45 protein-coding genes (2 of these 45 cut by a window edge) are annotated in these 57,671 nt (G+C 48.0%); 25 read left to right on the top strand and 20 right to left on the bottom strand.

Annotated features, from left to right (window positions below):
- Both rfbB and gyrA read right to left on the bottom strand, forming a co-directional pair.
- Positions 1 to 174 carry the 5' portion of a dTDP-glucose 4,6-dehydratase gene (gene rfbB / locus ACN0YH_RS05285; protein ID WP_417378515.1) on the bottom strand. Its footprint begins 849 nt before the window's first position, so 174 of the gene's 1,023 nt are visible here — the first part of the coding sequence; its start codon is at positions 172 to 174; its stop codon lies off the left edge, out of view.
- A gap of 57 nt (positions 175 to 231) precedes the next feature.
- A complete protein-coding gene (gene gyrA / locus ACN0YH_RS05280) occupies positions 232 to 2,991 on the bottom strand; it encodes a DNA gyrase subunit A (RefSeq protein WP_417378514.1) in 2,760 nt (919 codons plus the stop codon).
- 493 nt (positions 2,992 to 3,484) lie between these two features.
- On the opposite strand from gyrA, the gene ACN0YH_RS05275 reads away from it, so the two are divergent.
- The 4 genes from ACN0YH_RS05275 (at position 3,485) to ACN0YH_RS05260 (ending at position 8,581) form a co-directional block, all read left to right on the top strand.
- Complete coding sequence (locus ACN0YH_RS05275) at positions 3,485 to 5,728, top strand: serine/threonine protein kinase (protein ID WP_417378513.1); 2,244 nt, start codon at positions 3,485 to 3,487, stop codon at positions 5,726 to 5,728.
- 35 nt (positions 5,729 to 5,763) lie between these two features.
- Positions 5,764 to 7,548 carry an adenylate/guanylate cyclase domain-containing protein gene (locus ACN0YH_RS05270; RefSeq protein ID WP_417378512.1) on the top strand — a complete coding sequence of 595 codons (1,785 nt, stop codon included), beginning with the start codon at positions 5,764 to 5,766 and terminating at the stop codon, positions 7,546 to 7,548.
- A gap of 230 nt (positions 7,549 to 7,778) precedes the next feature.
- Entirely contained in the window at positions 7,779 to 7,940 is a 162-nt protein-coding gene (locus ACN0YH_RS05265; RefSeq protein ID WP_417378511.1) for a hypothetical protein, read from the top strand.
- A gap of 32 nt (positions 7,941 to 7,972) precedes the next feature.
- Positions 7,973 to 8,581 (top strand): response regulator, encoded by a 609-nt coding sequence (locus ACN0YH_RS05260; RefSeq protein ID WP_417378510.1) that lies wholly within the window; start codon positions 7,973 to 7,975, stop codon positions 8,579 to 8,581.
- A gap of 132 nt (positions 8,582 to 8,713) precedes the next feature.
- Here the strand turns inward: ACN0YH_RS05260 and ACN0YH_RS05255 are convergent, their stop codons facing one another.
- Positions 8,714 to 10,366: a hypothetical protein gene (locus ACN0YH_RS05255; RefSeq protein ID WP_417378509.1), complete on the bottom strand. Its 1,653-nt coding sequence runs from the start codon at positions 10,364 to 10,366 to the stop codon at positions 8,714 to 8,716.
- 387 nt (positions 10,367 to 10,753) lie between these two features.
- Positions 10,754 to 13,162, bottom strand: a complete 2,409-nt coding sequence (locus ACN0YH_RS05250) for a hypothetical protein (RefSeq protein ID WP_417378508.1) — start codon at positions 13,160 to 13,162, stop codon at positions 10,754 to 10,756.
- Positions 13,163 to 13,560: 398 nt separating this feature from the next.
- On the opposite strand from ACN0YH_RS05250, the gene ACN0YH_RS05245 reads away from it, so the two are divergent.
- The 4 genes from ACN0YH_RS05245 to ACN0YH_RS05230 all read left to right on the top strand — a co-directional run bounded on the left by ACN0YH_RS05245 (position 13,561) and on the right by ACN0YH_RS05230 (position 18,144).
- Positions 13,561 to 14,067, top strand: coding sequence for a GAF domain-containing protein (locus tag ACN0YH_RS05245; protein WP_417378507.1), 507 nt, complete (start codon positions 13,561 to 13,563; stop codon positions 14,065 to 14,067).
- A gap of 186 nt (positions 14,068 to 14,253) precedes the next feature.
- The gene (locus ACN0YH_RS05240; RefSeq protein ID WP_417378506.1) at positions 14,254 to 15,249 is read left to right on the top strand and encodes a M50 family metallopeptidase; all 996 of its coding nucleotides are present in this window, start codon (positions 14,254 to 14,256) and stop codon (positions 15,247 to 15,249) included.
- 544 nt (positions 15,250 to 15,793) lie between these two features.
- Positions 15,794 to 17,452 (top strand): HD-GYP domain-containing protein, encoded by a 1,659-nt coding sequence (locus tag ACN0YH_RS05235; protein ID WP_417378505.1) that lies wholly within the window; start codon positions 15,794 to 15,796, stop codon positions 17,450 to 17,452.
- Positions 17,453 to 17,511: 59 nt separating this feature from the next.
- On the top strand, positions 17,512 to 18,144 hold the full coding sequence (locus ACN0YH_RS05230) for a hypothetical protein (protein WP_417378504.1): 633 nt from the start codon (positions 17,512 to 17,514) through the stop codon (positions 18,142 to 18,144).
- 51 nt (positions 18,145 to 18,195) lie between these two features.
- On the opposite strand, the gene ACN0YH_RS05225 is transcribed toward ACN0YH_RS05230, so the two are convergent.
- From ACN0YH_RS05225 to ACN0YH_RS05205, 5 genes are all read right to left on the bottom strand, one after another.
- Positions 18,196 to 19,479, bottom strand: coding sequence for a beta-ketoacyl-[acyl-carrier-protein] synthase family protein (locus ACN0YH_RS05225; protein WP_417378503.1), 1,284 nt, complete (start codon positions 19,477 to 19,479; stop codon positions 18,196 to 18,198).
- Positions 19,480 to 19,610: 131 nt separating this feature from the next.
- Positions 19,611 to 19,808 carry a hypothetical protein gene (locus tag ACN0YH_RS05220; RefSeq protein ID WP_417378502.1) on the bottom strand — a complete coding sequence of 66 codons (198 nt, stop codon included), beginning with the start codon at positions 19,806 to 19,808 and terminating at the stop codon, positions 19,611 to 19,613.
- 196 nt (positions 19,809 to 20,004) lie between these two features.
- Entirely contained in the window at positions 20,005 to 20,520 is a 516-nt protein-coding gene (locus ACN0YH_RS05215; RefSeq protein WP_417378501.1) for an HYExAFE family protein, read from the bottom strand.
- Positions 20,521 to 20,665: 145 nt separating this feature from the next.
- Positions 20,666 to 21,988 carry a histidine--tRNA ligase gene (hisS, locus tag ACN0YH_RS05210; RefSeq protein WP_417378500.1) on the bottom strand — a complete coding sequence of 441 codons (1,323 nt, stop codon included), beginning with the start codon at positions 21,986 to 21,988 and terminating at the stop codon, positions 20,666 to 20,668.
- A gap of 83 nt (positions 21,989 to 22,071) precedes the next feature.
- Positions 22,072 to 22,521 carry a YkgJ family cysteine cluster protein gene (locus tag ACN0YH_RS05205; protein WP_417378499.1) on the bottom strand — a complete coding sequence of 150 codons (450 nt, stop codon included), beginning with the start codon at positions 22,519 to 22,521 and terminating at the stop codon, positions 22,072 to 22,074.
- Between the two features lie 720 nt (positions 22,522 to 23,241).
- On the opposite strand from ACN0YH_RS05205, the gene ACN0YH_RS05200 reads away from it, so the two are divergent.
- The 4 genes from ACN0YH_RS05200 to ACN0YH_RS05185 all read left to right on the top strand — a co-directional run bounded on the left by ACN0YH_RS05200 (position 23,242) and on the right by ACN0YH_RS05185 (position 27,528).
- Positions 23,242 to 24,111 (top strand): hypothetical protein, encoded by an 870-nt coding sequence (locus tag ACN0YH_RS05200; RefSeq protein WP_417378498.1) that lies wholly within the window; start codon positions 23,242 to 23,244, stop codon positions 24,109 to 24,111.
- A 107-nt stretch (positions 24,112 to 24,218) separates the two neighbouring features.
- Positions 24,219 to 25,088, top strand: a complete 870-nt coding sequence (locus ACN0YH_RS05195; protein ID WP_417378497.1) for a rhomboid family intramembrane serine protease — start codon at positions 24,219 to 24,221, stop codon at positions 25,086 to 25,088.
- A gap of 76 nt (positions 25,089 to 25,164) precedes the next feature.
- The gene (locus ACN0YH_RS05190) at positions 25,165 to 25,776 is read left to right on the top strand and encodes a sigma-70 family RNA polymerase sigma factor (protein ID WP_417378496.1); all 612 of its coding nucleotides are present in this window, start codon (positions 25,165 to 25,167) and stop codon (positions 25,774 to 25,776) included.
- A gap of 54 nt (positions 25,777 to 25,830) precedes the next feature.
- The gene (locus tag ACN0YH_RS05185; protein WP_417378495.1) at positions 25,831 to 27,528 is read left to right on the top strand and encodes a serine/threonine-protein kinase; all 1,698 of its coding nucleotides are present in this window, start codon (positions 25,831 to 25,833) and stop codon (positions 27,526 to 27,528) included.
- A 13-nt stretch (positions 27,529 to 27,541) separates the two neighbouring features.
- Here ACN0YH_RS05185 and ACN0YH_RS05180 read toward each other — a convergent pair whose 3' ends face one another.
- Positions 27,542 to 28,645: a glycosyltransferase family 9 protein gene (locus ACN0YH_RS05180; RefSeq protein WP_417378494.1), complete on the bottom strand. Its 1,104-nt coding sequence runs from the start codon at positions 28,643 to 28,645 to the stop codon at positions 27,542 to 27,544.
- A 286-nt stretch (positions 28,646 to 28,931) separates the two neighbouring features.
- Here ACN0YH_RS05180 and ACN0YH_RS05175 point away from each other — a divergent pair, with 286 nt between their 5' ends.
- Positions 28,932 to 29,555 carry an EF-hand domain-containing protein gene (locus tag ACN0YH_RS05175; RefSeq protein ID WP_417378493.1) on the top strand — a complete coding sequence of 208 codons (624 nt, stop codon included), beginning with the start codon at positions 28,932 to 28,934 and terminating at the stop codon, positions 29,553 to 29,555.
- A 100-nt stretch (positions 29,556 to 29,655) separates the two neighbouring features.
- Here the strand turns inward: ACN0YH_RS05175 and ACN0YH_RS05170 are convergent, their stop codons facing one another.
- Positions 29,656 to 30,453 carry an enoyl-ACP reductase FabI gene (locus ACN0YH_RS05170; protein WP_417378492.1) on the bottom strand — a complete coding sequence of 266 codons (798 nt, stop codon included), beginning with the start codon at positions 30,451 to 30,453 and terminating at the stop codon, positions 29,656 to 29,658.
- A gap of 194 nt (positions 30,454 to 30,647) precedes the next feature.
- Here ACN0YH_RS05170 and ACN0YH_RS05165 point away from each other — a divergent pair, with 194 nt between their 5' ends.
- The 4 genes from ACN0YH_RS05165 to secD all read left to right on the top strand — a co-directional run bounded on the left by ACN0YH_RS05165 (position 30,648) and on the right by secD (position 36,492).
- Entirely contained in the window at positions 30,648 to 31,685 is a 1,038-nt protein-coding gene (locus tag ACN0YH_RS05165) for a type II secretion system F family protein (protein WP_417378491.1), read from the top strand.
- A 54-nt stretch (positions 31,686 to 31,739) separates the two neighbouring features.
- Complete coding sequence (gene tgt, locus ACN0YH_RS05160) at positions 31,740 to 32,858, top strand: tRNA guanosine(34) transglycosylase Tgt (protein ID WP_417378490.1); 1,119 nt, start codon at positions 31,740 to 31,742, stop codon at positions 32,856 to 32,858.
- A 193-nt stretch (positions 32,859 to 33,051) separates the two neighbouring features.
- Positions 33,052 to 33,405 carry a preprotein translocase subunit YajC gene (gene yajC / locus ACN0YH_RS05155; protein WP_417378489.1) on the top strand — a complete coding sequence of 118 codons (354 nt, stop codon included), beginning with the start codon at positions 33,052 to 33,054 and terminating at the stop codon, positions 33,403 to 33,405.
- Between the two features lie 111 nt (positions 33,406 to 33,516).
- On the top strand, positions 33,517 to 36,492 hold the full coding sequence (gene secD / locus ACN0YH_RS05150; RefSeq protein ID WP_417378488.1) for a protein translocase subunit SecD: 2,976 nt from the start codon (positions 33,517 to 33,519) through the stop codon (positions 36,490 to 36,492).
- Between the two features lie 189 nt (positions 36,493 to 36,681).
- On the opposite strand, the gene ACN0YH_RS05145 is transcribed toward secD, so the two are convergent.
- The 3 genes from ACN0YH_RS05145 to tsaB all read right to left on the bottom strand — a co-directional run bounded on the left by ACN0YH_RS05145 (position 36,682) and on the right by tsaB (position 39,303).
- Entirely contained in the window at positions 36,682 to 37,908 is a 1,227-nt protein-coding gene (locus ACN0YH_RS05145; protein ID WP_417378487.1) for an amidohydrolase family protein, read from the bottom strand.
- 60 nt (positions 37,909 to 37,968) lie between these two features.
- The gene (locus ACN0YH_RS05140; protein WP_002648145.1) at positions 37,969 to 38,292 is read right to left on the bottom strand and encodes a DUF6793 family protein; all 324 of its coding nucleotides are present in this window, start codon (positions 38,290 to 38,292) and stop codon (positions 37,969 to 37,971) included.
- 273 nt (positions 38,293 to 38,565) lie between these two features.
- Complete coding sequence (gene tsaB / locus ACN0YH_RS05135; protein ID WP_417378486.1) at positions 38,566 to 39,303, bottom strand: tRNA (adenosine(37)-N6)-threonylcarbamoyltransferase complex dimerization subunit type 1 TsaB; 738 nt, start codon at positions 39,301 to 39,303, stop codon at positions 38,566 to 38,568.
- 207 nt (positions 39,304 to 39,510) lie between these two features.
- Between tsaB and ACN0YH_RS05130 the strand changes: the two genes are divergently transcribed.
- Positions 39,511 to 41,379: a chloride channel protein gene (locus tag ACN0YH_RS05130; RefSeq protein ID WP_417378485.1), complete on the top strand. Its 1,869-nt coding sequence runs from the start codon at positions 39,511 to 39,513 to the stop codon at positions 41,377 to 41,379.
- A 7-nt stretch (positions 41,380 to 41,386) separates the two neighbouring features.
- Here the strand turns inward: ACN0YH_RS05130 and ACN0YH_RS05125 are convergent, their stop codons facing one another.
- The 6 genes from ACN0YH_RS05125 to gap all read right to left on the bottom strand — a co-directional run bounded on the left by ACN0YH_RS05125 (position 41,387) and on the right by gap (position 48,455).
- Positions 41,387 to 43,363 (bottom strand): ATP-dependent helicase, encoded by a 1,977-nt coding sequence (locus ACN0YH_RS05125; protein WP_417378484.1) that lies wholly within the window; start codon positions 43,361 to 43,363, stop codon positions 41,387 to 41,389.
- A 77-nt stretch (positions 43,364 to 43,440) separates the two neighbouring features.
- Positions 43,441 to 44,622, bottom strand: coding sequence for a protein kinase domain-containing protein (locus tag ACN0YH_RS05120; protein WP_417378483.1), 1,182 nt, complete (start codon positions 44,620 to 44,622; stop codon positions 43,441 to 43,443).
- Between the two features lie 202 nt (positions 44,623 to 44,824).
- A complete protein-coding gene (accD, locus tag ACN0YH_RS05115) occupies positions 44,825 to 45,679 on the bottom strand; it encodes an acetyl-CoA carboxylase, carboxyltransferase subunit beta (protein ID WP_417378482.1) in 855 nt (284 codons plus the stop codon).
- A 1-nt stretch (position 45,680) separates the two neighbouring features.
- The gene (locus tag ACN0YH_RS05110; RefSeq protein WP_417378481.1) at positions 45,681 to 46,355 is read right to left on the bottom strand and encodes a histidine phosphatase family protein; all 675 of its coding nucleotides are present in this window, start codon (positions 46,353 to 46,355) and stop codon (positions 45,681 to 45,683) included.
- A 15-nt stretch (positions 46,356 to 46,370) separates the two neighbouring features.
- The gene (rpe, locus tag ACN0YH_RS05105; RefSeq protein ID WP_417378480.1) at positions 46,371 to 47,075 is read right to left on the bottom strand and encodes a ribulose-phosphate 3-epimerase; all 705 of its coding nucleotides are present in this window, start codon (positions 47,073 to 47,075) and stop codon (positions 46,371 to 46,373) included.
- Between the two features lie 357 nt (positions 47,076 to 47,432).
- Positions 47,433 to 48,455, bottom strand: coding sequence for a type I glyceraldehyde-3-phosphate dehydrogenase (gap, locus tag ACN0YH_RS05100; protein WP_417378479.1), 1,023 nt, complete (start codon positions 48,453 to 48,455; stop codon positions 47,433 to 47,435).
- Between the two features lie 520 nt (positions 48,456 to 48,975).
- On the opposite strand from gap, the gene ACN0YH_RS05095 reads away from it, so the two are divergent.
- From ACN0YH_RS05095 to ACN0YH_RS05065, 7 genes are all read left to right on the top strand, one after another.
- On the top strand, positions 48,976 to 51,654 hold the full coding sequence (locus ACN0YH_RS05095) for a chemotaxis protein CheW (protein ID WP_417378478.1): 2,679 nt from the start codon (positions 48,976 to 48,978) through the stop codon (positions 51,652 to 51,654).
- Between the two features lie 29 nt (positions 51,655 to 51,683).
- A complete protein-coding gene (locus tag ACN0YH_RS05090) occupies positions 51,684 to 52,121 on the top strand; it encodes a chemotaxis protein CheW (protein WP_417378477.1) in 438 nt (145 codons plus the stop codon).
- A gap of 40 nt (positions 52,122 to 52,161) precedes the next feature.
- Entirely contained in the window at positions 52,162 to 54,696 is a 2,535-nt protein-coding gene (locus ACN0YH_RS05085; protein WP_417378927.1) for a methyl-accepting chemotaxis protein, read from the top strand.
- 324 nt (positions 54,697 to 55,020) lie between these two features.
- Positions 55,021 to 55,389 (top strand): response regulator, encoded by a 369-nt coding sequence (locus tag ACN0YH_RS05080; protein ID WP_417378476.1) that lies wholly within the window; start codon positions 55,021 to 55,023, stop codon positions 55,387 to 55,389.
- On the top strand, positions 55,386 to 56,432 hold the full coding sequence (locus tag ACN0YH_RS05075; RefSeq protein WP_417378475.1) for a protein-glutamate methylesterase/protein-glutamine glutaminase: 1,047 nt from the start codon (positions 55,386 to 55,388) through the stop codon (positions 56,430 to 56,432). The genes ACN0YH_RS05080 and ACN0YH_RS05075 overlap by 4 nt, the downstream gene beginning before the upstream one ends.
- 14 nt (positions 56,433 to 56,446) lie before the next feature.
- Positions 56,447 to 57,286, top strand: a complete 840-nt coding sequence (locus ACN0YH_RS05070) for a CheR family methyltransferase (RefSeq protein ID WP_417378474.1) — start codon at positions 56,447 to 56,449, stop codon at positions 57,284 to 57,286.
- 297 nt (positions 57,287 to 57,583) lie between these two features.
- Positions 57,584 to 57,671: the beginning of a putative sugar nucleotidyl transferase gene (locus ACN0YH_RS05065; protein ID WP_417378473.1), read on the top strand. Its footprint extends 1,235 nt past the window's final position; only the first 88 of its 1,323 coding nucleotides appear in the window; the start codon lies at positions 57,584 to 57,586; its stop codon lies off the right edge, out of view.

The raw sequence follows: 57,671 nt of genomic DNA, 5'->3' as shown, positions 1-57,671 counted from the left end.
TTTAACAAAGGTATATCCAGAGTGCGATTCAAATTCTTTCAGGTTTTCCAGATTGCCAGCGTAAGTTAACTTGTCGAGATTGGTTACCGAAATATCCGGGTATTCTGAGAGTTGATAGCGGATAAAATTAGAACCGATAAATCCACAGCCTCCAGTTACTAAAATCTGTTTCATAAGAGTATCCATTCTTCTGAAAGAAATAAAATTCAGAGCCTGCAGTACAGGCAGAAATCATTCGACCTCATCAGTTGTGTTGTTGGCATCTGTCGGTGATGGAATATTATTGTCGGGAGTGCTGGCGGATTCCTCGTTCTCTGATTCGTCAACAATTTCCGCCGGGATTCTTGCCAGTGAGACCAGTTTGTCATTGGCATCGAGTGTGATGACCCGGACTCCTTGTGTGTTCCGACCGACCTGACTGATCTCACAGCCTCTGACCCGTTGGATTTTGCCACTTGATGTAACCATCAGGACTTCATCATCTTCGGCTACCGGAATAATGTCGACGGCGTTGCCATTGCGTGCGGAAGTCCGGATATCACGGATCCCTTTTCCGCCACGTCTCTGGCGTCGATAATGCATTCCGCTGCGTGTTTCCTGCTCTTCATCGGCATGATCATCTGAGTCAGAATCTGCTTCTGCTGTCGGTTCTTCTTCATTTTCAGGAACCTCATCAACATTTTCTTCAGCAGCAGGGATAAAGCCAAAGGGGGTGCGTTTTCCGTAGCCATTTTCACAGACCGTCAGCAGGCAGGTCTCAGGATTGGCGATGACCATACCGATGACGTGTCCCGATTTGGAGAGCTTAATGCCTTTCACGCCACGTGTATTCCGTCCCATACTACGTGCATCTGACTGGGCAAAACGAATTGCCATTCCATCAGAGGTTGCCAGCAGCAGATCCTCACCTGGTGAAACAATCAGAGCTTCTACCAGCTCGTCGTCTTCATCCAATTTGATTGCGATAATGCCCCCCTTCTGCGGACGCGAGTAAGCAGAGAGTGGGGATTTTTTAATGATCCCGTTTCGCGTTGCCATGACGAGGAAGCGTTCTTCGTCAAATTCCCGGACAGCCACACAGTTCGAAACGGCTTCATCTTCCTGCAGTGAGAGCAGGTTGACCAGTGCACGTCCCTTTGCTGTGCGTCCCTGGAGCGGAAGATCATAGACTTTTTGCCAGTAAACGCGTCCTCGATTCGTGATAAACAGCAGGTAGGAGTGAGTGCTGGAAACAAACAGATGCTGAATGGGATCTTCCTCATCCGTTTTCGCACCTTTGATTCCTTTTCCACCCCGATTTTGTGCCTGGTATGTATTCAGTTGAGTTCGTTTGATGTAACCTCGCTGGGACAGAGTCACCACCATCGGTTCTTCTGTAATCAGGTCATCGCGATTAACGTCGGTCAGTTCATCTTCGGAAATATCGGTACGGCGTTTGTCCGAGTATTTCTGCTGAAGCAGCAGCATGTCTTCACGGATCACGGAGCGGATATGATCTTCATCCGACAACAGATACAGATATTCGGAGATGGCTTTGAGGAGTTCCTGGTGTTCGCCACTGAGCTTTTCGCGTTCCAGATTGGCCAGTGAACCAAGCTGCATGGAGACAATGGCTTCTGCCTGATTGGCTGACAGCGAGTAATACTCGTGAACCCCCTGCTCATTCTGATATTCTTTGAAACCATCTTCACCCAGTGCGCGTTCGATGAGCTTACCATCGACCTGTAGACCCTGCAGGCTGATTTTGGCCTCGGCCCGGCTAGGTGAGTTTCGGATGGTCTTGATGACTTCATCAATATCAATCTGCGCGATCATCAACCCTTCAACGGTATGTTTTCGTTTGCGGGCTTCAGCAAGCAGAAATTCCGTACGTCGGCGGATCACATCAATGCGATGCAGAATAAACTGCTGAATGAGCTCTTTGATCGAAAGGGTTTCCGGACGGTTACCGACCAGCGCCAGTAGAATAATACTGAAGGTATTCTGCAGAGGAGAGAACTTAAAGAGTTGTGCCAATACTACTTCTTTATCTGCATCCCGTTTCAGGATGATCTGCAGGTGCACTTTCCAGGGAGGGACATTTCTGTCGGTGAGGTCGACGATTCGCGAAATTCCTTTAACCCGGTCATCGCGAACCAGGGTCTCAAGTTTTTCGCGGATGCGGTCCCGTGTTTCCATATACGGAATTTCGGTCACGACAATCACGTCCGATTGTTTTTCGGTTTCGAAATGAGTCCGTGCCCGAAGTGAGATCGTGGATCGACCTGTCGCATACCCTTTGCGAATGCCATAACGTCCACAAATAATCCCGCCTGTAGGGAAATCCGGGCCGGGCATCACCTGCAGGATGTCATCAATTGTGGCTTCCGGATTATCAATCAGTAATGTGATTGCTTCGCAGACTTCTCCCAGATTCTGAGGTGGGATGCTGGTTGCCATACCCACTGCGATACCACTGGAGCCATTTACCAGCAGGTTGGGAAATTTGGATGGTAGAACAACAGGTTCATCATTCCGCTGGTCGTAGGTTGGGACAAAGTCAACCGTATTCCGATTAATATCGTCCAGCATTTCTGCTGCGACCGCGGACAACCTGGCTTCGGTATATCGCATGGCCGCTGGAGGCAAGCCAGCCAGAGAACCAAAGTTCCCCTGTTTATCAATGAGGACATTTCGCATCACCCAGTCCTGTCCCAGTCGGACCAGGGTCGGGTAAATGGAACCATCCCCGTGAGGGTGATAGTTACCGCTGGTATCACCAGAAATCTTTGCGCATTTTACCCTTGATGAACTTGCTCCCAGGTTCAAATCATTCATGGCGACAAGAATCCGGCGCTGTGACGGTTTTAACCCATCGCGTGCGTCCGGAAGTGCGCGGCTGATAATCACACTCATCGCATAGGTGAGGTAACTGTCGCGCATTTCATCCTGGATGTCCAGGTATTTGATATTCTTATCAATATTCGGTTCTTCGCCGTTGTCGCTAGCCAATCCTTGTTCTCCTTAAGGAAATGAACTACTGATTTATGTCTGGTCTGGATTGTTTAATCGTATTTATTAACGGGAGTGGTCAGAAACGACAGGTGCTAATCGAAGGTACTGGATGCTCCATCCCGACACTCTTCAATTGGTTGAGAAAGGATACTGCTTTCCATGCTGTAACGTTCAAATCCACTCGCTGAATTGCAAGCTGTTTTTTGGTCAAAACAGGGGTTGAAAACTGCCTGAAACGCTACAGAATTCAAGTCTGTCAGACACTACCAAATTGTAGCCGGAAGGACCTGCTTTCACAACTAATAAGGCCCCTGAATTTTGGTGTCTTCCAAGGGAGAAAAACCTTGATTTTCAATAAGTTACGTTCTGAGATTTGTCATTGAGAGCCAACCGTCAATTGCATAGAATAGAAGCAGCGTCCTTGACCGTTTCCAGAGCTGTTCTGTGCGTGAAAATTCCGCCGGTGTTTCTTATCAAAGATATTGTTTTCATGAATGATTCAGATTCTCAACAGAGCACTCGAAAACCTGGAGACGTTCAAAATTCAGGAGGACAAGAACAGAAAAATCAGGGTTCAGAGGCAGAAACGGCTGAAAAAACACTGGTTCAGTCGCCTGAAGAACAAGCCCGGGCTGCTCATCTGAGTAAAGATCGGCAGCTGCTGCCTGCCAAAGTTCCCGGCTATGTCCTCATGCGGTCTCTGGGAGAAGGGTCATATGGATCTGTCTGGCTGGCTCAGGAAGAAAATACGGGAAAATATGTGGCGATTAAATTTTATACGTATCGCCGAGGCCTGGACTGGTCGTTGTTGAATCGCGAGGTCGAAAAACTGGCAGATTTATATACATCGCGGCATATTATCAGTCTGCAGGGAGTGGGCTGGAATAGCGATCCTCCGTATTACATGATGGAATATCTGGAAAACGGATCACTCTCCTCTTTTCTGGAATCCGGGCCTTTACCTGTTTCGGAAGCAGTCCGAATCGCCAAAACCGTTCTGCTGGCTCTGGTGCACGCTCATGGACGAGGCATCCTGCACTGTGATCTCAAGCCGGCCAATATTCTTCTGGATGCGAATTTTGAGCCTCGTCTCTGTGATTTCGGCCAATCGCGACTCTCAGATGAACAAAGCCCTTCCCTGGGAACTTTGTATTACATGGCTCCGGAGCAAGCCGATTTACAGGCCGTTCCTGATTCCCGCTGGGACGTATATGCATTGGGAGCGCTGCTGTACCATATGCTTTCAGGCAATGCTCCGTATCGCACTCCAGAAAATGAGCAGACGCTACGCAGTCTGAATACGATTGATGAAAAACTGCAGGCATATCGCGATTTGATTCGTAATTCACCACGGCCGGCAGAGCACCGCAAAGTCTCCGGAATGGATCGACGGCTCATAGATATTGTTGATCGTTGTCTGGAGACAGACCCCCAAAAACGATTCCCTAACGCACAGGCAGTCTTGACCAGCCTGGTGCAGCGAGAACAGCAGCGGGCGCGCAGGCCGTTGATCGCTTTGGGGATTATCGGACCGCTTCTGGTGATCATTGGACTGATCCCGGTTGCTGGGGCAGTCGTCAATAAGATGGTTTCACAGTTTAGAAATAATTTAACGCATCGGGCACTGATCGGTGATTCCATCTCAGCTAGCCTGTTATCACAAAATATGGAGCGAGAATTGCAGGACCGCAAAGATCAACTGGTTGATCTATCCGAACGGACACTCCTGCGTTCCCTGATGCAAGGTGACCAGGAGGAAGACGGAGAGATAAAAAACAGATATCCAGAGTTGTTTTCATATCTATTGCAGGAAAAAACTCTGGTAGATGAAAAGCGTGCTGAACTGGGACGAGAGCAGGATACGAGCTGGTTTCTCACTGATGACAAGGGGACTCAGATCTGGCGCGACCCCTCTGGGCCGACCATCGGACAGGATTTTTCCTATCGGGACTATTTTCACGGTCATGGTACCGAATATGACAAAGATGAGATTCCAGAGGGGATTGAACCTATCAAAGAGCCGTATATCTGTCAGGTTTTTATGAGTGATGCCACACATCAATGGATGGTGGCGGTTGCCGTTCCAGTCTGGGATCTCAAACATGAAAAAGTTCTCGGAGTTTTATCGAGAACCACCCATCTGGACCAGTTACTGTCTGGCTTTGATGAGAGTATCAATGGTGATTCAGAAATTGTTGGTGATCGAAAGATTGCCTTGATTGATAATCGTGATGGGAAGATGCTGGCACACCCGCGCATGACTTCCGATACATTACGAAGTCTCACACGTGAAGAGGTTGATCAACTGGTTCTGACTGATAAGGACTTTGAAAAACTGCAATTATTCCGCAAGGAAAAGAACAAAACTCAATCTGGTCGGTTGACCGCAAAAGTTGATGACTACCAGGATCCTGTTGAAACGGTATTGTCAAAAGAAGGATTGGATAACGTCTGGCTGGCTGCATTTTCTCCGATTGGTACAACAGGTTGGACAGCGGTGGTTCAGGAACGTCGCAGTATGGCATTGAAGCCTGTTGCTGAAATGCGCAACTGGTTAATCCAGTATGGATGTATCGTTCTGGTGACAAGCTGCCTGTTGATCTTTACGGTTTGGTACTTTGTGATGCGGGTACTCACAGAACGTCGAGTCTGGGACTGGTCACGTCATCACTCTGATAAACGTACTGAGCAAGGTTCAACCACGGCCAGTTGGCCGAGTCAAAAGCAGAGTTAAACAATCAGTTTTAAGAATAGACAGGGAGTCTTTGCTTGTTGGAGTTAATCACCTATGGAACCCAATCCCAGCATTCCACTCGGTTCGCATTGCAACCAGGTCAGGAACTGGTTTTAGGTCGTTCCCCTGACGCAGATATCTCAATTTCCTGGGATGATCGTATTTCACGCAAACATGCTCTGCTCAAAGTGCAGCCGAAACAGTTATCTGTTTCACGTTTTTCCAATACCGAAAATCAGATTTTTCTGGGGGGCGTTGCTTTTGATGACTTTCAGTTAGAGCCGGGAAGTACATTTGTCATCGGATCCACGACATTCCAGCTTTTGGATTCGGCATCCAGTTTCTCCTCACCGCGAGACTCCCCTCTGGAAGAGGTGACCTTCAAGCCAAATGAGTTAGTGAAGGTCAGATACCGCGATGCGGATCAGAGGATCGATGTACTGGCTCATTTACCGGAATTAATACTGGATGCGAGAAACGATGCTGATCTGTTTCATCGCCTGGTAACCATGCTGCTTTCGGGTGTGAAGCATGCTGATGCCGTGGCAGTCGTGCGTTTGAATGATGAGGACCGGGTCGAAGTTCCCTTCTGGGAAAGAAGACGTCAGACCCAGGGAGGTTTTCATCCCAGTGGGCGACTGGTTCAGGAAGCGGTCAAAAAAAGTAAACGCTCCGTTCTGCACGTGTGGGCTGCCAAGGAGGAGAAAGAGGATCAGGAAGACTATACCGCAGTAGCAGAATTTGACTGGGCTTTCTGTACTCCGATTGAAGAAGGAGTCAATGGAAGATGGGGGCTCTATGTCGCGGGAGAGTTAAATCAGCCTTACCAGGTCTCAGTACCTCAGGGAGCCGGAGGAATTGATCTCCAGGCAGATGTAAAGTTTACCGAGTTGGTGGCTTCAATCGTTAAATCTGTCAGGCGTCTTAATCAGCTGGAACGCCAACAGGCTGGTCTCAGGCAGTTTTTTGCCCCTCCAATCCTCGCGGCGATTGGAGATAATCTGAATACGGAGATTCTCGAACCTCGTGAATGCGATGTGACAGTATTATTTTGTGACCTGCGGGGATTCAGCCAGCATGCTGAAAGTTCCTCTGAGGATTTAATCGGTCTCCTGGGGCGAGTGAGTCAGGCGTTAGGGATCATGACATCCCACATTCTTGATTTTGGTGGTGTGACAGGCGATTTTCAGGGCGATGCTGCGTTGGGATTCTGGGGCTGGCCCTTCTCGTCCGAGTTGGCTCCCCTCGATGCCTGCCGCGCTGCATTGGCAATTCGAAATGCGTTTGAGCAGATTAAATTACAACCCGATCACCCCCTTTCTGATTTTCGTATGGGAATCGGGATTGCCCACGGCAGAGCTGTTGCTGGTAAAATCGGCACGAGTGATCAGGTGAAGGTCACCGTATTCGGGCCTGTCGTTAACCTTGCCAGTCGCCTGGAGGGTTTGACCAAGCATCTGCGTGTACCGGTTTTAATGGATGAAGCAACCGCGCAAATTGTAAGAACAAAACTGGATCGGGAGGAAGGACGTGTGCGAAAATTGGCCCGTATCCTTCCTTATGGAATGGAAAAACCAGTCGTTGTCAGTGAGCTGTTGCCCCCAGAGTCAACGGCTGAAACTTTGACCGATCAGGAAGTTACGTGTTACGAAACGGCTGTAGAACATTTTATACAAGGTCAATGGGAAGAAGCTTTTCGGCTCTTGCATGCGATTCCCCCTTCAGATCGTGCTCAGGATTTCCTTGCGTTGCAAATCACGCGCACCAACCGAATTGCCCCGCTGGACTGGGATGGAACGATCCGGTTTGACAGTAAGTAGTATTGTTAAGCTTATATGAAGCATCAGTCCGGGCCGATTCATCGGAGTTCTGATTTTGCCGTCTGGGTGGACTGCGTCGAAGGAGCAGACGGCTTCCCCGCTCTTTTTCTTATAAAAATCAGCCAGGTGCCGAATGTTGACCTATTTTTTAGCAACGGACATCACTTAGATGAGTTTGTGATCAGGTCCTTGGAAAACCGGAATTATTGTCAACTTTGAGAGAAGTACTTATGAGCAATGCAGAACTGTTAACAGATGAAAGTATTGAATCGTCTCAATTGGAAGCTAACTATGAAGTTCGTTACGAACTCGAAGTAGATAACCGCTCGCAGGAGATGCTGCTTGTGTTGAATGAGGTTTTTGATTCTTTCCTTCCTGCCAGTAAATCTTAAGTGATTTGAAACATAAGTAGTGGGTTTCTCTCATGCTACATTCGTCAGAAAAAACAAACACTCGCGTCCTCGTGATTGATGATGATCCTCTATTCCGCAATCTGATGGTCTCTTTTTTACGCCGCGAATACTTCGTTTCTGTTGCCAGTGATGGATCGGAAGGTTTTCATAAAGCCTTGGAATATCCACCAGATATCGCGATTGTAGATGTCCAGATGGCTATCTGGGATGGGTTGCAGACTTTGAAGGCATTTCGGTCGCATCCGACGTTGTCTCAGACCAAGATCATCATGTTGACATCCGATGCCAGCAAGGAAACCGTGATTGCTGCGATTCAGGGTGGTGCGAATGATTATATTATCAAAACCAGTTTTTCGAAAAGCGAATTTCTGGAAAAGGTAAGACGTTTTGCACAACCTGGCGCGACACGAGTTGCTAATACACCCAATTCCGGAAAGCGTCAGCAATCAGAGCCGACAGCAACCGCAAAGGTTACGACGCCGAATTCTATCCCAGTTCCCCCAGTGGAACCCAAGCCAGTTTTTCCTGTCTCCAAATCAGTGGAAGATCAACTGTCGGGACTGACACTTGACCAGAGTGAAGAGTCCCAACTGGAAGAAATTATGGACGATTGGGATTGACCAGCACCGGACTACATTCAACTGCATTCCAGTGAACATTCAAGGCGTGGTCATAAGAAAATAAAACAGCCACTGCGATAATGTTCTATCGCAGTGGCTGTTTCTGTCTTTTCATGAATTGTCTGTGGATAATTAAAGGGTTTCTTTCGAGAACTTGGCAATCATGTTCCCGATGAATTTTAATATCCCTTTATCAAGCTTTGCCTTACCATCAATGGTCTCTCCTTCGCGTTTCATGACGAAAGAAAAAGTATCATCGGTACTTGTGAGTGACTTGATCAGGATCTCACGAACTTCCTGATTTCCTTTCTCCCCACGAACCTTGTTGATCATCTTTAACCAGGGTAGTGTTTTCACATTCAGTTCGATGACTTTCGGACTGATCTTTTCCGGTGCCGGTTCTTTAACCAGTTTGGATGCGTCAGTAATCCGTTTAATGGAGTCGGGACCGGCGGCTACCCAGAGTGCATCAGGAGAACTGCCCACATAGAGGGCCTCACCTGCTCCGAATAATTCATCAAAACCAGCTTTGTATTGATCTTTAATATTGATCTTATGAATTTTCAGGGATTCTTCGTTTACCACATCTGTTTCTACAGTCTGGTCCTTCATTACTTTGGGGAGCAGTTCCACGATTTCTTTGAGTTTGGCTCCGTCTGTAGAACGAATCCCGCCGAGCAGGGTGTACTTTCCATCTGTCGTTGGATTACTGTCGATGAAGCCATCAACGAGTGAGGTTTCTTTACCAGCATCAAGCATTTCAATAATCAACGCGGCAACTTTTTTACCTGATGTTTTCTGTTCGTCCGTCAGATCTTTATTTGCATCGATGCGATCCTGCAGGCTGGGCAGGAGCAGTTTATAAAATGCGGTGAAATTTTCTTTACGCATTTCATCCAGCGGGTGATTGATTCTACCGTTCAGAATGCCATCCATTTTGACAGGAACATTCGCAAAGTAACTTGGTTTCGTCGCAAACTGTTTGATACTCTCGTCAAGAGACGTACCTTCCAGGGCTTTTAATGAAAAGACAAGACGCCCTTCATTCGCAGGAGCATCGGTCGTCCAGCCAATCACCATCTTCTCTGATTGGACAAACAGGCGTTCCAGTTCATCCATCTGATGTGTGAAAGCAAGCTTACGCAACTCGAACGCGTTATCTGTTTCATCCCGTTTTTTCTTCACAGCTGCGAGCAACTGTTTTCGGGTGCTGGTCATCGATTTTTTGCGATCAGCGACTCCCTCTTTTTCATTCGTGATCAAAGCACTGAAATCATATTTCTCATTCAGCAGTTCCTGGATTCTTTTGAGAGGGTCTTCAATTTCATTGACTTCAGAAAGCTTCTCAGAAATAACAACATATTTCTCGTTCTGGAGATATTTCATAAAGCCTTCGAAAAGGTTCCCTAATATGTAGGGGCCATTTCGCTGTTTTTTGGAAGAGATTTCGAAGATTTCCAGGTTATCTCGAAAATCACCCAGATCGCTGATAGGAAGAATCAGGCGGTAGCGTTCTTTCTGGTCTTCACCCAGCAGGATATCGATTCGCAGGGGGCGTGTTTTATCGATCCCTTCCAGAAACGAGGGGAGCAGTTCTTCGAGATTGCTCCAGCCTTTTTTTTCACCTGCCAAATCCAGAACCAGATACTTCAGATCGGCAATCATGCCATCTGCATTGATCTGTGCCAGCGAGATATTGGGAGCAGATTTGTTTTCAGCGTTGACTGATTTGGAAACAGTTAAGCAAACTAACAGGATAAACGCGAAATGAGCAATGCGGCTCATACATTTCCTCCATGATGTATATCTGGGGATCATTGTTGATCAATCATTATAGTCCGGGCTGGATCCGACGCCTCATCAGAAACTGTCAGCTCTTTTTCCAAGCGCCCCATTCGCGAATGTTAGTTTATACCAAAAGTAATGAATAGGGAACTCTGGATGAAGAAATAGCTAAAGTCTGAAATCGTTGATTTCTGTGTCAGGTTCAGCGGGCGAAGATTTGCGTAGCAGGATATGTGTTGATGTGTATATATGAGTCTGGTTCCAGCAGAACAGGTTCCTAATCTGATTCGGCGGGAAATCAGGGAAATACTTAATGATGTTCAACAACATTTGAAAAAAAAGAGGAACTGTTTTTGATGTCGCAGGACAATCGATATGCATCGCATATTACAGTTTGTCAACTGGTTGCTGAGTTGGCTCAGGGCTGACCGGTCTGGCTTTCGCTATTTGCAAACCACTGACCAGGCCCAGATAACCGGAAATCCTTTCCGTGGGGGTATAAACATTGCTTTCCAGAACAGTAGAAACTTCAGATACTTTGTTCTGAATTGCTGCGATAGCACCGATTGAGTTTAACATATCTTCTCTCAGTACCTGGTCTTTGATCGCTGTGACAAACTGAATTGCCTGTTCAAATTTTGATTCATTGATCAAAACTGATAGCAGTTTGAGTGACAGCTGTCCCTTCCAGGCCTTCTTCAAGTCGGATTGATTAATTTCATGCGCGGCTTGTTCCGGTTTGCCATTTTTCACCAGGAAAAACGTCTGTTGAGCCAGCAGGTCTTCTTTTTGCAAGGCTGGTATCTTGTCATTGAGAGCCTTTTTGATTTGAGTTGTCAGATCATTGTTTTTCTGATTTGCATCTAAAATCGTGGCTGGCAGACTGGAGTCCAGAAGTGCTTCTTTCAGGTTTACATCCGCTGCCTGCTGACTTTCCTGAGCAATGTTCCATACGCTGGCAGACAACTCTGTTTTTGCCGCTTGAGATAATAAGCTGACCAGGAGGATCGACCTGTTTTCAGCCGCAGACTTCAATGAGTTGAGTTGTTTGCGGTAATCTCTGATCGCGCGGTTAATACGATCGTTGGAATCAAGGTTTAAGGCATCTTTGACCTGCTCCTTGAAATTAAAATTCGACGATTCATTCTGCTTAGACTGCACAGCTGTAAGACTGGGGGCGGTAGCCTGAATTGCCTGAACCGCATTTTTCAGGAAACGGTTCGCTTCCGTCTGCTCACCCAGTTCGGCTTCGGCACAGGCAATCTGAACGTAAGCCTGTGAAGTCAGTTCCAGAGGCGCTGAAGCGGGTAATTTCAGAGTATAAATTTCTTTGAGGCTCCCCAGTTTCATAGGGGCAGGCACCGGGACATTTTCCAGAAATGATTTTGACTTAGATAGAAAAACCTTAGCGGAATCTGGTTTTTTGAATGTAGCCAGTTCACGAGCACAGCGGGCATACATCAGGGCATTCCCGGTTGCCGACAGTTTCATTTCAGCTGGTTGAATCAATCCAATATCGGGTATTTTATTTTGATTGACGACCTGTTTGAGAACGGCTAATGACCACTGTGTGACTGCTTCCGTACGGTCCATTGCATCTGGTGACAGGGCTGCCCAGTTCAGAGCTGCCTCATCATAGTTATGAGAAATCAGGATCAAGGTGGTTGCTACGGATTGTGGGGCGTTCCAACGCCGATGTAAATCAATCAGCGATTCAAAATCGTAGTGGTTGGTTTCATGAGCAATCTGCAGATAGGCAGACAGTTGTGCCAGACTGTTTTCTGCCTGATACTTACTGGTCAGGTCTTCTGCTGCACTTTCATTACCTGCGGCGACCCAGAATGCCGACAGACGGGATACGAGATCCAGTGAATCGCGGCCTCCATATTCTGGGATTTTTTTAGACAGTTCTATGGTTTCATCTAAAGTCTTCTTTAAGCCGACTGTATCCTTCTGTTTTAACTGAAGCCAGCCAATTTCAATCAGGGGAAATATTTTGTAAAAAGGCAGAACTGGTTCCACTGCGTCAATTCGATCAATCTGTTCCCGGGAGCCTGCCAGGTCTCCGGAAATGGCATATGCTTCTGCTGCTAAGCGACGACTGAATGGTTTGCTGCGGTTGTCCCGCGTGCGGGACAGTTCCACCATTGATTTCAGAGCCGATTTCTGTGCCTTTTCCGGCGAAACAGGCTCCTTTTGATTATTGTTCGAGCTCTGTGTCTGTTGACCACCATTAGCCAGTGGATTAACTATTGGTTTATCTTTATCGGGAAGCATTGATTTTGTTGACTGGTTTTTGATGATGGGATTATCAAACGGTTTTGCCAGTTCTGATCCGTCGGGAACGGTTGAGGTGAAGTAAAAGTAAACGCCACCAATGACAGTGACTGAGGCGACGATGGCCAGGATCAGTGGTAGTTTCGATTTCTGATTGGCATCAGTCTTTGGTTCTTCTGTTGTTTTTCGGTTTTCAGCATCGGTGTCAGGTACCAGGAAGACTGGCGCCAGGCATTCCGGATTTCGGCACTTGACTTCTTTACCGGCCACTTTGGGGGAGGCAAATCCCGGTGTATCACACATCGGGCAGACAACACGAAACATTTTGCCTTTGACTGGTTTGCGAAGCAAAGGGACGACCTTGGAAGTCTGTTGCTGGCGTTCCAGTTCAAACGGATCATCATCAGAAACCGTTTCGCGCCGGTTGCGTTTGCCGGCGGTACCTGGTGTAGCAGGAGTTGCTTTTGCAGGTTGTTTACTACTGGCATCCGGTTTTTTTGCGGTGGACTTTGCCGTCATAGATGCGCCACAGGAAGGGCATTCTGCGGCGTCTTCATCTAAAACTGATGCTCCGCATGATGGGCAAGAAGGCAGATCCATATTTTTGTCGTCCGATATGATTAAATGGTCATTGGTTAGGGAGTCTCAGGACGTTGAAATGAGACAGATTGGATATATGATACGGTTGCTGTATGATAGTAACGCAGAAGTGAATATATAACATACTGTCTAAATTACAGCGAGCTAAGTCTATTCTATACCGTAGATATCCTCTCGTTCAAGGTTTAACTGTATATAGTACCGGCCGATTCAGGTCAAAGGTTAGCTGTCTGGTCCAGTTATATATTATTTTCGGATCACTTCTGGGGTCTGAAACAATTCAGACAGCCTCCCTCAGTTCAGGATGTAATTCAGATATGCAGCAGCAGGTAACAGAAATTGTGGAAGAATTTGAGTCCGTTTTACAGCATCAGCGATCACTTTCTGATGTTCTGGATCGGTTACTGGAAGTTCTGGGAGGACGGGCGATTGGTCTTTGGCGTTGTCAGTCAGGTAGCCTGATACAGCTTGGTTTTCGTGCAGATTCAAATATGAATGAACAGGTAAAGCGAGAGTTTGCTGCTTTAACATTAGAAGTTTCCTTGAATAATACCGGTTTAGGTATCGTCAAAGCAGTCATTGATCAAAAACCGGCAATCGGAACCCTGCAGGCGCAGGAGTCTGGCTTACAGGGATCTTCAGAGTGGTTGGAGAGATTTGAAGCGAAGCAGTCCTACGCGATACCGGTTTTTGAAAGAGATCGGGTGGTCGGCGTTCTGGCAGTTTCCACAAACCAGGTACATCAGGCAGGTGATCCGGAATGGGAGTTACAGACACAGGTTGCCCGGGAGATAGGCGTAAAACAACTTTTGGGGATGCTTTAGGCGCTGGATTTGACTATGATTAACTGAGGTATAAAAGTGTGGAATTGCCAAGGGGTTTCCGGGTGTATAACATTGAGTAAATGCTACTACGTCTTCCGTAAAGCGTTGCCGCCGATTTCCGGATTGATCTGCCCTATCACCTGACTTTGGTATTTCAATGATGATCTTCTTCAGGTTTTCGCAAAGATGAGTCGTTCCAACCCATTGCACTGGTCATTTTCAATCGGTACCTGGTTCCTGACCCAGGTACGAGTCAGTATCTTTCTACCTGTCTTGCTGCTGGTTTTCTGGTCTCATTATTCATTGGGACTGGGCGTGACCCTGTTTGGAATCCTGTTTATCAGTGTATTCCTGCATGAGATGGGGCATGTTGTCGCCTGTCGATTAACCGGAGGAGAAGCGGATCAAATAGTGCTCTGGCCTCTGGGGGGACTGGTTCCCTGTAGCCCGGAACGAACTTTTTCTGCGCGACTGTTGACTGTACTGGGGGGCCCGGCTGTCAATCTCCTGCTCTGTGCGATCACCCTGCCTGCAGTCATCTGGGCTGGTCATCTTTCGGACTCCCTCAACCCGATTAAACTGCCAGCCGTCGATTTGAGTAATCAACTGGGACAGGCAGTATTACTGATGGTATTCAATCTGAACTGGTTATTACTGCTGGTCAACTTGATTCCTGTGCTTCCTCTGGATGGTGGAAAAGTTCTTCAGATACTTCTCTCACGCCGATTCGATGAAACCGTTGTGCATCGGATTCTGCTAAGTGTCAGTTTCTGGATTGGTGGAATTGGCATGGTAGTTGGTTTGAGTACCCACAGTGTATGGGTCGTTTTTTTCAGCGCCCTGCTGCTGATGTTGAATTTAATCGAATTTACTTCGGTTCAAAGAGAAGATTCATACGATGATTCCATCTTTGGATATGATTTTTCCCAAGGGTATACCAGTCTGGAGCGTTCGAGTAGCCAACTGGTAGAAAAGCAGTCCGGCTTTTTCCAGAAGTGGCGCGACAAACGCAGATTACACAAAAAAATGCGTGAGCGTGAAAAGAATCGAGATGCTGAAAAACAGCTCGATTTACTGCTGCATAAAGTTCACGAATTCGGTTTAGAGTCACTCACTCCTAAAGAACGTCAGCAATTAAATCAGGTGAGTGCACGATACCGCAAGAGTGACTCTGAGACCTGAAAACCAGGTGCTTCAACTCTTCTCTTTCTGCTCCGGTAGAGCCTTCTCTGGTCCTGCATTGTTTTTTTGCATCATTTTTTCAGTTGCCCCTTCTTCTTTTTCAGACTCTGCCTGAATAATCAATACAACCCGATTGGGTCGTAAAATCCATTCAGCGTATGCCCAAGACGCTGTTATTCCTGTTCGTTACTGGTGAACACAGAAGGTCCCCCATTTATGAACCATTGCCTGTTAATTAGTGCCGGGAAAAGTAGCTAATTCTCATACATATTTGGCTTTATGCATGGTAAAGCGTCTGGCTGTATTTGTCATTTACCGTTGGATGATGCAAATGATCACATTTTGCCGGGAATAGAGCAGATATTGTTCACTATTCCTGTTTTAACGCTTTCTTGAGTGTTTTATATTCGCTATCAGTGACAAAACGCCGGGATCTGGTGAAAGAGCCTGCAATCATAGACTAGATATGATTTCTGATTTGCGGTCTGATGTTTGCGAACTAGCTTTTTAAGGGGAATTACCTTTAGAAAGTTGAGATTGGATTATGGTTTTAGGCACAATTGATTCATTAAAAAAGCTGTCCAACTTCAGTAAATGCGGCGGTGAGTGGGATCAGGAATTGCATCTGGATGCAAAGAATGATCTTGCCATCAGTCGTATGCAGCGGATTTCAGAGTTGACGGGACTGTCGATGCATTGCTTCGACTGTAATCAACAGATTCTGCACGACAAATCGAATACGCAGTCACTCGACTATTTCCCGGCAGATGTCCTCAATGAAATTGAGTCGATTGAAGGGCTCACACTTATTGAAAATACTAATGGGATCACTCACTTTCTCTTTCCGCTGTTACAGGATGGGAAACAGCGGTTCATTGCAGCTGGTTTTGTGTTTTCCAGAGAAAAGCGGAAGCTGACGGAGATTGTTTTATCCGCTGTCAAGCAGGAGTGGAGTTCAGAGGATCTGGATTTCTGGCTGGAGAGCCAGCGAGTTCTGGATGTTAAATCCCTGCATGCATTATTGAGTCTGGCTATTCTGCATCTTGATGAAGAGCAGCAACTCTCACAATTAAATGAAGAGGTTGATAATCTTTCGGAGTGCCTGGATGAAACGTTTGAAGAGATCAGCCTGTTGCATGAAGTCGCACAGCATTTAAAGATCTCGGAAAGTCCGGAGCAACTGGGCCAGCTCTGCCTCGATCGAATCAGTACGCTCATTGAAGCAGAAACAAATATTATCTGGTTTGAAGATCAGAATCATACATCACGGTTTCTGTCTGACAGCCAGATTGAATTTGATGAACTGAAGCTGGCACGGCTTGTGGCCCAATTTGATGGGTTCAACTGGAATCAACCTCTGGTCATCAATCAGGTAGAAAGTTCTCTCCTGTCGCTGGAGTTTCCAGACCTGCATAATCTGGTTCTGGTTCCTGTTTCAGATGGCATCAATGCTTTTGGCTGGATTCTCAGTTGCAATTTACTCAAAAGTGAAGAATATGGAACGATACAAGCCAGCCTGTTAAATTCAGTTGCTTCATTCCTGGGAACACATTTAAGGAATATTGACCTTTATGCTCAACAGGAAGAACTGATGTTGAGCTTTGTGAAGTCCTTCGTTTCCACTCTGGATGCCAAAGATCCATACACACGTGGTCATAGCGAGCGGGTAGCGTTGATTGCACAGCAACTGGCTAAACAGCTGGGGTATTCTGGTGAGTTTCTTCAGGAAATTTACCTTTCGGGTCTGTTGCATGATATCGGGAAAATCGGCGTCGATGATGGGATTCTTCGTAAGGAAGGAAAGCTGACTGACGAAGAGTTTGCCCAGATTCAAAAGCATCCGATGATCGGTTATAAAATCCTGACGGGAATTAAAAAACTGAAGAATCTCCTTCCGGGGATTCGCAATCATCATGAGCAAATTGACGGACGCGGTTACCCGGATGGTTTACGGGGATCTGACATTCCACTGATGGCTCGGATTATTGCGGTTGCAGATGCATACGATGCGATGGGCAGTGATCGTCCTTATCGAAATGGAATGCCACTGGAACGTCTCGAGAATATTTTCAGAGAGGGAAAAGGACTGCAGTGGGATTCTGATGTCATTGATGCCTATTTCGAGATCCGGGATGAGATTACCCGTCTCTCTCAGAAATACAATGAGACGGCCGAATCCCTGGCTGAGACGGGCGCGAACTGATAAACTTTGGCAGACCAGTTTGTTGTTTATAGTCTGATCTGTTAATCGGGAGCTGCCAGGTGATATCAAACATCCCTCGAAAATGGATTTATCTCTCTCATCTTCTGGCGTTTGCTGTCTTAATGATTCAGGGATGTGGATCAGAACAGTTGGCTGAGGAAGAGGATCCGCCGGTCCCCATGGCGCCGGCCCGAGTTGACTCAACTTTCGATACCACAAAGACTGTTCCACCTTCCGGCGGGGCAACGGAAATAGATGGTATCCAGTTTCAGGTACCATCGGGCTGGGAACAGGTCGCGCTCTCCCCTGCTCAACAGGGAATGATTTCAGCCAGTTTTCGGATTCCAGATGCGGGCAAAGATGTCAAGCTGACTCTCTCTTCTGTTGGAGGAGGGATTCAGGCAAATCTACAGAGATGGAAGGGGCAGTTTCAGCTGAAACCTGGGGAAAGTCCGGTCGAAAAAACAATACGTGTGGATGGTGTTGATGCTGTCTGGCTGGACCTGAGAGGGACTTTTGATTCTGGTCCCACGATTGATTCTCAGGTGGATTCTGGAATGCGCATGATCGGAGTCGCCATTCCCCGCAGTCCCCGAGATTTTTATCTGAAACTAACAGGTCCCCGCGAACAGATCTTGAATATCGAAACAGAATTTCAGGACTTTGTGAAGTCGGCCCGTTTTGTGCCATGAACAGCACGCAGAGATGAAAATTCTGCTGCCGCTCAAGTAGTTCATGTTGCTTTAACGAGTGGCCTGCCAGTTGCGCAGTAAACCTGCGACGAGATGACCGCCAAATCCGAATGAGAGTTTCAACGCTGTGTTGATGGTGTGGGGAACTGCGATGCAGGGAGTGTAGTTCAAATTACATTGTGGATCGGGATGTTCCAGATTCAGGGTAGCAGGAATGATGTGATCCCGCATGGCCAGTAAGGTGAAACCGAGTTCGACACTGCCTGCTGCACCCAGCAGATGTCCCATGCCTCCCTTCAGGCTGGAACACGGAATCCTGGTTGCCAGATCACCAAATGCATTTCGCAGTGCCCGGGTTTCATAGAGGTCGTTAATCTGTGTGCCCGTACCATGCAGGTTAATATAGTCGAGTTCAGTAGCTGCGACGTCGCCACGCTGCAGAGTATCAGTAATCAATCGAGCCAGGCTTTCTGCAGCGGGGTCGAATTGCATCAAATGTGTCGAATCAGCGCCCAGTCCTCCCCCGAGCCATTCTGCATAAGGGGTGACATTTCTATCTAAGGCATGCTTCAGGGATTCAAGAATCAGCATTCCTGCGCCCTCACCTACAACAAATCCATTTCTCCGGCTGTCATAAGGTTTACAGGCTTGCGCTGGTGACGGGAAGCCTGTTGCCAGCACTCCCATCCGTTGAAATGAACCTAGAACCGCTGGTACCAGAGAAGCATCAGCGCTGCCCACGATCACGGTATCGCAAATACCGTCTCGAATTAAATCGGCACCTCGCATCACACTGGAGAGGCCGGTTGCGCAGGCTGATACAGGGGTCAACGCTGCTCCTTGTAAACCATACTCTGCAGCGACCGCCTGACTGCAGGCATTTGGCAGGCATTGCAGCCAGAATTCTGCTGGGATTGAGTCTTCCGAAATCGACCTGCTGTGTGATGCGCCAGCCAGTTCGGCATAGCCGGCGATGCCACCTTTGCTGGATCCAATCACACATCCGGTTGATTCATTTGAGAGTTGTCCTGGTTCGAGTCCTGCATCCTCAATGGCTTCGCTGGTCGCTTTCAGAGTCAACTCGATGGAAGGATCATTCTGAAAGGGAGTACGGGTGAGGGATGTGGATGAGAGTTCAACGTCGGGAATCATGCCCCCTGCGATGGGGCGTCCCAGCTGATTCGACAGATCCTGCAGCAGGCTGGTGGCAGAATGGCCAGAGAGCAGTTTTTGCCAGGACTGTTCGCGCCCGACAGCATACGGGGTAATCAGACCAATCCCCGTTATGACAACCCTGCGGGAAGTTTGCTCTGTGACCGAAATCTTTGGTGGCATTAGCCTGTGTCCAGGTTAATTGTAGCGTTTCCAGAGGTATGGGGACCACAAGGAAATAAAGGATACTTTTGTTAAAGGAGATGCACTCAGGAACTGAGTTCAGTTCAACAGACAGGAGCGCATCGGATTCATCAGACTCGATGGCTCGTACGGCAGATCGCAAATAAGGCCAGCCCGACCAGGGCCGCCACCAGGATGTATTCGACGACGGAAGTCTGAGATGTCTGTACCAGGCCACTCTGACGAGTTTCTTCCTGGGCAAGCACAGTTCCGGTAGAAGCCAGTAAAACGCCTGTTGTTACGCAGAATCGACAGAAGCGTCCGGGCATGTTTTGATTTCTCTTCATAACCATTGATTTAAAACTCGGCTTGGGGTTAACATGTTACTTACAAAGGATTGTAGCAACAGACCCGGCTTCCTGCATCCAGAAAAGGCAATTCCTGATAAAAACAGGGGTGAATCCAGCAGGTTTTCAAATGTTGATATCCAGATACGGTACTGATTTTCAAAGGAGTTGGACTTTTTCAGGCTTGAATAATGGCGTCAACGGGCTTTCGCAGTTCATGGAAATCCTGCTGATGCAGGAAGACTGTTTGCCAGCTTTGTGAACGGGGTTTCATTTTCAGTCGATATTCATCGATGTTAACCAGATAAAACGCATAAAGGCTTCCCCGAAATTCAAACAGTTTTTCCAGACTGTTTGAGATAGAGTTCTCCGGGAGCTGGTAAGCGAATACAAAACCTGAGACAAAGCCCTTCCCAAACAGTTCCTGCCATTGCTGGAGTCCCTGAATATCTTCCAGAGTGGCCCAGTTTTCCCAGCGGCGGCTCTGATTCTGATTGGGCGAGATTTCGGTTCGGCCTTTGACATCAATCAGGAGATTCGGGCCCTCGCTGGCATAGACGATAAAATCGAGTGACTTAATGGATGCGTCTTTGGCGAGCGCTCTTCGTTTCTCATCCACCGCCACATAGGGAATTTTTTGGGAGCGGAGGTATGCTTCGAACGCAGCATCATAATGATTTCTACGAAGTACCATGCGTCTTATCTTCCCGAGTATGAGTATAGACAAGCGATCTGTTCGTTTGTGAGCAGGAATGCGAGGTACTGTAAGTATCTATACTTGGAGAGATAATATCAACGGCAGTTCCGATGAAATCTGACAGAAGTCATTATAACGGGGACTACACCAGTACCCGCCTGATGAGTTCCAGCAGCTCTTCTTTGCGGACGGCTGTCTGAGTTCCGGTCTGCATATCTTTCACCTGCCATTCCTGTTTTTCAAATTCCTCATCTCCGGCGACGATCACGATCTTGAAACCATGTCGATTGGCATATTTGAACTGCTTTTTGATGGCTTTCGTGTCCGGATAAACTTCGACATTGAAGCCATACATCCTGAGATCCCTGGCAAGTCTGAGATAGTCAGGAGTATATTTTGCATCCATCTGTGTGACCAGAATCGGAGCGGGCGTAGAAACCTCGTCCAGCAGGTTCAGCTCCTGCATGGCGGCCAGCAGTCGGTCCAGACCCAGGCTGGCTCCCACACCTGGCAGCTGTTGGGTTGTAAACAGTTCTGCGAGGTTATCGTAACGGCCACCCGAACAGACACTGCCGATCTCAGGGAGCTGGTTCAGAAATGTTTCGTAAATCGTTCCCGTGTAGTAATCCAGACCACGGGCAATCGAGGGGTCCAGGACGATTCGTTCGCTGACGATGCCTGCTTTATCGACGGCGTCAAAGACTTCCCGCAAATAGGCAACCCCCTGCTCTCCACACTCATTACCGGCCAGTTGTTTCTCGAGCGAACTCAGAATGTCCTCAGTTGACCCTTCGACAGTTGTCAGGAAAATTACTTTTTCTGCCTGTTGTTGAGTGAGGTTCCCCTGCTCCTGCATTTCTTTGATAACTGCGTCTGCACCGATTTTAGGCAGCTTGTCGAGAGCTCTCAGTACTTCAGCTGAACGTGACTGGAGTCCCAGGCTTTCCAGCAGACCGTTTAAAATTTTGCGATTGTTGATGTGAATCGTAAAATCAGAGAAGCCGATTTTTACCATCAGGTCATGAATGATGAACAGGGTTTCAATATCGGCAGAGTTTGAGGTGGTTCCGATGGTATCAAAATCACATTGGACGAACTCGCGGTAGCGGCCTTTTTGAGGACGTTCACCACGCCAGACTGTGCCGACATGATAACGTTTGAACGGGGTACCCAGTTCGCCGATATTCTGTGCAGCAAAACGGGCAAAGGGTACGGTCAGGTCAAATCGCATGGCGACATCGCGTTTTCCATGAGTGAAGCGAAACATTTGTTTGTCTGATTCGGCTCCCCCTTTCCCTGTCAGGATTTCGGTGTATTCCAGTGCTGGTGTGTCGATCGGGCTGAAACCATAACTGCGGTAGACTGACTTGGCTGTTTCAATCAGTTGTTCACGGGGAATCATCGCCGCGGGGAGGTAATCTCGGAACCCTTTGAGAGTCCTTGGTTCAATTAGTTCTTTTTTCACTGTCGTTCTACCGGGTTGGATGGCAGCGGATCTGATTACTGCCTTAATGGAATATGAGAATACGATTGATTTCAGTTATTCAGCTAAACATGGACAATCGGAAGCTTCTGATGAGACGCTTCAGTAGCAGAATTTTTCTTCTTTTTCTTCTTTTTAGGTGGCAGGACCGCGTGAGCGTATTCCCAGATCTGTTCTGGGGTTTCGAACAGTCGGTCGTATGTACCATCATTGTCGTATTCGCATTCATCTGTTGTATAGGAACGACAGATTTTCGGTCGATCTTCATAATTTCCACAGCGATAATCATCCAGCAGGTATTTACAGTCGCCGTAGACCATCAGGAACCAGACATCCTCATCGACAAAAATTGCACAGCTTCCATGCATGACGTACCAGCGCATGTGGTCGTAATCTTCCCAGGTTTCGGGAGTCTCAATCGGCAGTGCAAAATATCGACAGCAGCGGGCTGTGCAATAACTGCACAAAACTTCGCCCGGTTTGAGTTCTGTCCGTCTGACTGTCACTGTTGACATGTTTCATTACCCCTGGTGAAGAGTTTGATTACAGAAAACAGGGGAAATCCGCCTGTTTTTAAGATCGCCTATTAAAAAACACTGTTCATACACTTGAAACGTTCTGCACTGTTTACTTTTGATAGAGTAATCAGTGCCTGATAAAACGCAACAATAAGAAATACGGAAATATTATGGAAGCAGTTATTCTGAACCAGTTTATAATCAGAATGTTTTATAAGTCATTCGAGCGCAGATTGCACGGAAACAAGGGATAGAAAGTGGATGAATTCAAACAGTCTTTCGGTCTCGTTTTCAGGAAACTGTTCAGCAGAGATTACAGTTGATGTTTTCCCCCACAAAGTTTTTGATCGATTTGTAGCGGTTTTATTGATTATCCAGCCAGGAGAAGTAGTATAATCTCGGTTTCTGCTTGACCCTGATTTACACAGGGACTTATCATTAAATAAAAGTCCTGATTGACTTTTTGCCGCTTTCCAGTTCCTCTGGATGGATCTCTTTACGATCTGTGCGAATAATTGATACCAGACGATTTATTTTCGATCTCCAGTTCCTGAGCGTCGATGTTAGAAACAGGGTATCGCTACAGGTAACTTGGTAGATCGTGCGGTGATTTAGAAACTGCGAAAAGCGATTGAATATAACGAACTTAAGTATTTTAAGATTTAAAACAAGATTACGAGAGAGAATCTCGTCTGATTCCATCAAGGTTTAATACAGATGCATAAATCCGGAGTAATCCTGGTCTGGTTTGTCGCCATTGCAACAGTGGGAGCAGTACTGCTGACATCCAAGATGCTGGATGTCCGTGGAAGCTGGCTTAAAGTTGTTGAGAAGAACAAGGCCCAGATTCAGAAGAACACGGCTGAAATTGATGCCAGAGAAAAAGAGCGTAAAGAACTCCTGAGCGAACTCACCCGGACCATGCTGGGCTGGGATCGATATTGGGATGTGGAAGTGAACGTTGCGTCTTCACCAGCGGGAGAGATTGGGGTACGTCTGAATGGCAACCAGCAGCTGGGGGGCGACATGTCACCCGAAGCAGCAGCGGCACAGGTTTTTTATGCGTTCCAGCCTGATGCTGGTAAACCAGGCGGATCCAGCTTTGTCGGAACCTTTCGTTTCGCTCCCAATAGTCGAGATTCACTGGTACTTGTGAATCCTCCCCTGCCGGGAGAAGTGGCTACCTGGAAAAATGGAAGCTGGCGGTTGAGAGAACTGGTGCCTCTGAATTATGTGAATACACTGAGAAGTCTGCGGGATGAACTGGTACAAAGCGAAGAGCAATATAAGTTAAAGCAGGATCATTTACAGGATTTGAATCGTCTGTTGGCCGCAGCGAAAGAGCGGCTGGAAGCCCGGGTGAGTGAACTGATCGGTTCTGACACTGCCCCGCAAGACGAGCTCCTGCCTGTCGAACTTCGTAAAGGACTGGTTGCTGGTCTTGAAGAAGAAGAACAGGAACGAAACCAGGAATTTGCAGAAACAGATCAATTGCGACGTGATCTGATTAAGGTCTACCAGAAGCAATTGCAACTGATTGATGAAGTGAGCAAACTCAGCAATCAGCTACCAAAACCCAAATCATGATCTCACAGATGAGTGGGGACGACTTCACTCCACACCAGCATGGATGGCAGGCGCCTCGTCTTTAGGCGCCCGGAATTACGAACTGACAAATAAGGATAAGTTGGGCAATGGGGATTGAGAGCCGGGATTACCTGCGGCATGAAAGTGGTGGGGGGAATTACCGCTCATTTGGAGCCTCTTCTGGTGGCTGGGCCATCAAGTATATATTGATTGCAAACATTGCCGTCTTTCTCGTTGAGTTTGCCACAGCAGATGGCCGGGGCTCGTCTACAATCCTCAACTATCTGGCGCTCGATCGTGAATCGATTTTTTCCAGTTTCCAGATCTGGCGTGTGTTGACTTATGGATTCTGTCACGCGCTACAGCCCCTGACGCATATTGTTTTCAATATGTTTGTGCTCTGGATGTTTGGCCGAGCGGTAGAACCCATTCTGGGATCCCGTGAGTTTCTGACCTTTTATCTGGCCGCAATCGTGATCAGTGGCCTGTGTCATATTGGTATCAGTCCCAATCCGGTCATTGGTGCCTCCGGTGGGGTGATGGCTGTTGTCTTTCTAACGGCCATGTACTTTCCCCGCATGACGGTTCTGCTGTTTTTTGTGATACCCATCGAATTGCGCTGGCTGGCAGTGTTGTATGCTGCTGTGGACCTGTTCGGCTTTATTAACCCCGGGGGAGATGCTGTTGCGCACTTTGCTCACCTGGGGGGAGCCGCTTTCGGGGTGGCTTATAAATATTATGGCTGGAATCTGACTCAGCTGTTCGACAGTAAATGGAGTCGATTCCAGGTGAACCGCTCCGCCAGGAAAAAGAAACTCCGGGTGTATACAGAAGAAGATACTCACCTTTCCAAGGCAAGCCTCGATGAGCGAGTGGATGCAATTCTGGAAAAGATCAGTCGCGAAGGAGAGGCAAATCTGACCGATCAGGAACGGGCTCTGCTCAAAGAGGCCAGCAATAAGTACAAGAAGAGGTGAGGGGCAAGAGGCGATTTGCTTGCTATCTGGTTAAACGGTCGGCGATCACAGTCAAAGTGGAGTCCGGGAATCAAATATGTCGCAATCCCAATTTCAAGAGCTGATTCAACGCACGCGTGCCGGTGATCGGAGCGCTGAAAATGAATTGCTGTCGAAATGCCGCGCCTATATCTCACTGATTGCCCGGGCACAAATTGAAGGCTGGATGCGTACAAAGGTCGATGCCTCAGACCTGGTACAGCAGACCCTGCTGGAAGCGCATCAGGGGCTCGAGCAGTTCCAGGGGGAGACTGAAGCAGAATGGCTTGGCTGGTTGCGGGGCATTCTGAAGCATAATACTCTGGATTTTGCCAGAAAATACCAGGGGGCAGCCAAGCGTGATGTGAAGCGTGAGTTTTCACTAGATCAGCATGGAACTGCTGGTGCCCAGTCGACTGCTCAAAAATGGGAGTTAAAAGATCCAATGGAAACTCCCAGTCGTATCCTGTTGAATCGTGAGCAGGAGATTCTGATGGCGGATGCGGTCTCTGAATTACCGGAAGATTATCAGGAAGTGATTATGTTACGGAATCTGCAACGGCTTTCGTTTAAACAGGTCGCAGAAAGAATGAATCGCAGTCCGGGGGCCGTCCAGATGCTCTGGCTTAGAGCATTAAACCAGTTACAGGAGCGTCTGGAGCATCGTTAAAGCAGAAATCATATTCTGGAACAGACGGATTAGAGAGAGTGCAAAACTGTGAGTATGGAACAGGATCAATCTTCTGAGTCCGTGATTAAAGTGCTGAATCAATATGTGGACTATCTGCAAAACAGTGATCAGGAAAGTTGTCATAGTTTACAGGCTGTCAATCCGGAATTAAGGCCTCTGATGGCATGTCTGGATTCACTGGAGCAACTGGCTCCCTGCAGAGAAGATCGCGATCAGGCCCCAGAACCTCCGGGATCTGAGTCATTAGGGCCTGATGACGCTACCCTGCTCCATGCGAACGCTGATTCACATCGGACTGCTACTGGTCAGGTGACAGAATTTGGCAACTATGAACTGCTGGAAGAGTTGGGACGTGGCGGTATGGGCATTGTCTATAAAGCCCGTCAGAAAGATCTGAACCGGATCGTTGCCTTAAAGACGATCTTAAGTCATCAGTTTGCATCAGAGGAAGAGGTCCGTCGATTTTACCAGGAGGCTCGGGCGGCGGGACGGTTACAGCACGCTAATATTATTTCGATCCATGAAGTCGGTCAGCACCTGGGGCAGCATTACTTCACGATGGATTTTATTCCAGGAGGTTCATTGGCGAATACCCGGCCAGATTTCCTGAATCACGCTGCCGGGCCGGATTATTACCAGACTGCCTCTCTGATGCAGCAGGTTGCGAAAGCCGTGGATTACCTGCATTCCAAAGAGATTGTCCATCGTGATCTGAAACCTTCTAACATCCTGATTGATGAACTGGGGGTTGCCTACGTTACTGATTTTGGGCTTGCCAAAATATTTGAGCCCCAGAAGATTGTTGATGAACGAGAGGCGCGGACCCAGAGCGGGATGATAATCGGTACGCCCGGTTACATGTCGCCGGAGCAGGCGGCAGGTCAGTTGGGTGAAATATCATCACGCAGTGATATATTCAGCCTGGGAATCATTTTGTATGAGCTGCTGACGGGGGTCTCCCCTTTTAAACAACAGAGTCCTCTGGAATCCCTGGTGGCGGTGATTGAAGGGGAGCCTCCCCTGCCTCGTATACAGAATCCGACCATCCCTGAGCCCCTGGAGCTGATCTGCCTGAAGTGTCTGGAGAAGGACCCTGCTTCACGCTACCAGACTGCTCAGGAGCTGGCGGATGATCTGGAACGGTTTATCACGGGGGAGCCCGTTCAGGCACAGCCTGCAAACTTCAAACAGCAGTTCCAGCGCTGGTTCCGCAGACAGCCGGCCCTGGTTTCACGATTATCTGCGATATTGCTGGCGAGCGGAATTATTCAAACCGTGTATTCAACTCAAGGGGTTGATTTCAATTATCATCTGAAGATCATGACGCTGTTCGCGCTCTGGGCCATTCTGGCTCTATTTTTTCAATGGGGACTGGATCAGCTGAAAAACAAGACTAAAGTCCGTTACTGCTGGTCCGCAGCTGATGTCTCACTCTTAACCGGTTTGCTGATTCTAGCAGATGCGCCAATCGGAATATTATTAATCGGATATCCCATGTTGATCGTTTCGGCCGGCCTGTTTTTCTATGTGCGACTGGTGCTGTTTACCACGGTGCTTTCTCTGCTGGCGGTCACAGTACTGGTACTGGTCAGACCTGAACTGGCAGAACTTTGGCAGTATCCTGTGATTTACAGCATGGTACTGGCAATTCTGGGACTGATTACCGCTTACCAGATCTATCGGGTCAGAGTACTCAGCCGCTATTATGAACTGAGACGACCTGAACGATGATATTGTGCTCAGTTCAGGCGGCGCTGGAATCCCGCTGTGCAGACTGGCGCGTGATCAGGCGATATAGTGCCTGCCAGGCACGTGTAACTTCCAGTTCATCCATGCAGCATAAATTCTGTGGACCCCGTTTGGGGCAGCGTTTCTGGTAACTCGCTGCGCAATCAACATTCGTAGAGACAAGTTCGTGCTGGTCACCTGGAGGTCCCGAGCGTAGTGCACTAGTGCAGGTAAAGATTCCCGTGACGGGAGTTCCCAGTCCGGCGGCCAGGTGCATTGGACCGGAATCATTGGTGAGTAAGTAATCTGTTTCCATCAATACTGCGGCTAACTGCTTCAGGCTCGTCTGCCCTGCCAGATTGAGTACACGGCCAGTTGGTACAAATTTATGTAGCAACTGTTCGATCTGGCTGGTCAACGGACGTTCGTCGGCAGTACCAATCAGGACAATATTGCAGCGAAAGTGGCGGATCGCTTTGGCACCGACGGCGGCGAAGCTTTCGGGTGGCCAGCGTTTGGTAATCCATTGCGCTCCGGCATGGATGGCCAGTGTCGGGCAGGATTGTTCTCCGGCAGAAAGGGTTTTCCGCGCCCAGGCTTTGTCCTCATCGCTGATGAAAATGCTTGTTTCCCGGCTGGTTTTTCCTGACCCGAAAGCGTCTGCCACATTCCAGTATTTCTGATAAGCTGGAACAAAGCGACTCGTTTCGGGAATGGTCATATTATAAGCCAGGTGAGAGCCTTCACGGGCTGCTTCAATTCCGATGCGCCAGCGGGCGCGTGTGGCAGCAGTCATGACTCCGGTTCTCATCAATCCCTGCAGATCGAGAACGAGGTCAAACTGTCGCTTTTTCAGATCTTTCAGAAACCCCCACCAATAAGGGACGGAACTGCGTCTGCTGAAAGGGATGACTTCGTCAATCTGCGGATGCGCTTCCAGCAGATTTGCGAAGCTGTCACGAATCACCCAGGAGATCTGAGCATCGGGAAATCTTGCTTTGAGAACCGGCAGGATGGGGAGGGTCTGAACGACATCTCCCAATGCGCTGGGTTTGATGAGGCAGATGCGGCTGACTTCAATCTGGTTTATTTGAGATAACGTTTTGTGCTGTGAACTCATCGATATAAATTGATCAATTGATTTTTACAGGTAATAGAGAAACAGAACCAAAGCCAACAGGGGCGGCATCATACAGGCAGAAGCGGAAATGAGGCAAGATCAGCTTTCATGCTCTGCTCTCTTCACCCGAGAAATGTACAGGGTATATTTAAACTGAAATTGTAAAAGTCAGCTGTTTTTTGAGAAACTGCGAAACCTAAGTGCGTTATATGAGTTTGATCTGATGTAAAAGGAATCTACTGCAGAAACCTGATTCTGCCTGTTTTTAACTTGAGGAGATACGTTGATGAATGTCAAACCAGTATTGGTAACTGCTTTTGTTCTGGGAGCTGTCAGTTTTTCCGGAATCTCCGGCTTACAGGCAGCAGAGGGAAAAAAAGGGGAGCGGCCAAATCGTGAAGAAATACTCAAAAAGTTTGACAAAGACGGTGACGGAAAGCTGAGTGAAGCAGAACGATCTGCGGCACGAGAAGCCCGTGGAAACAAAGGAGAAAAAGGTCCTGGCGGCAAAGGAAAACCGGGGTTCAACCGGGAAGAGATGCTTAAAAAATTCGACAAGAATGGGGATGGGAAGCTGGATGAAAACGAACGCAAGGCAGCTCAGGCTGCACGTGGAAAAATGGGACAAAATGGACCGCGGATGACTCGCGAAGAAATGGTCAAGAAGTTTGATAAAGACGGTGACGGAAAGTTGAGTGAAGCGGAACGTCAGGAAGCCCGCAAATCGATGGGGGGGCGACGGGGTATGAATCGGGAAGAGATGATTAAAAAGTTTGATAAAAACGGAGATGGCAAGCTTGATGAAACAGAACGTCAGGCAGCCAGAGCCGCTATGTCAAAAAACCGTGGCAACAAAGGTGCCGGAAAAGGTCCTAAAGGTGCCGGCGGAAAAAAGAAGAAGTCAAACTAATCTGCTCGTCAAACATGACTGTGGTTCCACTGACGAAACAGTGATGTGAACGGAAAAGCCGACTGAAGTTATATTCAGTCGGCTTTTTTAGTTTGATTCTTCAAGCCTCTTCGGAAACGATTTCGTTATCAAAATAATTCGTGCCCATGCCCGCATCAATGACGATGCCCTGCGAATTAATCCCTGAGGATCGTGGGCTGAGTAGAAAAGCAACCGTATCGGCGACTTCGCTGGTCTGGACGGCTGATTTCCGCAGTGTGGCTTTTTCTGCAAACAGATAACTGTCAACATATCCCGGGATGCCGGCAGAAGCGGATGTTTTGAGTAAGCCTGGACAGACTGCATTGAATCGTACTTGTGAGAAGTTGGAAAACGACTTTGCCAGGAAGCAGATTGATGAATCCAGGGCAGCTTTCACAGGAGCCATGTAGCCATAATTCTCTGCAGCCATCCGTGTCGTGGAGATGGAAATTGTCACGACACTCCCCTGCTCCGGGTCGAGCAGATCTTTGAAAGCATTGGAGAGTGCGGTTAAGGAAAAGCAGGAAATGTCGACTGCCTGTAGAAACGCGGTACGCGGAGTTTCATGAAACGGAAGCCAGCCCGCTGAATAGTCGGCAAACGCAATCGAGTGTACCAGTCCGTGAATGACATCATATTTCTGGCTGATTTGTGTTGCCAGGTGGTCTATCTGTTCCTGGTATTCGACGTCACACACATAAATCGGTGCGTGTGGCAACAGTTTTGCAAGGGATTCTTTACGTGCTTCAGAACGCACTACATAAATAACTTCTGCCCCTGCCTGTTCCAGCAATTTACCGGTTTGAAAGGCCACGCTTTTTCGGTTGGCGACTCCAAAAACCAGTATCCGTTTGCTAGCCAGTTGCAAAAAATCCATTTACTTCTTCCAGAGAGCGATATATCTAAACAAAACCCGAATCAATGAGGGTTCACTCTGACAAATTTTCTTTTTTTTCGCAATGTGAAAGGGATTGTCACTCTCAGATAAGTCCTGATTCGCAATAATGAAAATACTTTCATCTGTTATGAGAACCCCGTCAGATTCATTTCTGCTCGCTGAAGGTCACTTCCATGTTCAAGTCACGTGCCTCACTCAAATCCCTGTCACTGCTGTGTCGATCGTTAAGTACGATGCTGGAATCGGGAGTCTCGATCATCAAGTCATTTCAGCTGGCTGGAAAAAAACTGGGTGATCATCGTCTGCAGCAGTCTCTGAATGATATTGTAATTGAACTCAAATCAGGCAATGAAGTGACCGCTGCCCTGCAGAAACAGGGGGATTATTATCCAGAACTGCTGGTGAATATGGTCAGTGTGGCCGAGCAGAGTGGTGGGCTGCCTGAGGTATTGAAGGCACTGGCGGATCATTATGATAACCTGGTACAGATGCGAAAAAATTTCCTGCGGATGATTGCCTGGCCGGTATTTCAGTTTGTTGTGGCTCTGCTGGTCATCGCGCTGATGATCCTGATCCTGGGATTAATTGCTCAGGGAGGCGCTCCGATCGATATTCTGGGGCTGGGGTTATCCGGACCTTCTGGCGCGATGATCTGGCTGACATGCACGTTTGGTTCGCTGTTTGCGCTTTATGTTTTGTACCAGATTCTGGACCGGATGTTTGGGGGGAAACGCTACTTTCACAGCCTGTTTCTGAAAATTCCTGTACTGGGTAACTGCATGCGTTCATTTGCCATCGCCCGGTTTTCCTGGGCATTTGCACTAACACAGCAGGCGGGAATGAATATTCTGGATTCGCTGGAGGCCAGTCTGAAAGCCACGGGCAATGGTGCCTTTATCGCAGCCATTCCCCAGGTCAATGCAGCCATCAATGATGGTGAGCATCTGGCAGATGCTCTGGCGGAAACCCGATTGTTTACAGAAGAATACATCCATATGGTTGATGTCGGGGAAACATCAGGGACGGTGCCGGAAACTCTGGAGAGATTGAGCCCGCAATTTCAGCAGGATGCTCAGAGGAGTCTGACGGCGTTGGCGGCTGTGTTTGGCTGGCTGGTCTGGGCTCTGGTAGCCGCATTCATCATCTTTGTTGTCTTCCGCATCGCTTTCTGGTATCTGGGGATATTGAATGATGCTCTCAGACAGGTTTAATGGCTATCTGAGCTGCGAATTGATTCGAATCTTCTAGCAAACAGAAAAATTCCCGTGTCTGATTTTCACTTTGAACTGATCCATACGGATTCTAAAACTGCTGCCCGCGCGGGGCGTTGGCATACTCCCCACGGAATTGTGGATACTCCTGCTTTTATGCCCGTAGGTACGCTGGCATCGGTCAAAGGATTGCTGCCGGAACAGTTAAAACAGGTGGGGACCCAGCAGGTGTTAGCCAATACGTATCATTTAGCTCTGCGTCCCGGTGCAGACATCGTCGCTGAGATGGGGGGACTGCATGAATTCATGAACTGGGACGGACCCATTCTGACGGACAGTGGTGGTTTTCAGGTATTCAGTCTGGCACAACTGACGAAAATGGATGACCAGCAGGTTGTATTTCGTTCTCATATCGATGGAAGTCTGTTTGAGCTTTCGCCTGAAAAAGCAGTGAAAATCCAGGAGCAACTGGGAGCGGACTGCATTATGTGCCTGGATGAGTGTCCGCCACATGATGTACCACCGGAAAAAATGCAGGATGCAGTCGACCGTACTACCAAGTGGGCTGCCCGCTGTCGTGACGCACAAAAACGCGATGATCAGGCACTGTTTGGAATTGTTCAGGGGGGGACGGATCAGAAAATGCGGGAACGTTCAGCAGAGGGTTTACTGCCTCTGGAGTTTCCCGGCTACGCGATTGGTGGGTTGAGTGTCGGCGAAAAGCCTGAGGATATGTACTCCACGCTCGATTTTACCACTCCAATGCTACCTGTCGCCAAGCCCCGGTACCTGATGGGGGTGGGACGCCCTTCAGACCTGATTGAGGCTATAATCAGGGGAGTTGACCTGTTTGACTGCGTAATGCCTACCCGGAATGGCAGAAACGGTATGGCATTTACCAGCGAGGGGAGGGTCAATTTACGAAATCAGAAACACGCCCGAGACCCCAGTCCGCTGGATCCCGAGATTGATTCTCCGGGTTCGCGTGATTACAGCCGGGCTTATTTGCGGCATTTATTCATGTCGCGGGAGATGCTGGGCCCTATTTTGATCTCCTTGCATAACATCGCCTTTTACCAGAAATTACTCCGAGACTTACGACAGGCGATTCTCAATGATCAAGTTGAGGAGTTTCGGGCGGTTCACCTTGCCCGCTGGAACGCATCTTTCTAAGATACAGCTTACTTTATTTCAGGATAACTCCTGAAATTGTTTAGGTTTGGGCCAAATCATTTAATGCGACGGCAGAATTCTGGTTGTGATAATAACAGCCCGTTGAGGATTCTGTCAGGATGTGGTTTTCTCCTAAGTACTGACAATCAGTTAATTTATGAATTGAATCCAGATTCCTCTGGAAGAGAATTGAATGAACAATCTACTTACAACCCTCTCTCTATTTGCACAAGAGGCACCGGTGAAAGAAGGACCAGCGCCTTCTCCAATCCTGCAGTTTCTGCCTTTGATCGCCATCGTAATTTTTTTCTACTTCATTATGTTTCGCCCTCAGCAGAAAGAACGGGCAAAACGTGAGGCAGCCTTAGGTCAATTGAAGAAAAATGATCGGGTGGTGACGATTGGTGGCATTATTGGCACGATTGCCAACATTGCAGAGCAAGAGCAGGAAGTCACTTTGAAAATCGACGATAATACGAAAATCAAAGTCCGCCGCAGTGCGGTTCAGGGGCTCTATCAGGCAGAAACCAAAGAGACTACGAGTTAGTTTCCAACATATCGAACAGACCGTCAGTATCTGGCTCGAAGCAGCCAGCTTAAATCTCTAGCGCCGAATGATTCGGCCCTTATAAAACAGTATCGTTTCAGGACTAATTGAATGACAGGGATTGATTTTCACTCAGCAGGCCTTTTCGCCGCGGAAGTGACTGAAAAAACGCCATCAAGTATTTCTGGCTGGACTATCATATTGATTATTCTTGCCGTGTTTGTAGTTCCTTTTGTGTTGGGGGTGGTCATTGCCCACGCGCTTAAAATGAAGGACTATGGGAAGAAAATTGGTCTGGTCCTGTTTACCGCTGTGGTTGCTGCGACCCCCTTTGTCTGGCAGGTGACTCACGGGCATAACTGGCGTGATGCCATTCGTCTGGGGATCGACCTTGCCGGCGGTTCAAATATGGTCTTTGAAGTTGATGAATCACAGAGTGAAAAAGAGCTCTCTAACGAAGTGATGGATCAGATGGTTGGCGCTATCGGCCGTCGTATCAATCCCTCAGGGACAGAAGAAGTTACCGTTCGCAAAGTCGGTCAGAATCGAATTGAAGTCATCGTTCCCGGTGCGGATTCGGAAGATGTCCAGAGAATTAAATCGCTGATTACCCGCTTGGGAAGCCTGGAGTTCGCGATTGTTGCCAACCGCAGAGACCGCGATCATGCAGAAGCAGTTGCGCGAGCTCTGGAGAGTCCTGATAAAAAAGATATTCGCGATAAAGAAGGACGCGTGATTGCCAGCTGGCGCGAAGTCAAAGGCGACGACAACTACGAAGGAGTAGATCAGATCGTAGCCCGGCCTTTTACCCGGGAAGATGGTACTCAAGGTGAAGAAGTCCTGATTCTGATTGAGCCCAATGAAGATCGGCGTGTCACCGGGAAATATCTGGTACGAGCCAGCCAGACGACTGACCAGAATGGTGGTCCTGCTGTGCGTTTTGTGTTTAATGCAAAAGGTGGTAGCCTGTTCGGGCAGCTGACTTCAAAAAATCGCCCCAGTAAAGATGGGTTTGAGCGGCATCTGGCTGTTCTGCTGGATGGCAAAGTTCAATCGGCTCCCAGTATCAAGGATACGATCAGTACGGAAGGGATTATCTCCGGTCGTTTTAATCAGACTGAAGTGAATGAACTGCTGAATGTTTTAAATGCGGGGGCTCTGGAAGTTCCTTTAAAGCCAGAACCTGTTTCTGAGTTCTCCATCAGTCCGCTGCTGGGAAGTGATGTACAGGAAAAAGGGAAACAGGCGATTCTGATTGCTGCCTGCGCAGTGATTATCTTCATGCTGATTTATTATCGGTTTGCAGGCCTGGTGGCTAATATCTGCCTGACGCTGAACCTGCTGCTGGTAATGGGCTGTATGTCGTTCATTGATGCCACATTTACCCTGCCCGGTTTGGCTGGTCTGGTATTGACGATCGGTATGGCCGTTGATGCGAACGTGTTGATTTTCGAGCGTATCAGGGAAGAAAAAACCCGTGGTTCCAGCTTGAGAATGGCCATCAATAACGGTTTTTCCCGTGCCTTCACAACAATTGTTGACGCGAACCTCACAACACTGATCGTTGCAGTTGTGCTGTATATCATCGGAACCGATCAGGTACGCGGCTTCGCAGTCACATTATTCATCGGGATTGTGATGAGTATGTTCACCGCCTTGTATGTAGGGCGGTTGATTTTTGATATCTTCGAACGGAAACGCTGGATCAGCGATCTGAAGATGATGAGCATTGTCGGTGCGACCAGCATCGATTTCATTGGAAAGAGGAAGATTGCTGCCTTTTTCTCTGTCGCCTTGATTGTAATCGGATTGATTGTTGTGGTGACCCGCGGCCAGGAAAATCTGGATATTGATTTTACTGGTGGAACCATGGTCACTTTTGAGTTTGAAGACAAACAGGAAATTGATGATGTCCGTGGACTCCTGCAGCAGGAATTTGGAAACAGCCTGACGATTGAGCAACTGCAACTTTCAAATGACCCCGCCTCTGAAGGTCGTTTCTACCGTCTGCGAACAACTTTAAACGATGCAGATGCGGACGAAAACAAGACAAAAGCAACAGATACGATTCGTGGAAAATTAAACACTGCTTTCAGTGACGCGGCTCATAAGTTGCGTAAAGTGACCATGGATTACGGCGAAGTCAAAAAGCTGACCGGTAGCGAAGAATCTCCGGGCGGTACTGAAGTCTCTCTGACTTTCAGTGGTGATGTGAAAACATCCACGATTGATAACTACTTAAAAGAAGCCATTGCTGTCATCAAGAACGCCGATGGTTCTGATAAGTATGATCGAATCCCCGAGTTTCAACTGCAAGGGGATGCTGCTGATAAGGAAGAAGAAGGAGATAAGCGATTTAAGAAAATGACCATGCAGGCTGGACCGGATCTGCTGGAAGCAGATTTGAAAACCGCATTGAGTACCATGCAGGATGTGATGGCGACGACTGCCATCCTGGATGAAGTGAATAGTTTTGACAGCTCTGTGGCCAGCGAGATGCAGGAATCTGCCTTACTGGCGATGCTGATCAGTCTGATCGCGATTGTGGCTTATATCTGGTTTCGGTTCCAGAGAATTACCTTCGGCCTGGCTGCGGTAGCCGCCCTGGTGCATGACGTTCTGGTAGTGCTGGGAATGGTGGCGTTGGGAGCTTATCTGAGCGACACAGCCTTGGGACCGATTCTCGGCTTAAACGATTTCAAAATCAATCTGCCGATGATCGCTGCATTTCTGACAATCGTTGGTTATTCATTGAACGATACGATTGTGGTCTTCGACCGGATTCGTGAGGTGCGCGGAAAGAATCCTGCCTTGACGAACACCATGGTAAATGAAAGTCTGAACCAGACCCTGTCCCGTACCCTGTTGACATCGGTTACCACATTGATCGTGGTTCTGATCTTGTATGCCATCGGTGGTGAGGGAATTCATGGATTTGCTTACTGTCTGGTACTGGGTGTTATTGTTGGTACTTACAGTTCGATCTTTATCGCCAGCCCGGTTCTGCTCTGGTTAATGAACCGACCGGGTAGTGCAACAGCGCGGGCAACTGAACAAAGTCAGAAGCGTGCCAGTGTGAAAAACTGACGGTTAGACCTGTGACCAGTTTTACTGTAGCGTCTCCAGGTCTATTTGGACCGAATATGTGAGATTGACAGACGCTATATTAAAAAGTGGCGCGCTCTGGAATTGAAAAGAATAAAAAAGGGGCTCACCTGTTTCAGGTGAGCCCCTTTTTCGTAGTTTAAAGATCGAATAGCGTTGTTTATTGATTCCTCAGCGGAGCCGTTTTCCTTCAATGAAGACGGCTTCAATCGAGCCCGGGAACGTAATTCCTTCAAACGGCGACCAACCACATTTGGTCTGCATGTCTTCACGTTTGATTGTGACCGGCTGCTTCAGATTGAGCACCGTCAGGCTGGCAGTATAACCTGCTTCAATTCGGCCAAACTTCTTCGGTGAGACATAAGGGTTCACAAAATTACCTGGGTTTTCTGAGCAGAACAGGGCCGCCTGCTCTGGTGAAAATTTCTGATCCAGAATCAGCCAGGTTACAAATGCTCCATAAGTATCCAGGTGCGGTTGACCTGAGATCCCCTGCTCGTTTTCATCCAGGGTATGGGGCGCATGATCAGTGGCAAGGTAATCCAGAGTTCCGTCACGTAATGCAGCCAGCATGGCTTTGCGGTCTGAAACTGTTCGCAATGGCGGGTTCATCTGCATTTTTCCTCTATTTTGATCAGTCAGATCAGTCTGATCAAAATAGAGATGGTGTGGTGTCACTTCACAGGTGACTTTCACTCCACGGCTGCGGGCTTCGCGAATAAGCGGCAGCCCTTCCCCGACGGAATAATGACAGAGTTTGCCGCGGAGATCATATTTCTCGATCATCTGCAAGGCGAATCGCGTGGCAGAAATTTCGCATTCAGCTGGTCTACGTTCCTCGTGCGTTGCAGCATTGGCGTGCTCGTCCAGCAGGATTGGATCTTCACAGTGAAAGCTGACATTACAACCCTGATAATGTGACAGGGTTTCATCCAACTGTTCCAGGGTTCTGAAAAACAGATCACCTACGCTGGGGCCCATATAGGCTTTGTAAGGCACTGCAAATGAAAGTGGTCTGGTTCCGGGGCCGATACCTGCATAGAGTGTGAAATGGATCGCCGGGTTTCGTTTTTCCAGATGTTTGACTTTGTCGCGGTAACTTTCGTCGGTGATGGGGGGAACAGGATTATTAGGCATATCCGCAACGTGCACAACACCGCCATTGATAGCGGCGGCAGCCGCGGTGCAGAAATCTTCTTTGTAGATTTGTGACTCGCCGACATCATCGCGGGCATGAATATGAATATCACCCATGCCGGCAAAAATCAGGCAGTCATCGGAAAAAGAATAATCAGCTTTGCCCAGATTTGAGGCAACCTCGACAATCTGATTTCCATCGAGGCGGATCTGGCTGTGAGAAGTTCCTGAAGAACTGACGAGAGTTCCTTGTATGATCATCGGATCGAAGTCATTCCGTTTCTGCGGTGTGTGGTCTCAATGGCAGGGATGCAATCTGGATTACCAGCCGACTGACATATTGGTTTCAATCGCCAGTTGTGCTTCGTGGAGATCAGCACCAGTGTCACGCATGTAAAGGCGAATGGCGTGGACTTTGTCACCGGAAGCACGGAACAGGCATTCGCGTGCCATATCACAGGGCTCTGTGTGCCCTTCAATTCCGAGCAGGCGTTTTGAGATCACCCACATGTCGCGGGGACGTCGAGTGACTCTTAAGATCTCGTCTTCAGGGTAATTTTCCTGAGCTGCATTTTCCGCTTCCTCTTGAGTATTTGCCCAACCCACCATGATATGTGCGTTTGTTTCAATCTCATAAAGAGCCATAATTCAACTCCAGTCTGAAGAATGGAAAAGTGATAATCTGACGAACGACGTCGAACAACATGACTTTTTCGAAATAGTCGTGACAGTTCATACATAAACTCAGGAGTCTGAAATCGAACATTTCCGTGAGCTTTATTATAGCCAAGCCGGATTCCCGGGGAGAGTGTCTTCCGGGAAATGTTTCAAGAAAAACAAAAATCCCGCTTTATGAAGAAATTTCTTTTAACCTGAATACCAGTTGATCTTTAAAGTTGATCAGAGAACCGCTGGGCCTCAACTTTTTTGTTGTGCGTCCCACTTCTCTTCTGCCGCACTTTTTCTGAGATAAAAGGGAGTCAGATCCCAGACTTCATTCCGGGGAGAATGATTTTCTGTATTTTTCTGTAAAGTTCTCGCTGTAATTTCTGCCACTTCAGCTGCATGCGGTGTGCGGAATTCCGTTTCCAGCAGGCGGGGGGCAGACGGTAAGTTCTCTGGTAGCAGAGTGATTCCTGGCCCCGAAACGGTATCGCTGGACTGCAGCGAATTTCCAAATTCTGCGATACTCCGCAGCCCGATTTCAGAACAGTTCTGCCAATGTCGATCGGAGGTTTTCAGGTACTTGCCAACGAACAGATCTCCCCGTTGCGCATTGGAGATGACCCAGGTTTCCTTGATCTCAGGGGGGCTGTTCAACGCGATCGCTTCGAACGTATCAATGCCGAGTACAGGACAACCAGTCACGTATCCAAAAGTTTTGGCGAACGTAATGCCGATTCTTAATCCGGTAAAGCTGCCAGGGCCGCGACTGACTCCCACACCGTTGATTTGATGGGCAGTAATATTCAGCTGCTGGAGGATATTTTTGACTTCAATGACCAGGGTTTGTGCGTGTTTTCGTCCCTGTTGTGAAAGCTCAATTTGAGTGATTTGCTGACCTGGGCAATAGACCGCCACGGATCCGGAGAGCCCGGAAGTCTCAATGCCTAAATAAAACTCAGAATTTTCCACGCGGACACAAACAAAATACATCGAATAAATGGGTTAAATTCGTTACAACCAAGTATCAGAGTATGACAAACTCCTGAAATGCTTCCAAGTCATGCAGGTAAAAATATTTCGCGGCTGTAGCAGAAGCAGGTAGAAATCATAAAGCCCGCCACTTAAGCAGTAGCCAGAAGTCTCCCTCTGGCTGCCGACGTACAGATAAATTCCCATAATCAGACTGTAAAAATCGAAATGGATTATTTTAAGAAACTGGGTGCGCTACTGACTTCTTTTGATCTGAAGACCAGTGGCAAATGGTTTGTGCTTTCCTGCCTGATTGGTATTGTGGCCGGGCTGGGGGGAATTGTTTTTGATGTATTAATTCAGGTGGTCCAACATAATACCCTCGTTGCCATCGCTGGATTTGATCATCCCCAGACAGTGGGTGAGCATTCGATATACGATTCAGAAAAAAACGAAGTCGCATTTTCTCCCTGGTGGATGCTGGCAGTGATTACTTTAGGCGGTCTGGCATCAGGGCTCATTGTTTATAATATTGCTCCCGAGGCGGAAGGACACGGAACCGACGCGGCCATTGATGCATTTCATAACAAGCGGGGGCTGATCTTACCCCGTGTTCCAATTGTGAAGACGATTGCCTCTGCATTGACTCTGGGAACAGGTGGTTCTGCCGGGCGTGAGGGGCCGATCGCCCAAATCGGTGCTGGTTTTGGGTCATGGGTGGCGACAATCTTAAAACTATCTGCGCGAGATCGTCGGATCATGCTTGCGGCTGGCGTCGGTGCAGGAATTGGTGCGATCTTCCGTGCTCCCCTGGCGGGGGCGTTGTTTGCCGCAGAGATTATGTACAGCAATGCCGATTTTGAATCGGATGTCATTGTCCCCGCTGCGATGTCGTCGATCATTGCTTATTCTGTCTATTGTATGTCACTCCCACAGGAACTGCAGTTCATGCCTTTGTTTGGTGATGGCCTGCATCATACAGTTGACTCACACTTCGAATTGATTCCCTATACCATTCTGTCAGTCATCTTGAGTCTGGCTGCGATGTTTTATGTAAAGACATTTTATGGAACGAACCGGATCTTCAAAGCGATTCCGATCAAGCCCATGTTCAAGCCGGCAATTGGTGCTTTTTTGACAGGTGTCGTCGGGATCGGCATGTATTATCTGTTCAATAAAGATCTGCAGGCATTGTCAGTGATGTCTACTGGCTATGGGATATTGCAGGATGCTTTAACTTCCGCTGCCAGGATCAGTGTTCCGCTGTTGCTTATGGTTGCCGTTGTTAAAGTGTTTACGACATCGCTGACGATCGGTTCGGGAGGCTCGGGGGGAGTTTTTGGGCCTTCGATGGTGATTGGCGGCTGTGTCGGAACTGCAACCGGTCGAATACTGCAGGATTTATGGCCTGAGTTGGTTTCACAGCCGGAAGCTTACGGATTGGTCGGGATGGCCGGTTTTTTTGCCGGGGCCGCCCATGCGCCCATCTCAACGATCATCATGGTCTCAGAAATTACGGGAAACTATTCACTACTGTTACCTACCATGCTCTCCTCCACGCTCTGCTTCGTGCTTTGTCAGAAAGTTCATCTTTATCAGAAGCAGTACCCCAGTCGACTCGATTCTCCGGCACATCGTGGTGATTTTCTGATTGATGTGCTTGAGGGAAGCCGCGTGTCAGATGTCTTTGATCCGGGCAGAAAGATTCAGTTAATTCATCAGTCAAAAACGCTCGATGAAATTGTCCACTCGCTGGCGGGAACCCAGCAGCATTATTTCCCTGTCGTGGATGATGAGGGACACATTATCGGCATCTTTTCCGAGGATGATGTCCGCGCTTATCTGTATGATGAGACCATCTGGAAGTTGGCGTTAGCACGAGATATCATGCAATCCAACTTTGTGAAAGTCAGTCCGGATGATGATTTGAATACGGTGATGCAACGGTTTACTGCGATTAATGTGGAAGCCTTGCCTGTGGTTGATCAGGAAGACTCGGGCATCCTGCTGGGAATGCTGAATCGTAAAGAGACGATTGGTTATTACAATCAGCAGCTCATGAAGCATAAGCGTGCGGGTGAGGAAAGTGAGGGTTAAAGGCGAGTTACTCTTCCTCATCATCGGTATTACGCATTTCAAAGAGAAATCGCGACGGGAGGGTCGGCTGCTTCTTACCCCATTTGGTTCGTGTTGTTGCACGACTGAGTGTGAGATAGTCTTGGGCCCGCGTGATGCCTACATATGCGATTCGTCTTTCTTCCGCGATTTCGGCATCAGTTCCTTCTACAGATCGTTTGTGTGGTAACAGTCCTTCTTCCATTCCCACAAGATAAACTCGGGGAAATTCCAGACCTTTGGCGCTGTGGAGCGTCATGAGTTTGACGGCATCCTGGGCGAGCTGATCTTCTTTTTCATTCAGGTCATCACGATCACCCAACGCGGTTTCTTCCAGGAAACCAGCCGGGGACGGATCGCTGGTACGGCGACAGTATTCATTGATCGATTCAATAAACTGTTCGAGTACAACCAGTCGTGCCTGCTGTTGTTCTGAGGTTTTGTATTGCTTTTTGATTTCCGCTTCATAGTCGATCTCTTTAATCAGATCGTGCATGATACGAGCAAGATCGTGGGGGGACTGTTCGAGTCGGGCTCGATATCGTTTGAGCAGGTCGTGAAATCCATTCAATGCACTACTTGCACGGGCACTCAGGTCATTCGTCTGCTGGGCGGATTCGACCATTTCCCAGAACCGGTTTCCCGCTTTGACTGATTGATTCACTAATTTCTCAACCGTACTGTTGCCGATCCCGCGCGTGGGCGTATTGATGATTCTCAGCATGGAAAGTTCATCATGCGGAAATGCAAGCGATTTCAGGTATGCGAGCAGATCGCGGATTTCACGGCGATCAAAAAATGACTGACTGCCAATCAACTGGTAGCGGACACTGGTACGGCGTAATTCTGTTTCGAAGACCCGGGGCTGTTCATTGGTACGAAACAGGATGGCAAAGTCGCGTAAAGGAACCTCCTGGGCTTCATGCAGATATCTGATTTCACCGATGATTTTTTCGGCTTCAGTTAATTCGTCTGCCAGTTCAAGAAATCGCACGGGCGCCCCCATTTTTTTGTGGGCAATCAGGTGTTTTTTATGCCGATCCCGATTATGTGCTACCAGGCGGTTGGCCAGTTCAATGATTTTGTCCGTGCAGCGGTAATTGTTTTCAAGTCGGACAACTTTGGCTCCCGGGAACTGTTGCTGGAATCCAAGAATATGCTTTACCTCGGCACCACGCCACCCATATATTGACTGATCATCATCGCCGACCACACACAGGTTCTGGTGAGGTTTTACGAGAGCGCGGATCAGGCTGAACTGGGAGAGATTGGTGTCCTGGTATTCGTCGATCTGAACATAATCAAATTTTTCCTGAACCCGGACGAGGACTTCCGGGTGCTCAGAAAAGAGTTGGTTCGTGAGCATCAATAAATCGTCAAAGTCGACTGCCCCACTGGAACGCAGCTTGGTCTGATATTTTCGATAAGCCATGGCTGCCAGGAAGTCGAAATCATTTTCGGTGTAATTGTTAGCATCTTCCGGGGATACATTTGCCATTTTCCAGTTACTGATTCTGTTGAGCAGATCGCCGGGGCGCAGGCTTTTGTCATTGACCCGGATTTCCCGGAGTGCGGTTCTGGCCGCCGACTCCTGATCGCCTCTGTCATAAATGACGAACTTCTCCGGATAACCCAGCAGAGAGATTTCTTCCCTCAGAATGCGGACACAGAGCGAGTGGAACGTAGAAATGAAGGGCTTGGCAGGCAGTCTTTTGCCCAGCAGAGCTGCCATACGCTCCTGCATTTCTTTCGCTGCTTTGTTGGTAAATGTCACAGAGAGAATTTTATCAGGCGCAACTCCATTACGAATGAGTTCCACCATGCGATAGGTGATGACTCTGGTTTTGCCGGTACCTGCTCCCGCTAAGACCAGAAGTGGTCCGGAAAGAGTGGATGCGGCTTCACGTTGCGCCGGGTTGAGAGAAGCCAGGTGGTTTGATTGGTTCGGGCTGGTGGACAGGGGCATGTATCTTAATCAATTGACGTCAAAAACAGGAGCGAAAATTATCTCATCGAAAGTTGCTCCATTACAGTTGAGCGAATTTAGTGACTTTCATCAGGATTACCGGGTTTGGGTCGCGTGGATTTATTCTTTCGACGGGAACGTTGGTCTTTGGCAGGAGAGGAGCCAGACTGTGGCTGGTTTTCAGGAGTTTCAGATGTTCCTTCCCCCGATGGTTTCTGTTTTCTGCGACGGAGGTGTGGCTCTGGAGTTTTACTTGGTTTTTGAGAAGAACGCTGCTTTTTCGAATTCGGGACTGATTTTTCCGGCGTTCTTTTTTTACCGGGCACAGCAGATGCAGGCCTGGGAGTTGAACTTTCAGCGGTTTCGGTTTTCTGCTGTGCGACAGCCGTTTTCTGTGACTTGTAGACTTCTTTGAACGGTACCAGCATCTCATCAATAGTCTGCCAGCGATCCTGCGGATAAAGTTCGAGTCCTTTCATGATTGCGTCAGCTAAAATGGGACTGATGCCAGGCAGAAGTTCCTGGATCGGTTTGGGTGGTGAATTGATGTGCTGCAGAACTGCTTCCATTGTCTCTGCTGCCTTCCAGGGAAGGCGTTTGGTGAGCATTTCGTAGCAGGTTACCGCATAGGAAAAGATATCAATTTTCTGGCTGGTCTTCTGTCGCTTAATCAACTCCGGTGCCATGTATGCAGCGGTACCAGTGCGGTTACCAGGTTGTAAAAATGGCGGTGTATTGGGGACGACGAGACCAAAGTCGATTAATTTGAGCTGCTGCTCATTATCGACCATGATATTGCGGGGGCAGATATCACGATGGATCCAGTTTTCTTTGTGGAAATATTGAATGGCTTCGCCGAGTTGGATCATGTATTTCAGGCAATTGGTCCGCATATCCTCGTTTTGTGCTTCAACAAGAAAGCTGAGGCTGTAGCCTTCGATGAACTCCATGACGAGGAACTGCTCACCATCGGTCGTTAATCCATGCTCAAATGTTTTGACGATATGTGGATGCTGAAACTGTACGGCAATGTCGCCTTCTTTCGGTTTATTTAACCCGACGAATCTTGCTTCCAGTTCTTCGGTTTTCTGTTTATGGAGCACTTTGAGTGCGACGGTTCTACCGGTATTGAAATCCCGGGCGCGCCATACCTTAGACATGCTCCCCTGCCCGACGCGACCGATCAGTTCAAAACGTTTCTTGATATTGACGCGTGGCTGGCGGGACTCTTTGGAAAAGAAACGCTTTAAGAAGTTCATGTATTCACCAGCAGGCAAAGAGTGAATTCAGGGCCTGGTTTCTCCCGGGCTCAGAGGAATAGTAACCGGCCTACTCCCAATAGTATATGTGTCTTTGAGGCAATACGCAAAGTACTACCATGCAAAGCTGCCAATAGTACTGTTGCAGAAAGACCTGTATTGTCTATGCTGTTGGTGGTCGTATTTTCTGATCACGAAGAGATCAGGCACAATAGTCGATCAGGCGTGCCAGTTCCGAGCGAAGTTTGGGTCTTGAAATAATTCGGTCGACGAACCCATGTTCGAGCAGAAACTCACTGGTCTGGAAACCTTCCGGCAGGGGCATTTTGATTGTGGCCTCAACAACGCGTGGCCCGGCGAATCCGATCAGTGCTTCTGGTTCCGCAACCACAATGTCCCCCAGCGATGCAAAGCTGGCAGCCACGCCTCCCATGGTGGGATTGGTTAATACAGAGATAAACAACCCACCCTTCTCATGGTATCGGCCGAGTGCAGCAGAAACCTTACCCATCTGCATCAGGGAGAAAATTCCCTCATGCATACGAGCACCACCACCGGAACCACTGATAATAATCAGAGGCAGTTTCAATTCGGTTGCCTGTTCAATGGCCCGTGTGAGCTTTTCGCCCACTACGGACCCCATGCTCCCCATAATGAAAGCAGAGTCGGTAATGCCAAGCACCAGAGGGCGACCACGCATGTAGCCACGGCCTACGATACAGGCGTCTTTCATTCCCGTTTTCTTCTGCTCCAGTATGAGCCGGTCTTTGTAAGTTTTATTTTTATCAGCAAATTCGAGAGGGTCGCCGGCAGTGATATCCGGGAACCATTCCTCAAAACTGTCTGGATCGAGCAGTTGTTGAATGCGGGTATCTGCTGAGATGTAAAAATGGTGATCACATTCCGGGCAGAGCCCCAGTCCCTGTTCGACTTGCTTGCGAAAGACTGTAGCATTACAGGATGTACAACGGAGCCATAAGCCTTCGGGAACACCGCGTTTAGGACGTGAAGAATGGCTTAACCATGAATCGACATTAGATTTCGGAGCAGAACTCATTTTATTTGGCCTCCTCGAACCGCCACTTCTCTGTGTGGTTTCCTTGACCTTGGGGGGAATCCTTCTTTTCAGTTTGATCGTCAGAACTTACCTGTTTTGAATCACTTTTTTTGGGAGGTGATTCAAGAATTTCGAACATTTCATTCTGGCAAAATTTTCCATTGTGCTCAAAAGAAATTTTCTCTTTATTCTCATTTCGTAACAGACAGGAAATGATAGTCGCCAGAGGCTCAGACGCCACGATCGCAAAGTTCTGTTTCTTTTTCAGGTACTTCTGTAGTGTTTTTTGGACGCGTTTCACCGCTTCGGAGGCCAGTTCTCCCTCCGGTGGGCAAACGGTTTCTGGTGATTCAGACCATTGTTTCAGCAGTTTCGGGTATTTTCGGCGAACTTCCTCATATTCCAACCCCTGCCAGAGGCCCTGGTTCAGGTTTTTCAACCCTTCTTTTTCCTTGACCGGAATTCCCAGGTTTTCCCCCAGCTGTTCAGCAGTCGACAAGGCCGGTTCTGAAGAGGATGTAATAATTGTTTCGATCCCGGAGTTTTCGATCTGCGCAGTGAGATTTTTGACCTGTTCTTCCCCTTGTGCGTTTAGAGGGAGGTCGAGTGTACCTTGTATTCGTTCATCTTTATCAAAATCTGTACAACCAGGTCGTATCAGTACCACCGTTGGCATTATTATATATCTCTTTTAAGTTGAGGAAGCTGTCTGGCTTCCGGCTTTGGCAGCCAGTTCACTGACAGCTGTAGAATAGTCGGCCTGATCGAAGATCGCACTTCCAACAACAAAATAATTAGCGCCTGCGCCGGCCGTTTCGGCAATCGTATCCAAGGCAATGCCGCCATCGACTGACAGAATCGTGTCGGCGGAGATCATTGATTTCAGTTGTTTAATTTTCTGGATGCTCGATTCAATAAAAGATTGTCCGCCAAACCCGGGTTCCACGCTCATCACGAGCACCATTCCGCATTGGTCCAGGTAGGGCTCGACAGCTTTCAGGGGCGTTTGGGGGCTGATAGCTAATCCTGGGAGCACCCCTGATTGATTCAGATGTTTCAATATTTCGGACGGATTTGCCACCGCTTCAATATGGATGGTGATGGAATCACAGCCGGCTTTGATATAGTCGTCGATATATTTTTCCGGATGGCTGATCATCAAATGCGCATCAAAGGCCAGACTGGTCAATGAGCGGACTCGTTCAATCAACATAGCTCCATAGGAGAGATTGGGAACAAAATGTCCGTCCATGACATCCCAGTGGAGTACATGAGCCCCAGCTGCTTCCAGCAGCTCGATTTCCCGATGCAGATTCCCGAAGTCACACTTTAGCATTGAGGGTGCGATCACGGGAGAGTTCGAATTCAATTTATGCTTAAGTTCAGAGTTAGTCATAGATTCCAGAAATAATATACGATCGAATGTCAAAAACAAGTACCTGAGTGATTATCCAGACCGTCTGCTGCATTTTCTCATGTACTCAAATCTTTTGGTCTCGGATCGAAGTAGTGAGGATTTAACTGGATGCGGCCTGGAGTCAGTATGTTGAATTCATCATCAGTTAAATAGTGAGACTGGCGTTCGTTGTAAGCGTCACATTTTGACAATCTGACTGAGCAGAGTCTAGTCGAAAGTTAAATCAAGTGTTCGTGCGTATCGATTTCCGGTTCGAAAAACAGCCGAGATGGATCTCATCTCGGCTGAATTTTCAGGACTAAATCAAGGCTTGTGTTAGGCAAGCTCTGATATAGCTTATAGTTGTGCCAGTCGGGCAATCATGTCCGCGGTCCGGTTTGAATAACCATATTCGTTATCGTACCAGCTTAGGACCTTCAGCATATTTCCCCCGATAACAGTCGTCCAGCTGGCATCAAAGATGGAGCTGTGGGTATTGCCTACGATATCGCTGGAAACGATGGGATCAGTGTTATACTCAAGAATGCCCTTCATCGGTCCGTCTGCAGCCGCTTTCATGACGGCATTGACTTCATCGACTGTCACGTCTTTGCTGAGAGTCACCACCAGGTCAGTGATACTGCCTACTGGTACGGGAACGCGAAGACTCAGGCCGGTTAACTTGCCATTCAGTTCTGGCAGGACCAGGCCTACAGCTTTAGCAGCACCTGTTGTTGTCGGAATGATATTCAAAGCAGCAGCTCGTGCCCGTAGCGGGTCTGAGTGCAACTGGTCTGAAACACGCTGATCGTTGGTGTAAGCGTGCACGGTGGTCATTAAGCCGTGTTCAATTCCAAAGTTTTCATGAAGAACCTTGGCCATGGGAGCCAGGCAGTTTGTAGTACAACTGGCGTTTGAAACACAGATGTGTTCAGAAGTCAGCTGGTCATCATTGACACCGAAAACAACAGTCATGTCGGGTGTATCTTTTGCCGGTGCAGAAATGACAACCTTACGAGCCCCTGCAGTCAGGTGGCTGTCATAACCTGGTTTTCCGTCTGCTTCACGGTTTGTGAAGAAACCGGTAGATTCCAGAGCTACTTCAACTCCCAGTTCTTTCCAGGGAAGATCACGGGGGTCACGTTCAGCACAGACCCGCACTTTTTTTCCATTGACGATCAAGTCAGTTCCATCAACTTCAACAGTTCCGGGGAATCGACCCTGGACACTATCGTATTTTAATAACCATGCCAGTTTTTTAGGATCACCAAGGTCGTTGATGGCTACCACTTCGAATTCTTCGGGACGAGCAGCGAGTGCTCTGAATGTAATACGTCCAATACGCCCAAAACCATTGATACCAACCTTTACCGCAGCCACAGGACTTACTCCTTCGTTTAATGAACTATTAGATGTGTATATTTGACGGCAGAGGTCATGGAGAACGATTCCAATAAACTCCTCTGTCCGCTGTCGGGTAACTTTTAGTCGCGGTGGATTGTAATAGTCTCTGGACAGCCACACAACCGAACGCAGACTCTGCTTTGATTTCTTAATAATTCAACAATATTAAGTATGTCCTGTCTCGTTAATCTGTTGTACATCCAATGGGAGTAATCACTCAAATTGAAGCTGTGGTTACTGTGCGTCTGTGATTATCTCGACCTAAATTTAATGGGGAATTTCCCTCACTTCCACTTCTATGAATAACAGGAGGTCAAGGGGCTTAAGCAGAAATGACGATAGTGCTTAAGGGGAGATCATGTACTATTGGGGGGATTATGTGGACAAAGCTTGTATAAAAGCTTGTTGATAAGATCTTGCTGGTATTAGTTTTAGCTCTCCACGCCTAAGTCTTATTTACACTTCAATTACGTTCCCTAATCACCAGGACGGGCTGATGGACGATATTCTGCAGGAGTTTTTAGCAGAAAGCTGGGAGAATTTAGGTCAATTAGACTCGGAGATCGTAGAGCTTGAGAAAGATCCCCAGAATGCTGAGCTGATCGCCAGTATCTTTCGCACGATTCATACTATTAAAGGGACCTGTGGTTTTCTGGGTCTCACCAATCTCGGAGCAGTCGCTCATTCCGCTGAAAATGTTCTGGGAAAGATGCGCGAGCGTATGCTCGAAGTGTCTCCGGGAGCAATCTCACTGGTACTGGAGGCAATCGACCGGATTAAAGAGCTGTTACAGGGGCTGGAAGCAACCGGTGAAGAACCGAAAACGGACCATTCGACCTTAACTCTGATGTTAGATGATCTAGCCAACCTGGCAACTGGTCCTCTCGAGTCACCATCAGGGCAGGCTCCCCCCGCTACTCCTGAATCAGGGGAAGTCGAAGGAAACACTGCCGAAGCTCAGGTTGATGAAGCACCTCTCGACGATCAAGGTCAGGCTGACATTAATGATTCCGCACCAGCGACAATCGCTGAAACTCAGCCTGAAGTTCTGCCAGAGTCAGTGGATCCCCTGACTCCCGCTGCAACTGGAGCAGAAGAGGCAGTTCGCTCTACCAAAGTGAGTGTGGCAGACCTGTCTATCCGCGTGAATGTGAATGTGGTTGACAGCCTGATGAACCTGGTTGGTGAACTGGTTCTGACTCGCAATCAGTTATTACAACTTGCACGGGGGGATGAGGAATCCAAATACGCCGCTCCCATTACTCATTTAAATCGCGTGACGACTGATCTGCAAGAAGGTGTAATGAAGACGCGCATGCAGCCGATCGGGAATGCCTGGAACAAGCTTCCCCGCCTGGTACGTGATTTATCCCAAGTGACCAGTAAACATATCGAACTGGTAATGACTGGTGCCGAAACAGAGCTGGACCGAACCGTACTGGATGCCATTAAAGATCCCCTGACTCACATGGTGAGAAACTCGGCCGATCATGGTATTGAGACGCCTGAAGTCCGAAAAGCAGCCGGTAAATCGGAGTCGGGAACGATTCATTTAAATGCCTACCACGAAGGCGGCCATGTGATCATCGAGATTCAGGATGATGGTGCCGGAATCAGCCGTGAACGTGTTTTGAGGAAGGCAATTTCTCAGGGGCTGATCAAAGAGGTCGATGCACCTCATGTCACTGACAGTCATGTGTTTTCCATGATTTTTCAGGCAGGATTTTCAACAGCGGAGCAGGTCAGTTCCATCTCTGGACGCGGCGTTGGCATGGATGTCGTACGCACACAGATTGAAAAAATCGGGGGAACCGTCGATCTCGCTTCCAAAATGGGAAAAGGGACGACCGTCAGGATTAAAATACCATTGACCTTGGCGATTATCTCTGCACTGGTACTGGAGAGCGGCTCTCAGCCTTTCGCAATCCCGCAACTGGGAGTGGTGGAACTGGTTCGACTTTCTACAGAAGACTGCAAAAAAATTGAAACGATTCACAATAAGAAGGTATTTCGTCTGCGAGATCGCCTGCTGCCTCTTGTGCATCTGAATGAAGTGCTGCAACTGGAAGAGAAGCCCCCAGAAGATGACGATCTGCAGGACACGAATATCGTAGTGGTTCAGGTGGGGGAAGATCAGTTTGGACTGATTGTTTCCCGGATCTTTGATACCGAAGAAATCGTAGTTAAGCCGGTGGGCCGACTGTTGAAGAATATTGGCCTTTACCAGGGGACAACAATTCTGGGAGATGGCCGTGTTGTGATGATTCTCGATGTGGGTGGAATATTCAATCAGTGTGGTGGGAGTTCAGCTCATTCTCAATCGGTAGCGGAAGAAACAGTAACTAATTCTGATCAGGACACCATCAGTATGCTTCTGTTTGGTGTGAAAGAGAACGAGACAATGGCTGTTCCGCTGTCACTGGTCGCACGTCTGGAAGAATTTCCGCTGGATAGCATTGAATTGAACGGTGACCGCAAGGTTGTTCAATATCGCGACAATCTGTTGCCACTGCTTTCTGTTGAGGGGGCTGGTTACGGTGGTGGAGAACCCGTGGATCCGCAACCCGTCATCGTCTTTTCCGAAAATAATCGTTCGATGGGACTGATGGTCAATGAGATCAAAGACATTATTGATGAACAGCTTGTGATCCGGATGCAGTCTGACAGGTCTGGTGTACTGGGGACTGCGATTATAGGCAAGAATGCGATCGATGTCATTGATACGCAATACTATGTAACACGCTCAACGCCAAACTGGTTTGGTAGAGTTGAAGATAAAAAATCGTTTCGAGTGTTAGTCGTTGATGATTCGATGTTCTTCAGGCAACTGGTGACAACTTCATTGGAAACGGAAGGTTATTCCGTGGTGACCTGTGAGAGTTGCGTCTCTGCTGTAGAACTGCTGGAGAAAGATTCCAGATACCATGCTGTCATAACAGATCTGGAATTGCCGATGATGGATGGCTTTGAGTTCTGTGCATGGCTGAAATCAAACGAGAACACTCAGGATGTGAATGTCATTGCTTTGACATCAGCAAACAGTTCAGCAGACCAGGCCAAGGCCCGGGAAGCTGGTTTTGATGAGTTTCTGGTCAAATTTAATTCGCATGAATTGATTTCCTGCCTGGATGAGTCTTTTGCACGGTTGAAATATAAAACAGGAGTTAATGCATGAGCATCGCAGTCACAGATTCAGGAAGCGGAATGGAGTCGCAGTTAGATTATTCGAGCCAGTATGTCTCGTTTCGTGTCGATGGTCAGCTACTGGGCATGCCGGTCAATATGGTTCAGGAAGTGTTGACAGAACAGATGATTTCACCGACCCCCCTGGCGCGTGCAGAGATCAAAGGTCTGTTGAATCTGCGCGGTCAGATCGTGACAGCCGTGAGCTTACGGAAGCGTCTGGGGCTGCCTGATCTGGAAGATGACCGATCAATGAATGTCGTTACGCGTGTGGGTGAAGAGTCCTTCAGTCTGCTGGTTGATGAAGTGGGTGATGTGATCAATGTGTCAGGTCGATCCATGGAGCCGGTGCCACGAACTTTGGATCCACACTGGCGGACGGTGACCATCGGTGTGTTTCAACTGGATGAAGGATTGTTTGTCATTCTGGATGTGGAAACAATTTTAAATTTTGAGTGATATTTTATTTCTTTCTGCTGTCTGAATAAGGGCCTTGCCTGTGGATCTCAATGTCACTGCCTTGCGAGAATCGTTCGAACTGGTTGCACCACGTGCAGACCAGTTGGCAGAACGATTTTATGAAAAGCTGTTCGAAGATTACCCCGATCTGCTGCGCTATTTCACGCATACCGATTTTTCAGAACAGCGGGGGAAACTGATTCAGGCGCTGGTTCTGGTTTTGAAATCACTCGAAAACCCCCCTGCCCTGACCAAAGTATTACATCAACTGGGAAAAGAACATGGCGAAATGGGCATCCAGGAGGATGACTACCCGCCAGTTACGGATACTCTGCTCAGAGTGCTGGCAGAGTTTGCTGAAGATCAATGGAGTGAAGAGCTGGAAGAGGCCTGGCGTCAGGCTCTCGAAGCAGTTTCTAAAACGATGATTGAAGGTGCCAAAGACTCAAGTCGCGCAAAACAGCTTCAATCAACGGCAGTATCAGGCTCAGTGGGAGCCGGCTTTGAAGAAGTGGATTCCCAGGTGGAAGACCAACTGATTTCAGAGAAAGATGACCAAACCAATTCAGAACTACCTTTACGATCTGAAGCACAGATCAACCATCCGAAGGAGAAGAGTATTATGTCGATTGATTCAGTACAGAATACGGGACAGAGCGCGGCTACTGAACAGTCGCAGGATACAGATCAGTTTTATGGTATTGTGGAACACAGTCCGCAATCCATTCTGTTTCTGAACCCGGAAGGAACAGTAACCTATGCGAATCGTAAAGGTCAGGAACTCATTCAGGAACTGAGCAGTGAACTGGGGGTGAGCCCACAGCAACTGGTCGGTGGTTCGATCAGCCAGCTGTTTATGAAACTGCCAGAACTGAAGTCCGCGCTATCGGGATTAACCGGTGAGAAGTCGATCACGGCTCCCCTGGGAGATCGCTCGCTGAAAATCAGTTTGAATCAGCTTGCTTCTGCAGGAACGATCCTGACCTGGGAAGATATCACTGAGCAGGTGAAGCTGGAAGAAGCAAACTGTGATTATTCGGGACAGCTGGGAGCCCTCAGTGATGCCCAGGCGGTCATCGAATTTAAAATGGATGGCACGATTATTACTGCCAACCATAATTTCTGTGCAACACTTGGCTATACACTGGAAGAAATTCAGGGGCAGCATCACAGGATGTTTGTCGAACCAGAATACCAGATCAGTAATGAATACAAAGAATTCTGGGATAAACTAAATGCAGGACTGAACCAGGTTGCTGAATACAAGCGGATCGGCAAGGGAGGCAAAGAAGTTTGGATTTCTGCTTCCTATAATCCTATCCGTGATAAATCTGGCAAGCTGTTTAAAGTCGTCAAATATGCATCTGACATTACCCAGAAAAAACAAGCGGAAAACGATATGGTCCGCATTCAGAACATGATGGATAATATTCCAATCAATGTTCTGCTCGCAAACAAAGACTTCGAAATGGTCTACATGAATCCTGCTTCTTACAAGCAGTTGAAAGAGCTTGAGCACCTGCTACCCAAACCGGTAGACCAGTTGATTGGTTCGAGTATTGACATTTTCCATAAGAATCCGGAAATGCAGCGACGGATGCTGGCGGATCCCTCAAATCTGCCACACCGTGCCAAAATCAAAGTGGGAGATGAAACTCTGGACCTGCTGGCTACAGCAATTACGGACCGGGAAGGCAATTATATTGGTCCGATGGTTTCCTGGTCTGTGGTATCAGAGCAGGTCAGAATGGCAGATGATTTTGAGACTGAAATACAGGCCATTGTCGGTGTCGTGACTTCTTCTGCTACCGAGATGCAGGCCAGTTCCAAGAGTCTGTCAGATATGTCGGATGAAACGGCACGACAGTCTCAAGTGGTCGCCGCGGCCAGTGAAGAGGCAACTCGAAATGTTGAGACCGTATCTTCTGCTGCAGAAGAATTGAGTGCCTCAATCAGCGAAATCTCACGCCACGTACAAGAGCAGTCTCACATGACATCTCAGGCTGTGGGAGAAGCAGATCGTACCAATGATACCATCAAGCAGCTGGGTGATGCCAGCAGCGAAATCGGTCAGGTTGTGAAGGTAATTACTTCCATCGCTCAGCAGACAAACCTGCTGGCTTTGAATGCGACGATCGAAGCAGCCCGTGCCGGAGAAGCCGGTAAAGGATTTGCTGTGGTTGCGAATGAAGTAAAAGAACTGGCACGCCAGACTGCTCGTGCTACGGAAGAGATCAGTGAAAAGATTGCTGCCATCCAGGGATCAACCAATATCGCTGTTTCCGCCATCGGCTCGATTGGAGAGAGCATCCGTAAGATTGATGAAATTTCAACGACTATCGCCAGTGCTGTTGAAGAGCAGACTGCTGCCACCAATGAAATTTCACGTAACGTAGCAGAAGCAGCTCGTGGGACCGCCGAGGTGACTAATAACATCTCTGGTGTTTCTCAGGCAGCAGCTGACAGTGGTACAGCTTCCAATGACATGCTGGCTGCTGCTCAAGGTTTGACACAGGAATCTGTGAAGCTGGATGAGGCTGCTGTGGCATTCCTGAAACGGATGCGAGCCATTTAATCCGCAAAGCCTGATCTTATAGAGGCTTATATAATAAGAATCGTCATTTCCGCCAGGGTAGACAAGTGTTTTAAAACATCGGTTTAGCCTGGCGGTTTTTTTATGGATACGCTGAGAACTGAGGTATATCGCTCAAAGTAACGGAAATTTCAGGAATTTGTGCTTTGTTCGCGTCACATCATTAAATGTGTCCTAGACTTCCTGCAGACAGTTTAATTTCACGTCAGGGACAGAACAAGTTCTGTATTCACGTTCAGTTTACTCTGAGTCTGGCGTTAACTTAATAACATCGAGCTATTTTTAACAGGCTGGGAGACCGGTGAAATGAAGACAATATTACTAGTAGACGATTCCCGCGCAGTCAGACTGGTGGGACGACGAATCATGGGGACGTTCGGATTGAACGTTCTGGAAGCAGAGGATGGCAAGCAGGCTCTGGAGGTCGCTCGTGCGAATCCGGAACTGGATGCGGTTCTGCTCGACTGGAATATGCCAATCATGGATGGGATGGAATTTCTGAAGGCATTACGGGCTGAAGTACGTGAAAAGCAGCCGATCGTGGTGATGTGCACAACAGAAAACGATATGCCTCAAATCGTACAGGCCATGCAGGCCGGTGCAAATGAGTATATAATGAAACCGTTTACCGAAGACATTGTTCGGGACAAACTGGAAGAAACAGGTGTATTGTGAGCCATTCGATCATCAAGGTACTGCTGGTCGATGACTCAGCTGTGATACGGGGCTTGATGACACAGGCGATTAATCTGGATGCGGAAGTGAAGGTAGTTGGCTCTGCGATGCATGGTCAGTCTGCGCTCACCTGGCTCAAGACAAATCGGGCTGATGTTGTGGTTCTGGATGTGGAGATGCCCGTCATGGATGGGATCTCATGTCTGAAACAGTTGAAGCAGAATTATCCGGAACTTCCGGTAATCATGGCCAGTTCTCTGACCCGTGCAGGAGCAGAGGTCACACTTCAGGCGCTGGATCTGGGAGCAGCAGGCTGCATTCCAAAGCCAGTAGCCACCAATGCAGCAGCAGCGATCGAGCAAGTTGCCCGAGATCTGTTGCCTCTTATCAAAGCGCTGGTGAATAAAAAAAGTTCAGGCCAGTCGGATTACTCTTCTTATCAGTCATCAGTCGTTACACGACCGACTAAAACACCGATGGTAATGGTGGTTGGTTCGAGTACTGGTGGTCCGAATGCACTCAAAACCATGTTGACTGCATTACCAGAGAAATTCTCTTTGCCGATTCTGATTGCCCAGCACATGCCACCTTTATTTACAAGGACCCTGGCTGAGCACATCGAACGGGAAACAAAACGTCCTACCTCTGAAGCCAGGGATGGAGCGTTGATTGAACGAGGCCATATTTATATTGCACCGGGTGATTTTCATATGGTGATTGATAAACAGGATGACCGGATGATAATCCGTCTCAATCAGGATGCCCAGGAACATTTTTGCCGTCCTTCAGTGAATCCCTTGTACGCTTCTGCCGCCAAATGGTATGGCAGTTCCGTCCTGGCAGTCATGCTGACCGGTATGGGTGATGATGGTATCGAAGGAGCGGAATCAATCAGTGAGCGTAAAGGTTATATTATCGCACAAGACGAGCAGAGTAGTGTTGTCTGGGGAATGCCTGGCGCGATTGCCAAGGCAGGACTGGCCAGCCAGGTCTTACCTCTCAGGAATATAGCCCCTGAGCTGGCCCGACTTTGTTCTTTATAGAAAGTGGTGATCTCGTGTCTCCAGAAGATTATAAGTACATAACCAATTTTTTATTGGAAACCACAGGTCTTTCTCTCGGTGAGAATAAAGAGTATCTGTTGGAAGCCCGCCTGGTTCCTCTGGCACAAACTCACGGGATGAATGGGATCCAAGATCTCGTTTTGAGTTTGAAATCAAAAATAGATCGGAGTCTGGAAATGGAAGTCATGGAAGCCATGACGACCAATGAATCGTCATTCTTCCGTGACCGCCGTCCATTCGATGAACTCAAGGCAAACGTATTACAAGAGCTCATCGACGAGCGAAAGATGACCCGGAAGCTGCGAATCTGGTGTTCTGCCTGCTCTCAAGGTCAGGAACCATACAGTATCATGATGCTGTTACGTGAGAATTATCCGGAACTGAATGACTGGAATATTCAAATCATTTCGACGGATTTATGTAAAAAAGCGCTGGAGAGGGCCAGCGAAGGGGTCTATTCACAATTTGAGGTCCAGCGTGGCCTGCCCGTGCAGTTGCTGATGAAATATTTTGATCAATGCGAGCAGGGTTGGAAAATCAAGCCTGAGCTGGGAGCCGGAATTCAATGGAAACATTTGAATTTACTGGAAGATTTCAGACATCTGGGAATGTTCGATATCGTGTTCTGCCGCAATGTCCTGATTTATTTCAAACCGGAGTTGAAAAAAGACATTCTGAACCGTATCAGCAGCCAGTTGAATTCCAGCGGCACTCTGTTACTGGGGGCTGCTGAAACTGTACTGGGGATTTCAGACAAATTCACTAAACAGATTGGATGTCAATCTGCTATTTACAAGTTAGCCGGAAATTCTGTATCAAATCCGATTGCTTGATAACAGGCTCCCCTGTTGGGAACGTCTGTAAGCGAAAAAAACAATATTCAGAACCCGTTAGATCAATACCAAGTCGGATTGTTTTATCGGGTTTCTGTCTTTTCAGAGTGCGAAATTACGAAAAAAGAAGAGAGAAGTATTACAGGGAATGGGGCATTTGACTTCTCAAGGCAGAGATCAAAAGCTGTCTTTCCTCAATCCTGTAAATATGTTATGACTTATCGGACGGTAGACTGCTGCTCTCCACCATTGATTTCAACCAGATTTTTTCATCGATTTCGCACAGGGAAGTGCAAAGTGAATCGTCTTGCATTATTTGAAGACCGTTCTGCATTACAGTTTACCCCCATTGCTTTGATGAGGCCGGTATTTGAACTGCTGTGTG

Source organism: Gimesia sp. (assembly GCF_048262075.1).
Taxonomy (GTDB): domain Bacteria; phylum Planctomycetota; class Planctomycetia; order Planctomycetales; family Planctomycetaceae; genus Gimesia.
This window is presented reverse-complemented; position numbering and strand designations above follow the sequence as displayed.

What these genes read in the sequence shown, in the direction of transcription:
- ACN0YH_RS05275 (WP_417378513.1), top strand. Translation starts at nt 3,485, where the DNA reads ATGAATGATTCAGATTCTCAACAGAGCACTCGAAAACCTGGAGACGTT.
- ACN0YH_RS05265 (WP_417378511.1), top strand. Translation starts at nt 7,779, where the DNA reads ATGAGCAATGCAGAACTGTTAACAGATGAAAGTATTGAATCGTCTCAA.
- ACN0YH_RS05260 (WP_417378510.1), top strand. Translation starts at nt 7,973, where the DNA reads ATGCTACATTCGTCAGAAAAAACAAACACTCGCGTCCTCGTGATTGAT.
- ACN0YH_RS05255 (WP_417378509.1), bottom strand. Translation starts at nt 10,366, where the DNA reads ATGAGCCGCATTGCTCATTTCGCGTTTATCCTGTTAGTTTGCTTAACT.
- ACN0YH_RS05250 (WP_417378508.1), bottom strand. Translation starts at nt 13,162, where the DNA reads ATGACGGCAAAGTCCACCGCAAAAAAACCGGATGCCAGTAGTAAACAA.
- ACN0YH_RS05245 (WP_417378507.1), top strand. Translation starts at nt 13,561, where the DNA reads ATGCAGCAGCAGGTAACAGAAATTGTGGAAGAATTTGAGTCCGTTTTA.
- ACN0YH_RS05240 (WP_417378506.1), top strand. Translation starts at nt 14,254, where the DNA reads ATGAGTCGTTCCAACCCATTGCACTGGTCATTTTCAATCGGTACCTGG.
- ACN0YH_RS05235 (WP_417378505.1), top strand. Translation starts at nt 15,794, where the DNA reads ATGGTTTTAGGCACAATTGATTCATTAAAAAAGCTGTCCAACTTCAGT.
- ACN0YH_RS05225 (WP_417378503.1), bottom strand. Translation starts at nt 19,479, where the DNA reads ATGCCACCAAAGATTTCGGTCACAGAGCAAACTTCCCGCAGGGTTGTC.
- ACN0YH_RS05220 (WP_417378502.1), bottom strand. Translation starts at nt 19,808, where the DNA reads ATGCCCGGACGCTTCTGTCGATTCTGCGTAACAACAGGCGTTTTACTG.
- ACN0YH_RS05215 (WP_417378501.1), bottom strand. Translation starts at nt 20,520, where the DNA reads ATGGTACTTCGTAGAAATCATTATGATGCTGCGTTCGAAGCATACCTC.
- ACN0YH_RS05205 (WP_417378499.1), bottom strand. Translation starts at nt 22,521, where the DNA reads ATGTCAACAGTGACAGTCAGACGGACAGAACTCAAACCGGGCGAAGTT.
- ACN0YH_RS05200 (WP_417378498.1), top strand. Translation starts at nt 23,242, where the DNA reads ATGCATAAATCCGGAGTAATCCTGGTCTGGTTTGTCGCCATTGCAACA.
- ACN0YH_RS05195 (WP_417378497.1), top strand. Translation starts at nt 24,219, where the DNA reads ATGGGGATTGAGAGCCGGGATTACCTGCGGCATGAAAGTGGTGGGGGG.
- ACN0YH_RS05190 (WP_417378496.1), top strand. Translation starts at nt 25,165, where the DNA reads ATGTCGCAATCCCAATTTCAAGAGCTGATTCAACGCACGCGTGCCGGT.
- ACN0YH_RS05185 (WP_417378495.1), top strand. Translation starts at nt 25,831, where the DNA reads ATGGAACAGGATCAATCTTCTGAGTCCGTGATTAAAGTGCTGAATCAA.
- ACN0YH_RS05180 (WP_417378494.1), bottom strand. Translation starts at nt 28,645, where the DNA reads ATGAGTTCACAGCACAAAACGTTATCTCAAATAAACCAGATTGAAGTC.
- ACN0YH_RS05175 (WP_417378493.1), top strand. Translation starts at nt 28,932, where the DNA reads ATGAATGTCAAACCAGTATTGGTAACTGCTTTTGTTCTGGGAGCTGTC.
- ACN0YH_RS05170 (WP_417378492.1), bottom strand. Translation starts at nt 30,453, where the DNA reads ATGGATTTTTTGCAACTGGCTAGCAAACGGATACTGGTTTTTGGAGTC.
- ACN0YH_RS05165 (WP_417378491.1), top strand. Translation starts at nt 30,648, where the DNA reads ATGTTCAAGTCACGTGCCTCACTCAAATCCCTGTCACTGCTGTGTCGA.
- yajC (WP_417378489.1), top strand. Translation starts at nt 33,052, where the DNA reads ATGAACAATCTACTTACAACCCTCTCTCTATTTGCACAAGAGGCACCG.
- secD (WP_417378488.1), top strand. Translation starts at nt 33,517, where the DNA reads ATGACAGGGATTGATTTTCACTCAGCAGGCCTTTTCGCCGCGGAAGTG.
- ACN0YH_RS05145 (WP_417378487.1), bottom strand. Translation starts at nt 37,908, where the DNA reads ATGATCATACAAGGAACTCTCGTCAGTTCTTCAGGAACTTCTCACAGC.
- ACN0YH_RS05140 (WP_002648145.1), bottom strand. Translation starts at nt 38,292, where the DNA reads ATGGCTCTTTATGAGATTGAAACAAACGCACATATCATGGTGGGTTGG.
- tsaB (WP_417378486.1), bottom strand. Translation starts at nt 39,303, where the DNA reads ATGTATTTTGTTTGTGTCCGCGTGGAAAATTCTGAGTTTTATTTAGGC.
- ACN0YH_RS05130 (WP_417378485.1), top strand. Translation starts at nt 39,511, where the DNA reads ATGGATTATTTTAAGAAACTGGGTGCGCTACTGACTTCTTTTGATCTG.
- ACN0YH_RS05125 (WP_417378484.1), bottom strand. Translation starts at nt 43,363, where the DNA reads ATGCCCCTGTCCACCAGCCCGAACCAATCAAACCACCTGGCTTCTCTC.
- ACN0YH_RS05120 (WP_417378483.1), bottom strand. Translation starts at nt 44,622, where the DNA reads ATGAACTTCTTAAAGCGTTTCTTTTCCAAAGAGTCCCGCCAGCCACGC.
- accD (WP_417378482.1), bottom strand. Translation starts at nt 45,679, where the DNA reads ATGAGTTCTGCTCCGAAATCTAATGTCGATTCATGGTTAAGCCATTCT.
- ACN0YH_RS05110 (WP_417378481.1), bottom strand. Translation starts at nt 46,355, where the DNA reads ATGCCAACGGTGGTACTGATACGACCTGGTTGTACAGATTTTGATAAA.
- rpe (WP_417378480.1), bottom strand. Translation starts at nt 47,075, where the DNA reads ATGACTAACTCTGAACTTAAGCATAAATTGAATTCGAACTCTCCCGTG.
- ACN0YH_RS05095 (WP_417378478.1), top strand. Translation starts at nt 48,976, where the DNA reads ATGGACGATATTCTGCAGGAGTTTTTAGCAGAAAGCTGGGAGAATTTA.
- ACN0YH_RS05090 (WP_417378477.1), top strand. Translation starts at nt 51,684, where the DNA reads ATGGAGTCGCAGTTAGATTATTCGAGCCAGTATGTCTCGTTTCGTGTC.
- ACN0YH_RS05080 (WP_417378476.1), top strand. Translation starts at nt 55,021, where the DNA reads ATGAAGACAATATTACTAGTAGACGATTCCCGCGCAGTCAGACTGGTG.